Origin of the sequence: Aeromonas sp. V90_14, from assembly GCF_029967615.1 — a bacterium.
GTDB lineage: Bacteria > Pseudomonadota > Gammaproteobacteria > Enterobacterales > Aeromonadaceae > Aeromonas > Aeromonas hydrophila.
This window is the reverse complement of record NZ_JASCAS010000048.1, coordinates 57348-114371: the sequence shown is the minus strand read 5'-3', so window position 1 is coordinate 114371 and position 57024 is coordinate 57348. Positions and strand designations below refer to the sequence as shown.

Below are 57024 nucleotides of genomic sequence, written 5' to 3'. Positions count from 1 at the left end.
GGCTCTGCTGCTTATCGTTATGATGGCACTCTCCTCCGTGCTGGCCCCCTTCATCTCGCAGAACTGCGGGGCGGGCAACCCGGCCCGTGCCAAGGCGGCGCTGCAGTTTTGCATGCGCTTTGCCCTGCTGTTCCAGCTGGCGGTATACGCACTGACCTGGCTGCTGGCCCCCTTCATCGCCGAGCTGTTCAGCAGTCATCCGCAGGTGGTGCGCCTCATCGTGCTCTATCTGCACCTGGTGCCCATCGGTTACGGCTTTCAGGGGATGGTGATGCTGCTCGCGTCCGCCTTGAATGGCGTGAGGGCTTCCAGCGTCTCCTTCCTGTTCAACGGGTTGCGGCTGTTTGTCTTCTTGCTGCCAGGGGCCTGGCTGGGGGCGAAACTGGGAGGGGAGCAGGGGATCTATCTGGGCATTCTCGTGGCCAATCTGGCGGCGGGCACCCTGGCCTGGTGGTATGCCCGCCACCGCTTCGAGCGGCTGTGCCATCAGGGCAGGCCCTGATGGCAGGAAAGTAAGCGCAGCAGTTACTCCTTGCGCTCGAACTCCCCTTCGATGGTGGTGCCGCTGCGCGGAGCTTGACCCGGCTGGTCATTGCCCGGCACCTCGTCAAACGGCTGCTGACGGGCCTGAAAACCGCCCATCTGCATCTTGAACTGGTTACTGCCGATCAGCTTGTCGGCCAGCTTGTTGCGCAGCCAGGGCTGCAGCAGCAGGATGCCGAAGAAGTCGGTCACGAAACCCGGGATGATCAGCAGCAGACCGGCCAGCGCCAGCATCATGCCCCCCATCACCTCACGTCCCGGCATCTCTCCCTGCTGCATCTTCTGCTGCGCGTTGAACAGGGTCTTGATCCCTTCGCTGCGCACCAGAGAGGAGCCCAGCACCGCCGTCAGAATGAGCAAGCCGACGGTCGGCAAGGCACCGATCACGGAGCCGACTTCGATCATTACGGTGAGCTCAAGCACCACCAGACCGACCAACAATAGAAACAACTTGCCCATAACAACCTCAGTGCGGATGAATGTGAATGAACCGCTGGCGAAGAGCCACAACCGCTGATGCCGTTGCCAACCCGCCATGGTATCGGTTCCTGTTGATTAAAATGGGGGGTGACGCGCATTTTTCAAGTCCACAGGGTGACAAGGCGCCGGATCCACAGAAAAACCGGTCTGCCAGACTGTGATTGAAGTCATTGTTCTGTCAAAGTAAATCGGTTGATTGCAATATCTGTTTAATGACCACAAGTTATTTGAGGTTGTCTCAAATTTAGTGATCCAGGTCTAATATCAGATACCTCAATTGGGGTAATATCGACGCCAGTAATTAAGGGAGCAAAAAAGCTCCCAACCGCCCCACTCGATGTGTGGTGCTTCAGGATGAACCGTGCGTAAGGAACTCGCGACCACTCGGTGAGGATCGTTTCCATTTATCTGATTTCTGAGGCATTACAATGAGCGACATCAAGAACGTCCGCATTGAAGAAGACCTGCTGGGCACCAAAGAAGTTTCCAACGATCTCTACTACGGTGTGCATACCCTGCGCGCCGTTGAGAACTTCAAGATCAGCACTCAGAAGATTTCTGACGTTCCGGAATTCGTCCGCGGCATGGTACTGACCAAGAAGGCCGCCGCCCTGGCGAACGGCGAACTGGGTACCATCCGTCCTGAAATTGCTGACAAGATCGTAGAAGCCTGCGACCTGATGCTGAACACCGGCAAATGCTTCGACCAGTTCCCGGTCGACGTTTACCAGGGTGGTGCCGGCACCTCCGTCAACATGAACACCAACGAAGTACTGGCCAACATCGCCCTTGAAATCATGGGCCTGGCCAAGGGCCGCTACGACGTCATCAACCCCAATGACCACGTCAACAAGTGCCAGTCCACCAACGATGCCTACCCCACCGGTTTCCGCGTGGCCGTGGTCAACAGCACCGACACCACCCTGCACGCACTGGAAGCACTGATCGCCGCCTTCGATGCCAAGGCCGCCGAGTTCAAGGGCATCCTGAAGATGGGTCGTACCCAGCTGCAAGATGCGGTGCCGATGACCCTGGGTCAGGAGTTCCATGCCTTCGCCGTCACCCTGCGCGAAGAGATCAAGTCCATCAAGCGTTGCCAGGAGCTGCTGCTGGAAGTGAACCTGGGCGCCACCGCCATCGGTACCGGCCTGAACACTCCGCCCGAGTACTCCGCCCTGGCCATCAAGCGCCTGGCCGAGATCACCGGTCGTGCCTATGTCCCGGCTGAAGACCTGATCGAAGCGACCTCCGACTGCGGCGCCTACGTGATGCTGCACGGCGCCATCAAGCGCATGGCGATGAAGCTCTCCAAGATCTGTAACGACCTGCGTCTGCTCTCCTCCGGCCCGCGCACTGCACTCAAAGAGATCAACCTGCCGGAAATGCAGGCTGGCTCCTCCATCATGCCGGCCAAGGTCAACCCGGTCATTCCGGAAGTGGTCAACCAGTCCTGCTTCAAGGTCTTTGGCAACGACGTCACCATCACCTTCGCCGCCGAAGCCGGTCAGCTGCAGCTGAACGTCATGGAGCCGGTGATCGGTCAGGCGATGTTCGAATCCCTGAGCCTGATGGAAAAAGCCTGCATCTCCCTGCGCGAGAAGTGCGTGGAAGGCATCACCGCCAACCCGGAAATCTGCATGAACCACGTACTGAACTCCATCGGCATCGTGACCTACCTGAACCCCTTCATCGGCCACCACGAAGGCGACATCGTCGGCAAGATCTGTGCCCAGACCGGCAAGAACGTCCGTGAAGTCGTGCTGGAGCGCGGCCTGCTGACCGCCGAGCAGCTGGATGAAATTCTCTCCATCGAGAACCTGATGAACCCGCAATACAAAGCCAAGCGTTATACCCGCGAAGCCACCGTATAAGCGAGCAAATGGGCCGGGTTTATCCCGGCCCATAAAGTCAGTTCCCGATAGGTCTTGCCCAGCCCCATCGGGAATTGGCTTTTCTGCCAAATAAAACCTAAAAAAACTGGAAAATGGAGTGTTCGCTATGATTGGAATCGAGTTACTTGTCGTGCTCGCCGCTATCTATCTGGGGGCCCGGATAGGCAGCATCGGCATCGGCTTTGCCGGTGGTTTGGGGGTACTGGTACTGACCTGGGGTCTGGGGATGCCAATTCCCAGCGACCAGCTGGTCACCTACATCCCCTGGGACGTGATCATGATCATCGCGTCCGTCATCTGCGCCATTGCCTGTATGCAACTGGCCGGTGGCATGGACTATCTGGTCTCCCTGGCCGAGAAAGCCCTGCGCAAGAACCCCAAATACATCACCTTCGCCGCCCCGGTCGTCACCTATCTGATGACCATGCTGGCCGGTACCGGTCACACCGCGTTCTCCACCCTGCCGGTGATCGCCGAAGTGGCCAAGGAGCAGGGCATTCGTCCGTCCCGTCCGCTCTCCATCGCCGTCATCGCCTCCCAGATCGCCATCACCGCCTCGCCCATCTCCGCGGCCGTGGTTGCCTTCTCCGGCATGCTTGAGCCGTTTGGCGTGGATTACCTGACCCTGCTGGCCATCTGCATCCCCTCCACCTTCATCGCCTGCATCCTCGGCGCTTTCGTCGCCAACATGCTGGGCAAGCCGCTCGACCAGGACGAAGTCTACCTGGAGCGCAAGGCCAAGGGGCTGATCAAGCTGCGCGGCACCACCAAGCTGGAGCTCAAGCCTTACGCCAAGGTGTCGGTCTGGATCTTCATCGCCGCCATCGTGGCCGTCATGGCCTACGCCACCGCCATCTCCGGTAAAGTGGGCCTGATCGCCAACCCGCCGATCCCCCGTGATGGCGCCATCATGGGCATCATGCTGGCCGCAGCCACCATCATGACCCTGGTCTGCAAGCTGGACGCCACCCAGGTCACCAACATGCCGACCTTCAAGTCCGGCATGTCCGCCTGTATCTGCGTACTGGGTGTGGCCTGGCTGGGCAACGTCTTCGTGAAAGGCAACATGGACACCATCCAGCTGATCGCCGGCGACCTGCTGAACCAGTACTCCTGGCTGCTGGCCGTGGTGCTGTTCTTCGCCGCCATGCTGCTCTACTCACAAGGCGCCACCACCAAGGCCCTTATGCCGGCCGCCCTGGCACTGGGTGTCAGCCCGCTGACCGCCATCGCCTCCTTCGCCGCCGTGAGCGCCCTGTTCGTGCTGCCGACCTACCCGACCCTGCTGGCCGCGGTCGAAATGGATGACACCGGCTCTACCCGTATCGGCAAGGCGGTATTCAATCACCCCTTCTTCGTACCGGGTGTCGCCACCATCGCCATCGCCGTGGCGCTGGGCTTCTTCTTCGGTGGCATGATGCTCTAACCAGCATTTAATTCCACAAATACGCAAACGGCCCTGTCGGGGCCGTTTTTTATGCCTGCTTTTCAGGTCAAATCATTAATTAATCCTTGTGCGCTTCAGTTTCTATCAAGGTTCGCAGATCTACTCTGGGGCATCGGAACAGAAACCGATCAACAGGGCCGAGCACAGGTCCGACAGTGTTTACACCAGAGGAACGAACAATGAAAAAGACAGCATTGACCATGGCCATCTCCAGCGTGCTGCTGGCCGGTGGTGCGCAAGCCGCTACCGTCTACAACCAGAACGACACCAAACTCGACATCGGTGGTCGCGCTCAAGGCATGTACTACGGCACTGATGACAACGGTTCTGAAGGTGACCAGAGCTACCTGCGTCTGCACGTTGCCGGCGAAACCAAGATCGACAACGAGCTGACCGCGTTCGGCTTCGCTGAATACAACCTGCCGGTCTCCGGCTCCGACAACGACGAGCTGCGTTATGCCTACGCCGGCATCAAGCACGATCGTTTCGGTGCCTTCAGCTACGGCCGTCAGGATGGTCTGTTCACCAAAGCCGTGAACAACTACACCGACGTGCTGCCAGAGTGGGGTGGTGACGGTCTGGGCAAAGACACCGAAATATTCGGTACCGGTCGTACCAACGGTCTGGCCCAGTACATCTACACCTATCAGGGCCTGACCCTGGGTGCCCAGTTCACCGGCAACAACGATCCGCAGAATGCCGATCGCTCCAACCTGACTGGCGCCAACAGCACCTGGAATCCGAAAGGTTCTGCTGAAGGCTTCGCCGTGTCTGCCAACTATGACTTCGACATGGGCCTGAGCCTGGGTACCGCCTACAACCAGGCTGGCAAGACCGACGAGCAGGCCGCCAACGCTGCCTTCGGTGGTGACCGCGACGCCAAGCTGTACGGTGTCGGTGCCAAGTACGCCGTCGGCGACCTCTACCTGGCAGCCACCTACTCCCACGGTGAAGACCACATGTACGTCAGCACCTTCAATGGCTACGCCGAGAAGATGGATGGCTACGAAGCCGTCGCCCAGTACGCCTTCGGCAAGTTCAAGCCGTCCCTGGCCTACCTGCGCACCGACGTGAAGGACAACGCTCGCGGCATCGATGACACCGCCACCGAGTACGTTTCCATCGGTGCCTGGTACAACTTCACCGACAACTTCAACGCCTACGTTGATTACAAGATCAACCTGCTGGACAACGTCAACGGTACCCACACCAACTCGCTGGGCAAGAACACCGACGACGTGGTCGCCGTGGCCCTGCAGTACAACTTCTAAGTCTTCCCTGAATTGCCTACTGTATTTTTACCGGCCGCCCAGCGGCCGGTTTTTTATTGCCCGTCAGATGTTGACCCGCGCCAGACTCGGCTCGCGGTGAAAGCAGTTCACCAGCAGCAACAGCGTCGTCACCCCGACCGTGCCCAGCACCAGCCAGGGTAACCAGGGCTGACCCTGCAGCATGGCGTAGTCATGCAGCGCGCCGCCCCCCACGTAACCCGTCATGCCCCCCAGCGCCAGCCCCAGCCGGCTGAAGCCCATGTAGCTGCCGCGCGCCCCCGGCTGCGCCAGTTTAGTCATCAGCGTCTCCCGCGCCGGTTCCGCGATGACGATCCCCAGATAGAAGCAAGCCAGCAGCATGAACACCGCGGGCAGGGTGTTGGCAAACGCCACCAGCCCGATGCCGGTGGTCATCAGCAGCACCCCGGCCATCAAGCGACTCTCCAGCTTGAAGTGGCGCTCGCCATAGCGCGCCAGCGGATAGAGCAGCGCCAGCGAGATGGCGGTCTCCAGGGTATACATCCAGCCCACCGCCGTGGTGGTGCCCGCCATCTGCTTGACCAGGATGGGGAAGATCAGCATCACCTGGACCCAGAGCGCGTAGTAGCCGCTCAGGATCAATACCAGCCGGCAGAACGCCTTGTCGGCCAGCACCTGGCCGAGACCGGCGCGGATCGGGGTCGGTCGCACCGAGAGTTTGTAGGCAGGCAGGATCAGCAGGTTGCACAGGGCGGCGCAGACAAACAGGCCGGCCCCCAGCAGGCAGACATATTCGAAGTCGAAGTTGAGCAGCCAGCTGCCGAGCAGGGCCCCCACCACGGCGCCGGCGCTCTCCAGCATCATCAACAAGGAGATGTAGCGCCCCCGCTGACGGGGCCGGGTGAATTTGATCACCAGCGCGGCGCGAGGCGGATCGAACAGACAGCCCCCCAGCCCCGAGATGACGCAGGAGAGGATCAGCTCCAGCCCGCTCTGGGCGTAGGCCAGGCTGGCAAACCCCGCCGCCCGCAGCAGCATGCCACCCACGATGAGTGGCCGCGCGCCGAACTTGTCCGCCAGCGAGCCGCCCAGAATGCCCAGCCCCTGCTGGGTCAGCTGGCGCAATCCCAGCGCCAGCCCCACCACCCCGGCCGCCCAGCCGAGTTGATCCACGAAGCGCAGGCTGATCATGGGCATCACCACGAAGAACCCCAGGATCACCAACAGGGAATCCAACGCCAAAAACCACCGCCCCAACCGCCTCGCCCGCTCCACCATGACTACCCGTCCCCTGCTTTCTGATGACATTCCGATTAATTCGTCTCATCGCCCGAATGACGCCGTCACCAAACGGGCTCAAGGTGCAACAAGCCCCTGAACCGATATGGCAATATGCCAAAGCACAACGATTGATACTGCTATTCTGGAAGGACGCCAGATATAGTGGTAGCCAACAACTGGCTATATTTTATATTGGATTATGTTATGGCTATGACCCTCGACGATCTGCAATTGCTGCTGGATGTGGTCAATCGCGGCAGCTTCAGCAAGGCGGCCGCCGTGCGCGGCTGGTCACAACCCATGGTGAGCCAGCGGATCGCCGTGCTGGAACAGGATCTGGGCCAGCCCCTGTTTCGTCGCCACCGGCGCGGCGCCACCCCCACCCCGGCCTGCGAGCAGTTCCTGCCCGCCGCGAGTGCGGCACTGAGTGCGCTGGAAGGGGGTCGCCTGGCAATGCAGGGAGCACCGGCGCTGCCGCGCATCCGGCTCGCCTGCCTGCCCTCCCTGACGACCGTGGTGTTCGGCCCCCTGCTGCTGGCACTGGTCGACGAGACCTTCGAGATCCGCTGCAACACGGATCACTCCGGCATCATCATGCAGGAGCTGCTGACCGGCGAGACCGACGTCGGCTTCATCCTCAAGTGCCCAGCCATCGCCGGCATCCAGCTCGAGCTGCTCTATCGCTCACCCATCATCGCCGTGGCCTGCGCCACCCATCCGCTGGCCGGGCGGCAGGGCCTGACCCTGCAGGACATCGCCAACGAGCGGCTGGCCCCCCAGCAGTGGGGCACCGGCTGCGACGAGCTGATCTTGCAGCTGCGCCTGCTGCGCCAGGTGGCGAGCCCACTGCACGCCATCCAGCCCGCCAGCGCGGCGCGGGAGCTGGCGCTGGAGCACGGCTTCATCACCCTGATGCCGGCGCTCGCCATCGCCCGGGATCTGGAGTTCGGCCGGCTGGTGCAGCTGGACGTGGTGGATCTGCCGCCGGATCACTGGGACGTGATGATGGCCTGGCGCAGCGGCAAACGGCCCAATCCCGCCAAGGAGCGGGTGCTGGAGGCCGCCCGTACCCTGGCCCGGCGCTGGGCGGGCAAATCCGCATAAAAAAAGCGCCGGACAAGTCCGGCGCTCTATCTCTATTACGGTGACTCAGGCTCAGTAGCTGGCCTTGAGGGTCACCCCAGAGAAGGCGCTGTAGGCGCTCAGCTGCACGTTCCAGGTCCCCGCCTTGGGCGAGTTCAGGGTGCAGGTCTCGGCGTTGCCGCTCTTGTAGGGGCGGCAGTCATAGCTGCTGCTGGTCGGCACGCTGCCGAACTTCACATACAGATCCGCATCGCCGGTACCGCCGCTGCTGGCGATCACCAGCTGGCTCTTGCCGGCCGGCACGTCGATGGTGAAATTCAACTTGCCCCCCTTGGCGGCGGAGAGACCGCTCACCGGCACCCCGTTTTGCAGCACTCTGCCCGGTTGCGGCGTGGTGCCGCCACAGGTGGCATTGACCCCCACGGTGGTAAAGGCCGCCGCCACGTCGGTCACGCTGTAGCCCAGATCGGTAGCCGCCTTGGTCACGCCGCAGGCGCCCTGATCGAAGGTGGTGTTGGCGCCCCAGTAGAGACGGTTGGCCAGCACGAATACTTCAAAGGCCTTGCGGGTATTCCAGCCGCTGGTGTTGGCCAGCAGGTAGAAGGCGCGGTTGTAGACACCTGAGCTGTGGTGCACGTCGATGCCATCGTAGTAGTCGCTGGCATGGCCGATGGAGCTGCCGTCCCGGGTCGGATCCTCGAAGTAGCGCAGCGAGCCGTTGCCCTTGAAGATCTGGGCGCCCACCAGCCAGTCGTTGCTGCCCTTCATGAAGTTCTCGGCCGCTTCCCCCGCCATGTCGGAGAAGGCCTCGTTGATGCCGCCGGACTGACCGGAGTAGACCAGCCCGGAGTTCTGCTCGGTAAAGCCGTGGCTCACCTCGTGGGCCGCCACGTCCAGGCTCACCAGCGGGTAGAAGGTGGTGGCGCCGTCACCGAAGGTCATCTGGCTGCCGTCCCAGAAGGCATTCTCGTAGTTGCGGCTGTAGTGCACCCGCATCTTCAGCTTGAAGGTCAGCGGCGCCGTGTTGTACCAGTTGCGGTACATGTCGAACACCACGTTGCCGAAGTAGTGGGCGTCGTTGAGCGGCGAGTAGGCGCCGTTGATCTCCTTGACCGTGTTCTCCGGGCAGGTGAACTGATGAATGGCGCCGCCCGTGGTGGCGTGATTCATGTTGAGGGTGTCCACGTTCGGGCTGGTCATCCGGCAGTTGTCGTCCACCAGCAGCGGACCGAAGTCGGCGCCGTAGAAATACTTGCCGGTCTTGACGTTGCCACCCGGGCCGGTGGCGTCCTTGTGGTTGATCCCTTCCCAGCGCTTGAGCTCGCTGCCGTTCTGGGCATCGATCACCACGAAGGGGCGGCTCGGCTCATCGCTCGCCGCCAGCCAGGAGACCAGATAGACCAGGCGGGCCTGACCGGCCTCATCCTGCATCACGAACAGCTTGACCCGCTCGTTGCTGCCCTTGGCCCCGGCCCGCGCCTTGCTGGCGGCATCGGCCGGCGACAGGGCGGCGGTCGGGCTGGCCACGTCGGCATCGATCTGGCGCAGGAGCTGGCCGGAGACCTGGCTGATCTGCCCGCCGAGGGACTGCTCGGCCACCAGCACCTGGCCCCAGACCGGGATGCCGTGCCAGGTCTGCTCATAGCGCACCCGCTGCTGACCGTTGGGCAGCTTGACCGCCCGCACCTGACGAAACTCGCCATCCCCTGCCAGCGCGCTCACCCCGGCAGCGCCGCTCGGCACCCCCTGAATGCCCGCTACCTGATGCACATCCACCTGTTCTGCAGCCAGCGCTGCGCTTCCCCAGCAGGCCAATACCACGGCCAAATAGACTTTGTTCATCCGTCTTTTCCTTAAGTCGATGAAGATTACACGTCGGGTCCGTTGCCCGGCGCTCCTACACTAGTTGGCACGTTCAAGATTGCTGCCTGTCATATGTGACAGAGCAGCACAAACCCATAGCAGGATCTGCTGTTGCCCCTGTTTGGTAGCGTGATAAGAGATCAAAATGGCGAATAACACCAAAAAAAGCCGAACAATGGCCAGGCGCTTTCTGACCATCACCAATCGCCCCTCCATATGGGGATGGCGGGGCGCAAGAACAGATGGAAAACCCTTGGCGTACAAGGGGTTGATTGGCTACATTGGCGGTTCGACGGCCCGTTTCGGGCCCAGACTGGAGGGGAGGTGCGGATGTTTTCATGGCAACTGGACGACGAGCTGGCGCTGCTGTTCCTGCAGCCCGACATGGCCAGCGAACTCTTTGCCCTGTGTCGGGAGAACCGTGACTACCTGACCCAGTGGCTGCCCTGGCCGCCCTACATTCAGCAGCCCGCCGACAGCGCCACCTTCATCCGCCACGCCATCGAGAAGTTTGCCCGCGGCGAGGGGCTGACCACCGCCATCGAGTATCAGGGGGAAGTGGTCGGCGTCATCGGCTACAACCAGATCGACCGGGCGCTGGCCAAGGTCAGCATCGGCTACTGGCTGGCCGAGCGCTGGCAGGGCAACGGCATCATCACCCGCGCCTGCCAGGCCCTGATCCATCACGCCTTCGAGGAGATGGGGATGGAGAAGGTGGAGATCAGCGCCGCCACCGACAACGAGCCCAGCCGGGCCGTCTGCGAGCGCCTCGGCATGCAGCAGGAGGGGATCACCCGTCGTGCCGAGCGGCTGGCCGACCGCATCGTGGATCACGTTCACTACAGCCTGCTGCGCGATGAGTGGCTCAGGCAGAGGGATCACTGATGGCACTGCCACACCTGTGCACGGCCCGCTGCCAGCTCACCATACTGCCCCCCGAGCGGGCCGATCTGATGCTGGATTTCTATCTGCGCAACCGCGCCCACCTCGCCCCCTGGGAGCCCAGCCGGGACGAGAACTTCTACACCCTGAGCCACTGGCACGGCCGGCTGCGCGACAGCTACGGCCAGTTCTTCAATGGCAGCGGGGTACATCTGGTGGCGCTCGATCCCCATGGTGAGCAGGTGATCGCCACCTGCAACTTCACCAACATCCTGATGGGCGCCTTCAAGGCCTGCCATCTGGGTTACGCCATCGACCAGGCCCACCAGGGACAGGGGCTGATGCAGGAAATCGTCGAGACCGGCATCGACTACCTGTTCCGGGAACACGGCCTGCACCGCATCATGGCCGGCTACATGCCGTCGAATCTGCGCAGCGGCGCCCTGCTAGAGCGGCTCGGCTTCGAGCGGGAGGGGTACGCCAAAGACTACCTGATGATCAATGGCCGCTGGGAGGATCATATCCTCACCGCGCGCCTCAACCCCGCGCCCTAGCCGGTTCTCTTGCCGGCGAGGACCCCGTCAAAGGCGGGGAACGGACATAAAAAAACGGACCCGAAGTTGCCTTCGGGCCCGTTCTTCAGATGAGGTGCAGGCTTAGTTGGCCTTGGCATCGCTCACTGCGGCTTCCGCCTTGGTGGCCACGTCAGCGGCAGCCTTCTCAACGGTTGCAGTCGCTTCGGAAGCGGCCTTCTCTACGGTAGAGGTGGCTTCGCTAGCGGCTTTCTCAACAGTTGCAGCAACGTCGGCGGCCGGAGTAGCGGCCGGAGCGGCGGCTTCTTCTTTCTGACCACAAGCGGTCAACATCAGACCCAGGATACCGGCTACCAGTACTTTGTTCATGTGCATACCCTCAGAAAAATATGGAGAGATGGTTGGTACAACCATCACAGTGCGTCCTTTCACCCGGTGAAAAACCCATATGCCGGGAGCCAAGAGGCGCGCGAAATATATCCCCATACGCGCCCAATGAAAACGAGTATCACAATGATATTTTCTCGTTGGCTGGATGAAAAGAACTACTACAACGACAAACATTAATACAAAACACTGTAAACGGCGCGGTTTTGTACAATAAAACGCCGCAAGCCCCGTGGTTGCTGGCAATAAACGGCTATTGCATTGTGCCGGCAACCACGTCCAGGCTGCGCCTCAATCAGACAGGATCTGACAAGCCAGCCGTTTACCCTCACGGGCGCTGTCGCGAGCCAGGTCCAGCAGCGCCATCACCGCCAGCGCCTCGCCGGCCGGCACCGGGTTCGCCCCCTCCCCACGGATGGCGGCGCAGACGCCGCGATAGTAGGCGCCATAGTCCCCCGCCTCGCCAACCACGCTCTGCTGCTGCAGCTGACCGTCGCGGATCCGGCTGAGCTGGCCGGGTTCCTTGTCCACCCCCCAGTCTGCCGCCGGCGGCCGCTTGCCGAGCTTGAGCTGCTCCTCCTGCACATCCATACCGAACTTGATGAAGGAGCCCTCGCTGCCGTGAATGACGAAACGCGGCATGGTGGCCGACACCAGGCAACTGCCGTGCAGCACGACCCGCATCTCGCCATAGCCGAGCACCACGTGGAAGTAGTCATCCGCCAGGGCACCGGGGCGCTGCTGGGCCAGATCCGCCTGCAGCCAGTCCGGCTGACCGAACAGCTGGAGCGACTGATCGAGAATGTGGGGGCCGAGATCGAACCAGAGGCCAGAGCCCGGACCGCCCGCCTCGCGCCAGCGCTGGCGCACCTCGGGACGATAGCGATCGAAGTGGGATTCGAACTGGGCAACCTGACCGAGCGCTCCTTCCGCCAGCAGGCGGCGTACGGTGAGAAAATCACCGTCCCAGCGCCGGTTGTGGAAGATGCTGAGCAGTCGCTGCTGCTTCTCCGCCAACTCGACCAGCGCCTTCGCCTCGGCCAGATCCAGGGCGAACGGCTTGTCGATCACCACGTGCTTGCCGGCCAGCAGGGCCTCACGGGCGATGGGGGCATGGGTGTCGTTGGGGGTGGCGATCACCACCAGGTCGACCGACGGGTCCGCCAGCACCTCGGCCAGCGAACCGACCCGGCAACCGGGCAGATCGCTCTGCACCTTGGCGGCATCGCGGCTCACCACCCAGCCGAGGGAGAGCCCAGGCGTGCTGGTCAGAAACGGGGCGTGAAAGGTTTGGCCTGCAAAGCCGTAGCCCACCAGGGCGGCATTGATTGTGTGGCTCATCCGGTTTTCTCCACGGGTAGCTGTGTCACGGGGTGCAGGCAAACCCTTGCCTGCCAAATAGAGAAGGGGGCCCAAGGCCCCCTGAGTGTGCCCATCAGAGCACAGGATTTATTGCAAACACAAGCGCCGGCCCTGGCGGGTCATCAGCATCAGCAAAGGGGGCAGCAGCAGCCACATGTGCAGCGCCAGCTGGCTGAGCGGATCGTGCATCAGCACACCGATGAAGCCCACCAGCGCACCTGAGCCGCTCATCTGGAACAGACCGAGCAGGGCGGCGGCGGTGCCGGCGCAGTGGCCGAACGGTGCCAGCGCCATGCCGGCAGCGGCGCCCAGGATCATGGCAAAGCCGATGCTGGAGAGGAACACCGGCCCCATCATGGCCAGCGGATGCTCGATGTGCATGGCCAGGGTCAAGGCGATGGCGGAGAGCAGCAGCACCAGCAGGCCGATGCGCAGGGTGCGTCTTGGCCCCACCCTGGCGATGAAACGGGGCGCCAGGAAGCAGGCCAGGATGTTGAGTGCCGCGTTGGCGGTGAACCAGTAGCTGAAGCCGCTCATGTCCAGCCCCAGCTTCACCATCAGTTGCACCGGCGCCGCGGTGACATAGGCCAGGATCACCGCCATCGCCAGCATGCACAGCGTCGCGTTGAACAGGAAGCTCGGGGAGCGCAGCACCGGGCTGTAGCGCGACCAACTGATGAGCGGGCCGCTGCTGCTGGTCTCTTCCGGACGGGTCTCCGGCATCCGCCACAGCAGCCAGCTACCGACGATGACCGCATAACCGGCCATAAACCAGAAGTTGGCCGACCAGCCCGCCTTGGCGGTGAGCCAGCCACCGAGCAAGGGGGCCAGCGCCGGAATAAAGCAGATGGCACCGTTCAGGTAGGAGATCATCTGACCGCTCTTCTTGGGGCCATAGCTGTCACGCACCACCGAGAAGGCGGCCACCGAGGTGGCACAGGCGCCAAAACCCTGCAGCACCCGCGCCAGCATCAGCTCGCCCAGGCTCGCGGCAAAGCCGGCACCCAGGGCGCTCAGACCATAGAGCAGCACGCCGCCAAGGGCGATGGGCTTGCGGCCGTAGCGATCGGCCAGCGGCCCCACCAGCAGTTGCCCCAGTCCCATGCTGAACAGGAACCAGGTGATGGTGCCCTGCATCAGGGTCACCTCGGCCCCCAGCTGCTCGGCCATCTGCGGGATGGCGGGCAGGTAGATGTCGATGGCCAGCGGACTGAACAGCACCAGTAGGACAAGCAAAAGAATCAATGGCATCAGTCACCTCGTGGCATGGGGAAAATAGATTGGGGCGCGAGTCTACTGGCTCACAGTAATGAATTGAAATGGTATTTAATCACTTCTGTTATTCCATTCAGGAAACATTCATTTTATTCACATCTTGCCATGACCCCGACGAGGGTGATCCAGGGCAATTGGCGCTTTTCCTGGGCGCCAGCCCCGCATAGAATGCGCAGATTATTTTTGCGGAGGTGCTCGATGAACAAGCTTGTCCTGGCAACAGGGAACCAGAAAAAGGTGAAGGAATTGGCCGCCATGCTGGCCGATATGAAGATCCAGGTGATCCCACAGAGCGAGTTTGCGGTCTCCGATGCCGAAGAGACCGGCACCACCTTCGTCGAGAATGCCATCATCAAGGCCCGCCACGCCGCCCGCATCACCGGCCTGCCGGCGGTTGCCGACGACTCCGGCCTGGAAGTGGATCTGCTGCACGGCCGTCCCGGCGTCTACTCCGCCCGCTTTGCCGGTGAGGGTGCCAGCGACAAGGACAACATCGACAAGCTGCTGGGCGAGCTGAAAGGCGCCCCCGAGTATCTCAAGAGCGCCCGTTTCTGGTGCGTGCTGGTCTACATGCGCCACGCCGACGATCCCACCCCCATCATCTGCCAGGCCAGCTGGGAAGGGATGATCATCGACGAGCCGCGCGGCCAGCACGGCTTCGGCTATGACCCGGTGTTCTTCGTGCCCGATCACGACTGCACCTCGGCCCAGATGCCGGCCGAGCTCAAGAACCAGCTCAGCCATCGCGGCCAGGCGCTGGCCAAGCTCAAAGCGGCCCTGGCGGCGGTCAACTAAAGCGCTGTCTCCCGCCGCGTTGTCATCGACGACAAGGGCAACCCGACCACTGATGATTTTTTGAACACTGGAAACCCCATGCTGCAACTGCCGCCCCTCTCCCTCTATATTCACGTGCCCTGGTGTGTCCAGAAGTGCCCCTACTGCGACTTCAACTCCCACGCCCAGAAGGGAGAGCTGCCCCACCTCGAGTACGTGGCCGCCCTGCTGGAGGATCTGGATCAGGATCTGCACTGGGCCCAGGGGCGTCCCCTCTCCTCCATCTTTATCGGTGGCGGCACGCCGAGCCTGCTCTCCGTGGAGGCCATGCAGGTGCTGCTGGACGGGGTGCGCGCGCGCATCGAACTCACCGCGGACTGCGAGATTACCATGGAGGCCAACCCGGGCACGGTGGAGGCGGACAAGTTCGCCGGCTTCCAGCGGGCCGGCATCAACCGCATCTCCATCGGGGTGCAGAGCTTCCAGCAGGAGAAGCTGACCCGGCTCGGCCGCATTCACGGCCCGGAAGAGGCGCGCAAGGCCGCTGCACTGGCTCACGCCATCAAGCTTCCCACCTTCAACCTGGATCTGATGCACGGCCTGCCGGATCAGAGCCTGGCGGACGCGCTCTCGGATCTGCAGCAGGCCATCGACTGCGCACCGCCGCACCTCTCCTGGTATCAGCTCACCATAGAGCCGAACACGGCGTTCGCCTCCAAGCCGCCCACCCTGCCGGAGGATGACACCCTGTGGGACATCTACGAGCAGGGCCACTCTATGCTCACCGCCCACGGCTATCAGCAGTACGAGATCTCGGCCTATGCCAAGGCGGGCTACCAGTGCCGCCACAACCTCAACTACTGGCGCTTCGGCGACTATCTGGGGATCGGCTGCGGCGCCCACGGCAAGGTGACGGATCTCGCCAACCAGCAGATCCTGCGCACCGCCAAGGTGAAGCACCCGAAAGGGTATCTGGACCCGAGCCGCCCCTATCTGGACGAGCAGTGGCAGGTGAGTGCGGACGATCTGCCGCTCGAGTACTTCATGAACCGGTTCAGATTGTTTGAACCGGCCCCCAAGGCGGAGTTCGAGGCCTATACCGGGCTGCCGCTGGAACGGGTAGAGACCATGCTGACCATCGCCCAGAGCAAGGAGCTGATCCAAGATCTCGGCGACAGCTGGCAGCTCACCCCCCTCGGCCATCGCTATCTCAACGTGTTGCTCGAGCTCTTTATGGACGAATGAGCACGGATTCACTCTCTTGCGGCAAGAGAGTGAATCAGCACCAACGAATAGAGAAACAATCAGGGCGCCATTGGCGCCCTGATTGTTTTAGCTGATGCCTTGCGGCAGAAACCCGCTCAGCAGCAGACGCGTACCATCTGCTGTTGACCGGGCTCCCACCGCTTGCCGTGCTTGGCCTTGCGCTGATAGCTGCCCTTGCCTTTCTTGCTCGGTTCGACCCGGGCCTGGAACAGGGGAGAGGTCACCAGTGCCTTGAGGTGGTTGTCCTGAATGATGCCGCGCTGATGTTCGCAGGCGGGCTCGGTGGTGACCAAGGTCACCTTCTTCTTGGCCATATCGGCTCCTTGATGCAGTTGTGTGTTTGCCCATCGCGCCAGCCACCACAGATCCGGGGCTGGCGGCGAAAAAACGTGCCGATTGTGCGCCTCTCCCGGCCCGCCTGCAAGGGGGCTGGCGGGATCCTCAGGCCGGTTGATAGACGACCCGCACCAGCCCGCTCGGTAGTACGGTGCTCGACACCGGCACCAGCGCGCAGGGCAGCGGCCCTGCAAAGAGCGGTACCCCGCCCCCCAGGGTGACCGGCACCCAGAACAGGATCAGCTCGTCCACCAGCGCGGCCTGCAGCCCCTGCCTGACCACCTCGCCGCCATCCAGATAAAGATGGCGGCTGCCTGCCTGCCACAGCTCGTCCAGCACCTGCGCCAGCGCCCCCTGCCGGAAGGAGACGTGCTCACGGGGAGCGGCGGGTCTGTGGGTCAATACCACCACCGGCTTGTCGCCATAAAACCACTCGGGAAAGCCGAGCACGGTGTCGTAGCTGTTGCGTCCCATCAGCAGGGTATCAACGCTCGCCATCAGCGCGCTGTAGCCGGTATCTTCCTGGGAGTCGCCGTTGTAGGGCTCAAGCCAGGCCAGATCGCCCCCCTCCCCGGCAATGAAGCCGTCGAGGGAGAGGGCGAGAAAGGCGGATACCCGGGGCCGGCGCAACTCAGTGATCATGGTCGTGGTGCTCATGACGGGAGGGGGCCCCGGACTCCAGCGTCTCCAGGATGGCGCAGTGCTCCGCCGAGCGCGGGCCGCCGCAGCAGATGTTGGAGAGCTCGCGCAGGTTGTCGCGAAAACGGGTCAGCTCGACGATCTTCTGCTCCACCTGTTCGAGCTTGGTGTCGGCCACCGCCTTCACCTCCTGACAGGTGACCTTGGCCTTGTTGGTATCGAGATCCAGCAGCTCGCCGATGTCGGCCAGCGAGAACCCCACCGACTTGGCGCGGATGATGAACTCCAGCCGCCGCTTGTCCTGCTCGCCATAGAGGCGATAGCCGGACTCGTTGCGAATGCCTGGCGAGATGAGACCATTCTTCTCGTAAAAACGCAGGGTATCCGCCTTCACCCCGCACGCCTTGGCCAGCTCCCCGATCCGATACATGCCTTTTCTCCCGTTCAATTTGCCACACAGCCACAACCGGCCCCCACTATCGCCCCTTTGCCCGTCGATTGCCAGTCGGCAGCAGGAAAGGGGACGCGGCCACCCTTTTGCCATCAAGAGACTGAAAAGACAAACGTTTCACAAAAACCAACCAGAAAACGTTTAACACCGCACCGGACAAGGCTTTGTCACTTTAAAAAATCCACCACGGGTCACATTTTTTGTGTAGAATACGCGCCCACAAGAGAGCGTCGCGTCAAGCGGGCATTTCCTAAAACGCTTTTGCCTGTCGGCAGGTTTTTCAGGCGAGAGCGGTTTGCGAAATCCCCCACTTCCATTTATTTGGGGACTCTCTGTGTTGAGCCTCGCCTCCCATGGAACGGTCCCCGTTATGCTGAGGACGATAGTGTGATGGAACAAGCTCGACCCATTCGCCGTGCACTGCTGAGTGTGTCTGACAAGACTGGCATCCTGGAATTTGCCAAGGCACTCAACGAACGTGGCGTGGCCCTGCTCTCCACCGGCGGTACCGCCAAGCTGCTGGCCGACGCCGGTCTGCCGGTGACCGAGGTCTCCGATTACACGGGATTCCCTGAAATGATGGATGGCCGGGTCAAGACCCTGCATCCCAAGGTCCACGGCGGCATTCTCGGCCGGCGCGAGCAAGACGACGCCATCATGGCTCAGCACGCTATCTCCCCCATCGACATGGTCGTGGTCAACCTCTATCCCTTCGCCGCAACTGTCGCCAAGCCCGGTTGTACCCTGGCCGATGCAGTCGAGAACATCGACATCGGCGGCCCGACCATGGTTCGCTCCGCCGCCAAGAACCACAAAGATGTGGCCATCGTGGTCAAGGCCACCGACTATGACCGCGTCATCCGCGAGATGGATGGCAACGGCAACAGCCTGAAACTGGCGACCCGTTTCGATCTGGCCATTGCCGCCTTCGAGCACACCGCCGCCTACGACGGCATGATCGCCAACTACTTCGGCACCATGGTTCCCTCCTACGGTGACAACAAGGAAGGTGACGAGGAGTCCCGCTTCCCGCGCACCTTCAACAGCCAGTTCATCAAGAAGCAGGACATGCGCTACGGCGAGAACAGCCACCAGGCCGCCGCCTTCTATGCCGAGGAGCAGGCAGCACCGGGCTCGGTGGCAAGCGCCATCCAGCTGCAGGGCAAGGCCCTCTCCTACAACAACATCGCCGACACCGACGCGGCACTGGAGTGCGTCAAAGAGTTCGACCAGCCGGCCTGCGTCATCGTCAAGCACGCCAATCCGTGCGGCGTGGCCATTGGCAGCGACCTGCTGAGTGCCTACGAGCGCGCCTGGCAGACCGACCCCACCTCCGCGTTTGGCGGCATCATCGCCTTCAACCGTGAGCTGGATGGCGCCACCGCCAAGGCCATCGTCGAGCGTCAGTTCGTCGAGGTGATCATCGCCCCCACCGTCAGCCAGGCTGCCCGCGACGCGGTCGCCGCCAAGCAGAACGTGCGGCTGCTCGAGTGCGGTCAGTGGACCGCGCCGGCGCAAGGCTTTGACTTCAAGCGCGTCAATGGCGGCCTGCTGGTGCAGGAGCGCGACCTTGGTATGGTGACGCTCGGGGATCTGACCGTGGTCAGCAAGCGTCAGCCCACCGAGGCCGAACTGAACGACCTGCTGTTCTGCTGGAAGGTGGCCAAGTTCGTCAAATCCAACGCCATCGTCTATGCCAAAGACGGCCAGACCATCGGCGTCGGCGCCGGCCAGATGAGCCGCGTCTACTCGGCCAAGATCGCCGGCATCAAGGCCGAGGATGAAGGGCTGACCGTGGCGGGGTCCGTCATGGCCTCCGATGCCTTCTTCCCGTTCCGCGATGGCATCGACGCCGCAGCGGCCGCCGGCATCTCCTGCGTCATCCAGCCCGGTGGCTCGATGCGCGATCAGGAGGTGATCGACGCCGCCGACGAACACGGCATGTGCATGCTGTTCACCAACATGCGCCACTTCCGTCACTGATGGATCAGGGCCGCCGCCGGCGGCCCTTTTGTTGTCTCTTTTCACCTGGCTATTTTCACCGGCGCAGGCCCCAGGCCCGCCCGTGACCCCGAATAGAAGCGAGCGATACGATGAAAGTACTGATCATTGGCAACGGCGGCCGTGAACACGCCCTGGCCTGGAAGGCCAAGCAATCCCCTCTGGTGACCCGGGTCTTCGTCGCCCCCGGCAATGCCGGCACCGCCCATGAAGGGAGCATCGAGAACGTGGCCATCTCGGCCACCGACATCCCGGCCCTGCTGGCGTTTGCCAAGGAGCAGCGCATCGGTCTGACCATCGTCGGGCCGGAAGCACCGCTGGTGAAAGGGGTGGTCGATGCGTTCCGCGCCGAGGGGCTGGCCATCTTCGGCCCGACCGCGGCCGCCGCCCAGCTGGAAGGCTCCAAGGCGTTTGCCAAGGATTTTCTGGCCCGCCACGCCATCCCGACCGCCGAGTACCAGAACTTCACCGAGGTGGAGCCGGCGCTGGCCTACCTGCGCGAGAAGGGCGCCCCCATCGTCATCAAGGCTGACGGCCTGGCCGCCGGCAAGGGGGTCATCGTTGCCATGACCCTGAGCGAGGCGGAAGAGGCGGTACGCGACATGCTCTCCGGCAACGCCTTTGGCGACGCCGGGGCCCGGGTGGTGATCGAGGAGTTTCTGGACGGGGAAGAGGCGAGCTTCATCGTCATGGTGGACGGCGAGCATGTGCTGCCGATGGCCACCAGCCAGGATCACAAACGGGTCGGAGATGGCGATACCGGCCTCAACACCGGCGGCATGGGCGCCTACTCCCCTGCCCCCGTGGTCACGGCCGACGTGCACCGCAAGGTGATGGAGCAGGTGATCATGCCGACCGTGCGCGGCATGGCGGCCGAGGGCAACGTCTACACCGGTTTCCTCTACGCCGGCCTGATGATCGACGGCCAGGGCAACCCCAAGGTGATCGAGTTCAACTGCCGCTTCGGCGATCCCGAAACCCAGCCCATCATGCTGCGCATGCGCTCCGATCTGGTGGAGCTCTGCCTGGCCGCCTGCGCCGGCAAGCTGGATCAGGTCGAAGCCATCTATGACCCCCGCGTCGCCATCGGCGTGGTGCTGGCGGCGGGCGGCTACCCCGGCGACTACCAGCAGGGCAAGCCCATCAGCGGCCTGCCGGTGGAAGAGGCGAGCGGCGAGAAGGTATTCCACGCCGGCTCGCAGCTGGAAGGTGATACCGTGGTGACCGCCGGCGGCCGCGTGCTGTGCGCCACTGCCCTCGGTCACAGCGTGGCCGAGGCGCAAAATCGGGCCTATCAGCTGGCAGGTCGCATCAAGTGGGACGGCGTCTTCTACCGTCACGACATCGGCTGGCGCGCCATCGAGCGTGAACAGCAGCAGTAATCAACAGGGCCCGCAAGGGCCCTTCTTCATCTGGCGTTATCTCGCGGTCACGCAGCCCGGCAGATGCCTCGAATGGCCAGGTTCGCTTGACTCAGCAACTTCCTTACATCTCCCCCTTCCCTGTTACCCTTTGTGACAAAAAACAGCAATATTCACAAACAGTTCACGCACTGTCATGGCATCATGCCTGTGATGAATCCAAACAAGGGTTCATAAGAAGCCACACAAGATCGATAAGCATGTCGTTTAAATAAGGAAATCCCATGTTGAAAACTGTTCGCCCCCTGTTGCTGCCCCTGATGTTTGGCCTGATGACCCTGCCCGCCATGGCCGGTGAGCTGGAACAGCCGATGAAGAAGATCGGCTTCAACTACAAGCAGGCGGTCAAGGCCGACGATGCCGCCACCATGGAAAAATACATCAACGAGATGAAGGCGCAGTTCGACATCGCCAAGCAGAAGAACATGCCGGCCGCCAAGAAAGAGAAGTTCCTGGAAGGCATGAACGAAGTGCAGACCGAGCTGGATGCCAGCCTGGCAGCCCTCAAGGCGGGTGACGAAGCCAAGGCGCGCGAGCACCTGGCCAAGGTCAACGACCTGAAGAAGGAGTACCACAAATATGCCAAGCAAAAAGGCTGATCCCTTCCACTGGGATAGTCTGGTCCGCCTCACCCACTGGGGTGTGGCGGCCATCTGTATCGGCAACCTCTGGCTCAACGAGGCGGGCGAGGAGTGGCACGAGCGGCTGGGTTACCTGGCCATCGCCCTGATCAGCCTGCGCCTGGCGTGGGGGCTCTCGTTTGCCAAGGGCCATGCCCGGTTGCGAGCCCTCATCCCAAGCCGGGAAGATTTTCGCCAGCAAGCGGTGGAGCTGCGCGAGCGCACGCCACCGGCCCCCGGTCACCACGGCAGCGGCAAGCTGGCGGTCTGGACACTCTGGCTGCTGATCCTGGCCACCGCCGGCACCGGCTGGTTCCAGAATACCGAGATGGGGTTCGAGCTGGGAGCGGACGACTGGCACGTTTGGTGTACCTGGGCCCTGCAGGGCATGATAGCGCTGCACCTGCTGGCCATCCTGTTCACCTCCTGGCGCCAGCGCAGCAATCTGGTAAGACGCATGTTGCCAAGGCGCCGCGGCAAGGCCCGGGCCTTGCCGCAGGAATCCGACGCCTGAATACTCATGGGGCCCTGCAGGGCCCCTGTTCATTTCTCTTCATACTCCCCAGATCCCACACTACCTGCCTGTCCCCGGCTCTTTCCCTCTCTCCAGCAGCCTGCATCTCTAGGGGCCATGAAAGCATTTTCATTCACATTTCTTAATTAATTCAGGCTGTTTGATTTTCAACCACTGCGATTTCATGAATGCTACTGAGCTGAACGAGGTTGTTCGTTGTCCGTTCGACTACACGACAGTGATATGTCAATAACAAGATCGAAGGGAAAATCGTCATGCACAGCACACTGCTTCGAACCGCCCTGCTGACGGCGGCACTCGGCTCTTTCAGCCACACTGCCACCGCCGAAGGTGTCATGGTTCACCTGTTCCAATGGAAGTTCAACGACATCGCCAACGAGTGCGAAACCGTGCTCGGGCCCAAGGGGTTCGGGGGCGTCCAGATCACCCCGCCGGCCGAGCACAAGCAAGGCAGCCAGGTCTGGTGGACCGTCTACCAACCCGTCAGCTTCAAGAATTTCAACAGCTTCGGCGGTAGCGAGGCGGAACTCAGAAGCATGATCGCCCGCTGCAACGCAGCCGGGGTCAAGGTCTATGCCGACGCCGTCTTCAACCAGCTGGCATCGGGCTCAGGCACCGCCACCGGTGGCGGCAGCTACAACGCGGGGCAATACCAGTATCCCCAGTTCGGCTACAACGACTTCCACCACAGCGGCGACATCACCAACTACGGCAACAGCAACAACGTCTGGAATGGCGCCCTCTACGGCATGCCGGACCTCAATACCGGCTCTCCCTACGTGCAGGATCAGATCGCCACCTACATGAAGACCCTGCTCGGCTGGGGCGTGGCGGGCTTTCGTATCGATGCGGCCAAGCACATGGCCCCGACCGATGTGAAGGCCATCCTCGACAAGGCGGGCAGCCCCAGGGCCTACCTAGAGGTGATCGGCGCAGGTGGAGAGTCTCCCGACATCCAGCCGGGTCGCTACACCTACATCGATACCGTCACCGACTTCAAATACGGCACCGATCTGGCCGCCAACTTCAACGGCCAGATCAAGAACCTCAAGACGCTGGGCGAGAGCTGGGGCCTGCTCCCCTCCGCTAAGGCCTTCGTCTTCGTGGTCAACCACGACCGCGAACGCGGCCACGGCGGGGGCGGCATGCTCACCTTCATGAGCGGTGCTCGCTACGATCTGGCCAACACCTTCATGATGGCCTGGCCCTATGGCTGGAAGCAGGTGATGTCGGGCTATCGCTTCGAAAACATGAGCACCTATGAAACCGACAAGGGGGCACCGGGCAGCACACCTTGTACGGACAGCAAGTGGAACTGCGAACAGCGCCGGCCGACCATCATGAACATGGCCCTGTTCCACAACCGGACCGAAGGCCAGCCGGTCAGCAACTGGTGGGACAACGGCAACAACCAGATCGCCTTCGGCCGCGGTGACAAGGGCTTCATCGCCATCAACAACGAGAGCGGCAGCCTGGTGGCCTCGCTGCAGACCGCCCTGCCGGCTGGCGAGTACTGCAACCTCTTGGGCGGCAATGACTACTGCAGCGGTGGCTATGTCACCGTCGACGGCAGTGGCAAGGCCAGCCTGAATGTGCCCGGCATGAAGGCGGCCGCCATCATCGCCGGTTGCACCAAGGCCAGCCCCTGCGGTGGTTCCGCCCTGCCGGGCACCAAGTTCAGCAGCATGAACCTGCGCGGTACCCACAACGCCTGGGGCAACACCCCCATGACCGTCGATGCCAACCGTGTCTGGTCAGCCACCCTCACCCTGACCGGCAACGGTGACGCCACCGGCGCCCAGCGCTTCAAGTTCGACGTCTTCGGCAACTGGGCCGAAAACTACGGAGACAACGAAGGGGATGGCATCGCCGACAAGGGCAGCAGCAAGGACATTCTGGTCAGCGGAGCGGGCACCTACCGCATCACCCTGAACGAAAGCGATCTGCGTTATACGGTCACCCCCCTCACCAGCAACCAGGCGCCGGTGGCCGCCCTCTCTCCCAAGACCCTCAGCGTCAAGGTGGGTGAGAGCGTGGTGTTCGATGCCTCCGCCTCCCGCGACGACGGGGGCGTGGTGAGCTACAGCTGGTCCAGCGGTGGCACCGCCGCCACGGAGACGGTCCGGTTCGATACCCCGGGCACCCATACCGTGACGGTCACCGTGACCGATGCAGAAGGGTTGACCGCCAGTGCCAGCGCTACCGTGACCGTCATTGACGACAACGGCACCTACGCCAGCGTGCTGCCTACCCTGAATTTCCGCGGCACTCCCAATGCCTGGGGCTCCCTTGCCATGACGCTGGTCGCCGACAACCAGTGGGAGGCTCTCGTCACCTTCGATGGTCAGGCAAACCAGCGCTTCAAGTTCGACGTCAAGGGGGACTGGAGCAAGAACTATGGTGACACCAACAAGGATGGAGTGGCCGAACTGGCCGGCAGTGACATCCTGACCTCGGTCACCGGCCAGTATCGGGTACGCTTCAACGATCAGACCCTGCAATACAGCCTGACCCCGGTCAGCGTCGGCTACGCGAAGAACTTCGCCAGCCTCAACATTCGCGGCACCACCAACAACTGGGAGTCCACCCCCATGTCGCTGGTAGGCGATCACCTCTGGCAGGCCAGCGTCACCTTCACCGGTAGCGGCGATGGCAACGGCGCTCAGCGCTTCAAGTTCGACGTCAAGGGCGACTGGACCCAGAACTACGGCGACACCAACAAGGACGGTGTCGCCGAGCAGGCCGGCGCCGACATCACCACGGCGGCAGTCGGTGCCTATGTGGTGCGCTTCAACGACCAGACGCTGGCCTACAGCCTGAACGCCCAGTAAGGCTCAATACGCTCGGTCACCAGCCCCTGGAGCATTTACCCAGGCCTCCCACCATCGGCGGGAGGCCTTTTTTATGGCGTCATGCCACTGCGTCCAGCCGGCCGCTCAGCAGGCTGATGCTCTGGCGCCATGTCCAGGCTCCTCTCAAACCATGCCATCCCTCAACGCCGAGAAAAGGCGCGAGCAGCCCACTACACACAAGCCGAACTGCATGATCACATGACAAGCCTGCCTGGCAGGCTCGGGCGGGAGGATCAGGCTATCCCTTATTTTGCAGAAAACCGCCACAGCGAGGCTCTGTGACGCCTCACGGTGAGAAACTTTCGCTCGATTTTGGCTGTTTGAATTGCACTATACGCCGCACTCTAGGCCGCACTATGGAGCGCATGCCCAGGGCCGGCGCCGGTGAACGACAGAAACGACAAAGCCGCTCAAGAGAGCGGCTTTGTCTGAAAATGGTGGCCCCTGGGGGACTTGAACCCACGACCAATCGATTATGAGTCGACTGCTCTGACCAACTGAGCTAAGGGGCCATTGATACTGGTTTGCGGCGTGGATTATAGGGGATGGCGGATACCCCGTCCATAGGCATATCAACCACTTGGCGAGATTTCATCCATATTCAAGCGGTTCCGTGACTCATCTTCATGCCCCCGTCACCACGGATAAAACAAAGCCCCGCATGGCGGGGCTTTTTGGCAGCGGTCACGGGGAGACCCGTCCGGGATTACTCGTCCAGGAAGCTGCGCAGTACTTCGGAGCGGCTCGGGTGGCGCAGCTTGCGCAGCGCCTTGGCTTCGATCTGACGAATACGCTCACGGGTAACGTCGAACTGCTTGCCCACTTCCTCGAGGGTGTGGTCAGTGTTCATGTCGATACCGAAGCGCATGCGCAGTACCTTGGCCTCGCGGGCGGTCAGGCCGGCCAGCACTTCGCGGGTGGCGTTGCGCAGGCTCTCGCTGGTGGCCGCATCCGCTGGCAGAGCCAGGGTGGTATCTTCGATGAAGTCGCCCAAGTGGGAATCTTCATCATCACCGATGGGCGTTTCCATGGAGATGGGCTCTTTGGCGATCTTCAATACCTTGCGGATCTTGTCTTCCGGCATGCCCATGCGCATGGCCAGCTCTTCCGGGTTCGGTTCACGACCCATCTCCTGCAGCATCTGACGGGAGATACGGTTGAGCTTGTTGATGGTCTCGATCATGTGTACCGGGATACGGATGGTACGGGCCTGATCCGCGATGGATCGGGTAATGGCCTGACGGATCCACCAGGTTGCATAGGTCGAGAACTTGTAGCCACGACGGTATTCGAACTTGTCTACCGCCTTCATCAGACCGATGTTGCCCTCCTGGATCAGATCCAGGAACTGCAGACCACGGTTGGTGTACTTCTTGGCGATGGAGATAACCAGACGCAGGTTGGCCTCGACCATCTCTTTCTTGGCGCGGCGGGCCTTGGCCTCACCGATACTCATGCGACGGTTGATGTCCTTGATCTGGGCGATGGACAGACCGGTCTCTTCCTCGATCTGCTGAAGCTTGCCGATGGCGCGCAGTACATCTTCGTCCATCTCGACCAGACGCGGTGACCAGGCCTTGCCGGCCTGCTTCTGGTATTCAAACCAGGCAGTTTCGCACTCGTTGTTGGTGAAAGCCGCGACGAAGGTCTTCTTCGGCATCTTGGCCTGCTCAACGCAGAGTTTCATGATGATGCGTTCCTGCACGCGGACTCGCTCCATCATCTCGCGCATGTTGTTGACCAAGCGATCGAACTGCTTGGGCATCAGGCGGAATTGACGGAATACATCGGCCAGCTGGGCAATCGCAGCCTGAGTATCTTCGTGCGCACGACCATTCTGCTGAATGGAGAGACGAGTTACTTCGTACTGGGCGCGCAGATCACCGAACTTCTCGCGAGCGACTTCCGGATCCGGGCCACCGTCGCCATCATCGTCGGAGTCATCACCATCACCGTCTTCGTCTTCATCTTCGTCTTCATCTTCGTCAGCCAGATCTTCTTCGCTGAGCTCGGAGCCGATGTGAGTAGCGGTCGGGGCGACGTCATCGGTCTCATTGGGATCGATGAAGCCGGAAATGATGTCGGACAGACGCAGCTGTTCCGCTTCGTATTTGTCGTATTGCTCAAGCAGATAGGTAATCGCTTCCGGGTACTCGGCGACGGAGCTTTGTACCTGGTTGATACCGTCTTCGATGCGCTTGGCGATGTCGATTTCGCCTTCGCGAGTCAACAGTTCGACGGTACCCATTTCCCGCATGTACATGCGGACGGGATCGGTCGTACGACCAATCTCGGATTCAACAGATGCCAGTGCCTGGGCTGCTGCTTCGGCAGCGTCCTCATCGGCGGTACCACCTTCAGCCATGATAAGGTCATCGGCATCCGGGGCGTTTTCCACCACTTGAATGCCCATGTCGTTGATCATCTGGATGATGTCTTCGATCTGGTCAGAGTCGACAATGTCTTGCGGGAGGTGATCGTTCACCTCGGCATAGGTCAGGTAGCCCTGTTCTTTACCTTTGGCAACGAGGAGTTTAAGCTGAGACTGCGGGGTTTGCTCCATAGAACTCATCCGGTTGGTGTTGCTAGGTTGCGCGTACAGTGCGCTGCTGCGCAAATAGCCAATTCTAATAGAAAACCGCCAGACATGCTATGTCTGGTTGCGGCGTCGGTCATGAGAAACCCCTGCCCGCAGTATTGTCGGGGCCAGGCGGTTATAAAATGTTTGCTTTTAATCCCGTCGATTCGGGCAACGGTATTCATATTGGGGTTAATCACTCAAATATCAAGCCCCACTCTCATTTCTTTTCTCAATTTGCACCTCTCTGATCAGCATCATCAGCTCTTGAGTTTCCTCAGAGCTTAGCCCTTCCTGCGCCACCTTGGCCTGCAATTCCTCGATGCGCTGCTTCAGGAACAGGTTGATGAAACCGACGAAAGTATCCTGCAATTCTCCCAGAATATCCGGCTCCTGGTCGAGTTTTACCTCTTCAAACAGATCGTGCATTGCCAGTTGCGCCAGGATCTCTCCCTCTTTGGTGCCACGCCAGTGCTCCAGCAGGATGCCCGTCGTGACCCCGGGCTGAGTCAGGATCTGTTGATGCAACTGCAGCAGGAATTTGATGCCCTGCAGGCGCAGTCCGGCCAGTTCAGGCATGGGTGGCAGCTCGGCCGTGATCGCCGGATACTGCACCATCAGTGCCAATGCCCGGCGCAGCGGCGTCAACTTGGCCGCCTTGGGCTTGTTGACCTCGGCCTTCGGCTGACTGTTGCGGGCAAACAGTTCGGCGATCCGCTGCTTGTTCTCCCCCCAACGCATCATGCTGGAGAGGCGAGTGATCAACCCCTCGCGCGTGAAACCTTCCGGGACTCGCCGGATCAGCTCGGCGGCCTTGTTGGCCACTTCAAACTTGCCTGCCTCGCCGGAAAGAGCCGCATCGCGTCCGAGGCGCTCAAACATGAAATCAGCGAACGGCTGGGCCTTGTCGAGCAGAGCTTCAAATCCCTCCTTGCCGATCTGGCGCACCAGCGAGTCAGGATCCTCACCATCCGGCAAAAATACGAACTTGAGTTCACGGCCGTCCTGCAGATGGGAAAGCGCGTTGTCCAGCGCCCGCCAGGCCGCTTCCCGACCGGCATTGTCGCCGTCGTAGCAGCAGACGACCTCGGCCGTGGTGCGAAACAGGGTATGGATATGGTCGCTGGTGGTCGCGGTGCCCAGCGCAGCCACCGCATAATCGATGTCGTACTGGCCGAGCGCCACCACATCCATATAGCCTTCCACCACCAGGATCCGGCGCGGATCCTTGTGTGCCTGCTTGACCTCGTAAAGGCCGAACAACTCTCGCCCCTTGTGGAAGATGGGTGTTTCCGGAGAGTTCAGATATTTGGGCGTCCCCTCCCCCAGCACCCGGCCACCGAAACCGATGACCCGGCCACGCTTGTCACGGATCGGGAACATGATGCGATCGCGAAAGCGATCATAGCTGCCGGGCCCGCTGTCACGAGTGATCAGCATGCCGCCCGAGATGAGCAACTGCTCGTGCTCCCGGCTGGCGCCAAAGCGCCGACGCACCTGATCCCAATCGGCAGGGGCATACCCGATGTTGAAGCGCTTGACCACTTCACCGGTCAGACCGCGCCCCTTCAGGTATTCCACCGCCTGCGGCGCGTTCTTGAGATTGCTCTCGTAGAAACGGGCAATCTGGTTCATCAGCTCGAACAGATCCTTGCTGACCGCAGGTTGGCTGCTGCTGGCCCCACCTGCTGTCTGCTCACGGGGGACCTGCATGCCATGCAGGCTGGCAAGTTCCTCAATGGCATCGGGAAATTCGAGCCCGTCATACTCCATGACAAAGCCGATGGCATTGCCGTGAGCGCCACAGCCGAAGCAGTGATAGAACTGCTTCTCCTGACTGACAGTAAAAGAGGGGCTTTTTTCGTTATGAAAAGGGCAGCAAGCCTGGTAGTTCTTACCGGCTTTCTTCAGCCGCACCCGCGAGTCGATCAACTCGACTATATCGGTGCGTACGAGCAGATCATCGATGAAGGATTGTGGGATCCTGCCTGCCATAACCGTCCTGTTTCATTGCATAGAAAATAAAAAAGCCGCGCATTCCCAGGGAAGCACGGCTTCTTTGACCAAACAAGAGAGTTGCCTGTTACGCCAAGCGGGTTTTCACCTGAGCACTGACGGCGCCGACATCGGCACGCCCCTGAATTTTCGGCTTCAAGACAGCCATGACTTTGCCCATGTCAGCCATGACGGCAGCACCACTTTCAGCGATGGCTTGCTCAATCAGTGCGGCAATTTCGGCTGCGGTCAGCTGTTGCGGCAGGAACTCCTGCAACACAACGATCTCTGCGGACTCTTTGTCGGCAAGATCCTGGCGACCGGCAGCTTCGAATTGACTGATGGAATCACGACGCTGTTTGACCATTTTGGTCACCACAGCGAGGATATCCTGATCATTGAGCTCGACACGGGTATCAACTTCACGTTGCTTGATTTCAGCCATCAACAAACGGATCGCTCCCAAGCGAGCCTTGTTTTTGGCAAGCATGGCGAGTTTTTGTTGATCCTTGAGTTGATCCTTCAGCGACACGGCATGAACCCTTGATTAGTACAGGCGGATACGACGTGCGTTTTCGCGGGACAGCTTCTTGGCGTGACGCTTAACGGCAGACGCTTTGGCACGCTTGCGAATGGTAGTCGGCTTCTCGTAGAACTCACGGCTACGAACTTCGGACAGGATACCGGCTTTTTCGCAAGAACGCTTGAAGCGACGCAGAGCAACGTCAAACGGCTCATTTTCACGGACTTTGATTACTGGCATGTGCCTTTCACCTCAGTGATAAATTGTTAGCTGACCTTCAATCGATCAGCATGTCTTAAAATGGTGCGAAATTATACTCTGGACAGGGAATGAAAGTAAACCCGCAGAGATCGCTCTGGTTTAAAAAACCCGCGAAGGTTACCATAGCCGTCTCATTTTAGCAGTGAAATTTTTTAGCAATGCGTGTATTGGGCATAGAGACATCCTGTGACGAAACCGGGATCGCGATCTTCGACGATCAAAAAGGGATCCTTTCCCACCAGTTATATAGCCAGGTCAAGCTGCATGCGGACTACGGCGGCGTCGTTCCCGAGCTGGCCAGCCGGGATCACGTCCGCAAGACGATCCCCTTGATCCAGGCCGCGTTGCGAGAGGCGGGACTGGGCAAGGACGACATCGACGGCATCGCCTACACCGCAGGTCCGGGCCTGGTTGGCGCCATTCTGGTGGGGGCCACCATAGGCCGCTCGCTGGCGATGGCCTGGAACAAGCCGGCCATTGCCGTACACCACATGGAAGGCCACCTGCTGGCACCCATGCTGGAAGAGCGAGCCCCCGAGTTTCCCTTCGTGGCGCTGCTGGTCTCCGGCGGTCACTCCATGTTGGTACGGGTCGATGGCATCGGTAGCTATCAGCTGCTGGGTGAATCCATCGACGATGCTGCTGGCGAAGCCTTCGACAAGACGGCCAAGCTGATGGGATTGGATTACCCAGGTGGCCCGCTGCTCTCCCGGCTGGCGGAGAAGGGCACCACTGGGCGCTTCACCTTCCCGCGTCCCATGACCGACCGTCCCGGGCTCGACATGAGCTTCTCCGGCCTCAAGACCTTTGCCGCCAACACCATCGCAGCCAACGGTGATGATGAACAGACCCGCGCCGATATCGCCCGAGCATTTGAAGACGCGGTAGTCGACACCCTAGCCATCAAGTGTCGCCGTGCCTTGAAAGAGACCGGCCTCAATCGTCTGGTGGTGGCCGGCGGCGTCAGCGCCAACCGCCACCTGCGCGCCCAGCTGGCCGAGCTGATGGAGAGCCTCAATGGGGAAGTGTTCTACCCGCGCACCGAATATTGCACCGACAATGGCGCCATGATCGCCTATGCCGGCATGCAGCGCCTGAAAGCCGGGGTGTTCGAGCCACTGGCAGTCAAAGCCGTGCCGCGCTGGCCGCTGGATACCCTGGATCCGGTTTGATCCAGCGGATCCTGCAGACAGGAAAAAGGGGCCTTTGGCCCCTTTTTGTTTGGCTTGGTAAGCATCTCCACTCACTAGCAACCCTTAGTTGGTACGGAACAGCGCTTCGATGGAGAGCCCCTGCCCCAGCAGGATCTCCCGCAAGCGGCGCAGCCCTTCTACCTGGATCTGGCGAACCCGCTCGCGGGTCAGCCCAATCTCAGCCCCCACGTCTTCCAGAGTCGCCGGCTCATAGCCAAGCAGACCGAAGCGACGGGCCAGCACCTCGCGCTGTTTGGGGTTCAGCTCCTCCAGCCAGTGCACTATGCTGGCGCGCATGTCGTCATCCTGGGACTCCAGCTCAGGCCCCATGCCGCGCTCGTCGGAGAGCACATCCAGCAGCGCCTTGTCGCGATCGCCACCGATAGGGGTATCGACCGAGGTGATCTTCTCGTTGAGCTTGAGCATGCGATTCACATCGTCTACCGAGCGATCCAGCGCGAAAGCGATATCTTCCGCCGTCGGTTCATGATCGAGCCGATGGGAGAGTTCGCGGGCGGTGCGCAGATAGACGTTCAGTTCCTTGACCACATGAATGGGCAGACGGATGGTACGGGTCTGATTCATGATGGCCCGCTCTATGGTCTGGCGGATCCACCAGGTGGCATAGGTAGAGAAACGGAAGCCACGCTCGGGATCGAATTTCTCGACTGCGCGGATGAGGCCGAGGTTGCCCTCTTCGATGAGATCGAGCAGCACCAGGCCACGGTTGTTGTAGCGACGGGCGATCTTGACCACCAGTCGCAAATTGGACTCGATCATGCGCTTGCGGGCGGCTTTGTCACCTCGCAAGGCACGACGGGCGTAATAGACTTCTTCTTCGGCGGTGAGCAGCGGGGAGAAGCCAATCTCCCCGAGATAGAGCTGGGTGGCGTCCATCACCTTGTTCAGTTCAGGTGCCATCAGTTCATCGGAAATCGTCTCTTCGGCCTCGGCCGCGACTTCCTGAACCTCTTCCTCTTCGTGGGTCTCCAGCTCTTCGTCGAACTCTAACTCTGCATCCTGCATAACCAGTTGTTCTTGGCTCATGGCGTGTCTCCCTGACCGGCACCAGAGTAAGACTTAACTCTCTGGGTCTAACGCTTTGGCAAATGGCTCATCGGGTTAATCGACTTGCCTCTGTACCGGATTTCAAAGTGCAATCGCACATCCGGCGCGTCCGTGCTACCCATGTTGGCAATGACTGATCCGCCTTTGACGCTGTCCCCTTCCTTCACTCGCAACTCGTCGTTGTGGGCGTAAGCAGAAAGGTAGTCATCATCATGTTTGAGAATGATCAGCTTGCCATAACCCCTCAGTGCGCTACCGGCATAGACGACCTTGCCGCCGCTCGCCGCATAGATGGGTTGCCCCTTCTGACCGGCGATATCTATGCCCTTGTTACCCTGTTCTGCAACAGAGAAACCTTCGACGATCCGGCCCTTGGTCGGCCAGTGCCAAGATAGCTTGCTGTAGGAATTGTCTGATTTTTGTTCTTTTACCTGAGCGTATTCTTTTGAAGATGGCTGAGCAATCGTTTTCTGTTTGATAAATGGAGTGGTCGTACCTGAGGTCGCTGGCGCCAGGGGTTTGGGGCCGGAACTCTGGGTCACCACCGGGCGAGTCGCCGCCACCATCTGGCCACTGCCGCTGCTGGCGGACTGCACATTCAGCACCTGCCCGACCTGCAGGGCGTAGGGTGCCTGCAGATTGTTGCTTTGTGCCAGAGTCTGATTCGACATGCCAAACTGGCGGCCAATGCTGCTCAGCGTATCCCCAGGACGAACCTGATAGGTACCGGCACTGCGCGCAACGGCCATGGTGCTGCCGGAGGCATCGAGCCGGATCTGTTGACCCGGATAGATGTTGTAGGGGGGGCTGATGCCGTTGAGACTGGCCAGCGAGGGCACGTCATTGCCCGAATTGAAGGCGATGGAGTAGAGGGTGTCCCCTTTTTTCACCGTGTAGCTGTTGCCCTGAATGGCGGGCTGGGCCGCCATCTGGCGAGCCGGAATGGTAGAGACGAGACCATCATTGCCCAATCCTTGTACCGGAGCAGCAGTCTTACTGGAAGAGCAAGCGAGCAGCAGCCATGACAACACGACGACACTGCTTCCTTGCCAAACACGCGAACGCATAGTGGATCCTTTAACGACTAAACCAGAAATAGGCCACAACGGCCAAACCAATACAGAGCCAACCCAGCACATCCACATAGTGCATCAGCTTGCGCTCCATCTTCTCGCCACCCCAGCGCATCAGGCCTGCCACCAGGAAAAAGCGCATGCCACGCCCGATCAGCGAGGTCACGATGAAGGGCAGCAGTGCCATTTGCAACAGGCCGGCCGTCACGGTAAACACCTTGTAGGGGATCGGCGTGAAACTGGCAATAAAAATCACCCAGATGCCCCACTGCTCGAACCATTGCCGGGCCAGGGCAATCTTGTCTTCATAACCCACCGAGACCACCAGCGGCTGGACCACCGGCTCCCACAGGGCATAACCGAGCAGATAGCCGAACAGCGCGCCCAGCACGGAGAACAGGGTCGCCAGTGCGGCGTAGTGCCAGGCCTTGTGCGGTCTGGCCAGCGCCATGGGGGCCAGCATTACGTCCACCGGAATGGGCCAGAACACCGACTCGATGAAGGCGGTGATCGCCAGATACCAGGGGGCATACTTGTGGCGTGCCCACTGCATCACCAGCACATAGAGGCGGGAAAACAACTTCACTCGACATCTCCGTCAATCAGGGGGACGAAACGGACCGGCTCCAGGATCCGGCTGGTCAGCTGGGAGCCAGACCGCTCGATCAGCTGCAGGGTCTGCTGGCTGTCCCCCACCGGCAACACGAGCCGGCCACCGTCGGCCAGCTGATCGGTAAGGGCCGTCGGTACCTCGCTGGCGGCAGCCGTCACCAGAATGGCGTCGAAGGGGCCCTTGTTGGGCCAGCCCAGCCAGCCATTGCCGTGCTTGGCGGAGACATTGTGCAGATCGAGCTGACGCAGCCGGCGCCGGGCCTGGAACTGCAGCGACTTGATCCGCTCCACCGTGTAGACGTGTTCCACCAGATGAGCCAGCACCGCCGTCTGGTAACCCGAACCAGTGCCGATCTCCAGCACATGGGCCGGATCGTTCTGGATCAGCAGTTCGGTCATCCGCGCCACCATGTAGGGCTGCGAGATGGTCTGACCGTGGCCGATGGGCAACGCCGTATTGTCCCAGGCCTTGTGGGCCATGGCTTCATCCACGAACAGCTGGCGCGGCACCTTGGCAATCGCCGCGAGTACGCGGAAATCGCGAATGTCCTGCGCGATCAGCTGGTTTAACAGGCGCTGTACTATCACACCTTCATCCCTGCAGGTCCAACCAAGCCCCCAGCCCCGCCAGACTGCTGTAGGCAGTCATATCGATGGTCAGGGGGGTGATCGAGACGTAGCCCTGCTCGATGGCGGCAAAATCCGTGCCTTCGCCCGCATCTTGCTGGCTGCCGGGCGGGCCAATCCAATAGATGGGCTGGCCACGGGGATCCTCGCTGCATATGACCGACTCCGCCCGGTGGCGGTTGCCAAGGCGCGTCACCCTGATCCCCTTGATCTGGTCGAGGGGCAGGTCCGGCACATTGACGTTGAGGATCTGATCGGCGGGCAGCGGGTGCACCATCATGCCCCTCACCAGCTGGGCGGCGTAGTGGGCCGCCGTGGCGAAATGGGTCTTGCCTACCAGCGAGATGGCCAGCGAGGGGAAGCCGAGGTGGCGTCCCTCGGTTGCCGCCGCCACCGTGCCCGAGTAGATGACGTCATCCCCCAGATTGGCGCCGTGGTTGATGCCGGCCACCACCATGTCGGGCTCCGGGCGCACCAGCTCGTTGACCGCCAGGTGCACGCAGTCGGTCGGCGTTCCCTTCACCGCATGATATCCGGTTTCGGCGATGCGGGTGACCCGCAGCGGCACTTCCAGCGTCAGGGAATGACTCGCCCCGCTGCGATTGCGATCCGGCGCCACCACGATGACCTCGCCACAGGCAGCCAGCGCCTCGCTGAGGGCTCTTATACCCTCCGCATGCACACCGTCATCATTACTGACCAGAATTCTCATCGGACTGATTCCTGAAACCATGATCGGCCTCTTCGGCCTGCATTAACTCGCGCACCACGCTGGTGGCAAACGCCCCGGCCGGCAGGAAGAACGACAGGGTCAACACGGCCCCTTCCAGCTGCCAGCTCATCGCTTGCGGCTTGAGCAGCAGCGGGCGGCGGTCCTGGTCCAGCCCGGCTTTTTCCAGGCCGTCACACCAATCGTGATAGGGGGCCAGCACGCTCTGCTCGAACTCGGCGGCGGCACCCTGGCTGGCCAACCGGCCACGGCCCCACTGGGGCGCGGTGAGCTGCACGTCGCCGGAGGCCAGACGCGCCTCCAGCTCAGGGGTCACGCCCTCTTCGCTGAAGATGGAGTGGCTGCCCTTGAGCATCACACAGTCGCCGGCCAGCAGCTGATGGGCCAGTCCCTGCTCGATGCGGGCACTGACGATGGCATTGAACAGCATGCTGCGGGCAGCGGAGAGATAGAGGGAGCGCTTGTTGCGATCCTTGATCCGCTTGCCGGCGAACATCGCCTTGGCCGCCTCCAGGTTGTTGCCGCCACGGCCAAAACGCTGCTCGCCGTAATAGTTGGGCACCCCCTGCTCCGCGATGGCCTGCAGGCGGGATTCCAGACCGTCGGCCTGCTCCAGCCCGGTGAGGCGCAGGATGAAGTGGTTGCCCTTGAGATAGCCGACCCGCAGCTTCTTGTTGTGGCGCTTCACCTGCAGGATCTGGATGCTGTCGCTCTCGATCACGGAGAGATCAGGTTCCGCCTTGCCCGGCAGATGAACGCCGAACCACTGTTCGGTCACCGCGTGGCGATCTTTCAGCCCGGCCCAGGTCACCGCATTGCGGTTGACCCCGGCCGCATCGGCCAGCAGACCAGCCACCCAGGCGGTATTCTCTCCGGTTTTACGCACCCGGACGAAGATGTGCTCCCCCTCGCCGCAGGGTTCAAACCCGAGATCTTCATTGACCACGAAATCGGCGGCTTGCGCCTTGAGGATGCCACGGGCAGTCGGCGCCCCGTGCAGATAGGCAAGTTGTTCCAGCATTATTGTTTCACCAGTAAGACGACGGCTTCGGTGGCGATCCCTTCCTTGCGTCCCGTGAATCCCAGCTGTTCGGTGGTGGTCGCCTTGACGTTCACCCGGTTCAAATCACATTGCAGATCCGCGGCCAGCACGGCGCACATGGCCTCGATATGCGGTGCCATCTTGGGCGCCTGGGCAATGATGGTCACATCCAGGTTGCCGATGGCATAGCCCGACTGCTGCACCCGGGCAAACACGTCCCGCAGCAGGATGCGGCTGTCGATCCCCTTGAACTCGGCCGCGGTATCGGGAAAGTGACGGCCGATATCGCCGGCCCCGATAGCGCCGAGCAGCGCATCGCTCACCGCGTGCAGCACCACGTCACCATCGGAGTGCGCCAGCAGGCCCTGCTCATACGGCACCGCCACCCCGCCCAGCATGCAGGGGCCAACCCCACCAAACTTGTGTACATCAAAACCATGTCCAATCCGGATCATGCCAGCTCCTCTGTGGGTGAATCGGGTTGCGCCGGCTGGCGCGCGTTCTGTTGCTGCAAATAGAGCCCCGCCAGAGAGAGATCCTCCGGCCGGGTCACCTTGATATTGTCGGCTCGTCCTTCCACCATCCGCACCGTGAAACCGGCGCGCTCCATGGCGGAGGCCTCGTCGGTGATGGTAGCCCCCAGCGCCAGCCCCTCTTCCAATGCCCGCAGCAGAGGACGGGTGGGAAACATCTGGGGGGTCAGGGCATGCCAGAGCTGCTCGCGATCGACGGTGGCAAGGATGTTGCCCGCCCCGTCTGAGCGCTTCATGGTGTCACGCACCCGGCTGCCGAGGATGGCGCCATCACAGGCCATGGCGGTGGCAATCAGGGCATCGAGATCACCGTGGGTCAGACAGGGGCGGGCGGCGTCGTGCACCAGTACCCACTCCCCTGCGGCCACATGCAACGCATTGAGCACGGAAAAGGCCCGCTCGGCGCCCCCTTCCACTCGCAGGATCCTCGGATCGGCGGCCACGGCCAGGGTGTCGAACCAACGGTCATGGGGAGCCAGTGCCACGATCACCTGAGCGATGGCTGGGTGGGAGAGCAGCCGGGTCAGGGTATGTTCCAGAATGGTTCGACCCGCCAGCTGCAGATACTGTTTGGGGCACTCGGCCCCCATTCGGCTGCCGATGCCCGCGGCCGGGACGATGGCGGTCAGCCCGGGGCGGAGATCAGTCATCGTAGGCTGCGTCTCCGGAGCTGGAACCCTTGTCTTTGTCCTTGGGGATGATCCGATAGAAGGTCTCGCCCTGCTTGATGTAGCCAAGATCGTTGCGCGACAGCTCCTCGATGGCTTCCAGGCCCGAGGTCAGATCGTCGATCTCGCGATAAATCAGGTTGTTGCGATCCTTGAGTACCAGATTGTCCTGCTGCTGCCGGGTGATGGCATCGGACAGCTCATGATAGTCAGACAGGCCGTTCTTCCCCAGCCAGAGGTCATATTGAAGCCCCCCCAACAGGAGAAGCAGGATAAGAGTGAGTAGCCGCATGCACTGAGTCTCCTTCAAGCGGCCTAGTTTCCCATATTCGCAGGCAAGACAAAAGAAAGCCTGTGCCCCGGATGGGTTGGGCCGGAATAAAAAATGCAGAAACCCGCCGCGGCGGCAGCAGAAACGAAAAAGCCCCGCCGATTGGCGGGGCTTTGCAAAGCGTGGAAGCAGGCGAAAATTAAGCCTGGTTCTTCACTTCTTTCAGACCACGGAACGGAGCCTTGGCACCCAGCGCCTCTTCGATACGGATCAGCTGGTTGTACTTGGCAACACGGTCAGAACGGCTCATGGAACCGGTCTTGATCTGGCCAGCAGCGGTACCAACGGCCAGGTCGGCGATGGTAGCGTCTTCGGTCTCACCGGAGCGGTGGGAGATGACGGCAGTGTAGCCAGCGTCTTTGGCCATCTTGATGGCAGCCAGAGTTTCGGTCAGGGAACCGATCTGGTTGAACTTGATCAGGATGGAGTTGGCGATGCCGTTGTCGATGCCGCGCTTCAGGATCTTGGTGTTGGTTACGAACAGGTCGTCACCCACGATCTGGATTTTCTTGCCCAGTTCAGCAGTCTGGTAAGCGAAACCGTCCCAGTCAGATTCGTCCAGGCCATCTTCGATGGAGACGATCGGGAACTTGGTGGTCAGGTCAGCCAGGAAGTCGGAGAAACCGTTGGAGGTGAAGACACGACCCTCGCCTTTCAGGTTGTACTCTTTCTTCTCTGCGTCGTAGAACTCGGAAGCAGCGCAGTCCATGGCCAGGGTGATGTCGGTGCCCAGTTTGTAACCGGCAGCGGCAACGGCTTCGGCGATCACTTCCAGCGCTTCGGCGTTGGATTTCAGGTTCGGAGCAAAACCACCTTCGTCACCAACGGCAGTGTTGTAGCCCTTGGACTTCAGCACTTTGGCCAGGTTGTGGAACACTTCAGCGCCCATGCGGACAGCTTCTTTCAGAGTCTTGGCGCCAACCGGCTGGATCATGAACTCCTGGATGTCGACGTTGTTGTCGGCGTGCTCACCACCGTTGATGATGTTCATCATCGGCAGCGGCATGGAGTAGACACCCGGGGTGCCGTTCAGCTCGGCGATGTGGGCGTACAGCGGCATGCCTTTGGCAGCAGCGGCAGCTTTGGCGTTGGCCAGGGAAACAGCCAGGATGGCGTTGGCGCCGAACTTGGATTTGTTCTCGGTACCGTCGAGGTCGATCATGATCTGGTCGACAGTGGCCTGGTCCTTGGCATCTTTACCCAGCAGAGCTTGAGCGATCGGGCCGTTTACGGCTTCGAGGGCTTTCAGCACGCCTTTACCCAGGAAACGGCTCTTGTCGCCGTCACGCAGTTCCAGCGCTTCGCGGGAACCGGTGGACGCGCCAGACGGAGCGGCTGCCATACCAACAAAACCACCTTCCAGGTGAACTTCGGCCTCAACGGTCGGGTTACCACGGGAGTCGATGATTTCACGACCGATCACTTTAACGATCTTGGACATGTGTATTTCCTCAGGTTTCGTAAAAAAACAACAAAAATATGCCAAAAAAAGCGGCTGCGGCACAGGGCCCCAACCGCATTTATTTTCAATTACTTCAGATTACGCTTCTGATACTCGCCTGCCGCCTTCACAAAACCGGCGAACAGGGCGTGGCCATCACGGGGAGTCGAGGTGAACTCCGGGTGGAACTGCGCGGCCACGAACCAAGGGTGATCCGGGATCTCGATAATTTCCACCAACTTCTTGTCAGCGGAGAGACCGGTCACTTTCAGGCCTGCTGCTTCAATCTGCGGCAGCAACTTGTTGTTCACTTCATAACGGTGACGGTGGCGCTCGTAAATGGTCGGGTTGCCGTACATCTGGCGCACCTTGGAACCTTCGACCAGGTGGCAGAGCTGGGAACCCAGACGCATGGTACCGCCCAGATCGGACTTCTCGGTACGAGTCTCGACGTTGCCTTCGTCATCCACCCACTCGGTGATGAGACCCACCACCGGATAGGCACAATCCTTCTTGAACTCGGAAGAGTGAGCCCCTTCCATGCCCGCCACGTTGCGGGCGAATTCGATCATGGCAACCTGCATGCCGAGGCAGATACCCAGGTAGGGGATCTTGTTCTCGCGAGCATACTGGGCCGCCTGAATTTTGCCTTCCACGCCGCGCTCACCGAAGCCACCCGGTACCAGGATCGCGTCCAGACCTTCCAGCAGCTCGGCGCCACGGGTCTCGATGTCCTGGGAATCGATGTACTTGATGTTGACGGACAGACGGGTCTTCAGGCCACCGTGCTTGAGCGCCTCGTTGACGGACTTGTAGGCATCCGGCAGGGAGACGTACTTGCCGACCATGCCGATGGTCACTTCTGCAGTCGGGTTGGCCTCTTCATAGATGACCTGTTCCCACTCGGCCAGATCGGCCTCCTTGCACTCCAAACCGAAACGCTCGGTGAAATAGGAGTCCAGATTCTGGGACTTGAGCAGTGCCGGGATCTTGTAGATGGAGTCGACGTCTTTCATGGAGATGACGGCGCGCTCCGGCACGTTGCAGAACAGGGCGATCTTGGCGCGCTCAACGGCCGGAATGGCACGGTCGGAGCGGCAGATCAGCACGTCTGGCTGGATACCGATGGAGAGCAGCTCTTTGACGGAGTGCTGGGTCGGCTTGGTCTTCACTTCACCGGCAGCAGCCAGGTAAGGAACCAGCGTCAGGTGCATGAACATGGCATTGTTGCGACCCACTTCGGCAGCCAGCTGACGAATGGCCTCGAGGAACGGAAGGGACTCGATATCGCCCACGGTACCGCCCACTTCGACGATGGCAACCTGATGGCCTTCGGCACCGGCAATCACCCGCTCCTTGATGGCGTTGGTGATGTGCGGGATCACCTGAATGGTAGCGCCCAGATAGTCACCACGGCGCTCTTTGCGCAGCACGTCGGCATAGATGCGGCCGGTGGTAAAGTTGTTGCGGCGGGTCATCTTGGTGCGGATGAAACGCTCGTAGTGGCCCAAGTCCAGATCGGTCTCGGCCCCGTCCTCGGTTACGAACACTTCACCGTGCTGGGTCGGGCTCATGGTGCCCGGATCCACGTTGATATAGGGGTCCAGTTTCATGATGGTCACATCCAGACCACGGGCTTCCAGAATGGCTGCCAGAGAAGCTGCGGCAATGCCTTTGCCGAGGGATGAAACAACGCCACCAGTTACAAAAATATATTTTGTCGTCATGCTGAACCTGAAAGAAGTTTAGGGAATTTTAAGGGGTGCTTCGGGGATGAAGCAGGACGGGGAAACAGTATACCAAAACCCCCTCTCCCAAACAATGAACAAAAATCTATCAGGCTCCCGGCGCCCCCATCTTGCGCCAAATCAACTTTGTTCGGTTTCCTTGGCCCTGTCCCAGGCGGCATCGAGCTTTTCCAGCGAACAGTCGCTCACTTTCAGCCCTTCTGCGGCGATAAACTGCTCAACCTGACGAAACCGGCGTTCGAACTTGGCGTTGGCGCCCCGCAATACCTGCTCCGGATCCTTGCCCAGATGGCGCACCAGATTGACGGTGGCGAACAAGAGATCGCCGAGCTCATCGCTCACCCGTTCTTCGTCCACGTCGGCCATCAGCGCCTCTTCCATCACCTCGTCGATCTCCTCGTGGATCTTGTCCACCACCGGGCCAAGCGTCTTCCAATCGAAACCGACAGTGGCACAGCGCTTCTGGATCTTGGCGGCGCGGGTCAGGGCTGGCAGCGAGAGCGGGATGTCGTCGAGCACGCTCTCCTTGTCGAGCGCGGCCCGCTCCTTGGCCTTTTCTGCCTCCCAGTTCACCTTCACCGCCTGCTCGTCGCCAAGGTCGGCATCGGAGAAAACATGGGGATGGCGGCGAACGAGCTTCTCGCTCACCGTATCGACGATATCGGCGAAATCGAACAGCCCCTGTTCCTTGCCGAGCTGCGCGTAGAACACTACCTGAAACAGCAGATCGCCCAGTTCACCCTTTAATCCGTTCCAATCCTGGGTTTCGATGGCATCGACCACCTCGTAGGCCTCCTCCAGGGTGTGCGGTACTATGGTCTGGAAGCTCTGCTTCAGATCCCAGGGGCAACCCCCGTTCGGGTCGCGCAATCTGGCCATGATGTCGAGCAGCTGAGGCAGGTCGTAACGTTGGGACATGGGATATTCGCTTCTTGATTCGGAAAACAGTGACCGACCTGGCGGTCGGTCACGAGTGGGTTGTTGACGACAATCAGAGGCGCTTGGCGCTGATCACGTCGTTGAGCTGACTGAGCTTGGCCAACGCCCGGTTGAAGGCGTTGATGTTGTAAATCTCCAGCTCCATGTCGATCTCGGCGGTCTGCTCGCGCACGTTGGAGCGCGAACGCACCCCCATGACGTTGATCTTCTCGTTGGCCAGCACGGTGGTGATGTCGCGCAGCAGGCCGGAGCGGTCATTGGAGAGGATGCGGATGGTGAGGCCGTAGCCACCGGAGTAGTTCTCCCCCCATACCGCATCGATCAGCCGCTCCGGGTTGCGACGGGAGAGCTCTTTGAGCTGCTCGCAATCCTCGCGGTGGATGGACACCCCACGACCCATGGTGATGAAACCCTGGATGCCGTCCCCCGGAATGGGCTGGCAGCAACGGGCGATGTGGGTCATCAGGTTGCCGACCCCTTCCACCACTATGTGATCCTTGGGCTTGGGCCGGAACGGCACGTTGGCCTTCTGCTCCAGCTTCTCCAGCAGGCGGCGATCTTCCTCTTCCGCCGTCGGCTTGTTGTAGCGGGTGTCCAGGTAGTTCAGCAACTGGTTGATGCGGATGTCGCCGCTGCCGATGCCGGCCAGCAGATCTTCCAGCTCGTCGGCATGGAAGCGCTCCAGCACCACCTTGTCCACCTTGGAGAGGGTCAGGTTGTGCCTGTCGAGCTCCTTCTCCAGCAGCTCCTTGCCGGCGGCGATGTTCTTGTCCCGATCCAGCTTTCTGAACCAGGTGGCCACCTTGGCCCGCGCCCGGCTGGAGCGCAGGAAGCCGGAGTTGGGGTTCATCCAGTCGCGGCTCGGGTTCGGCTCCTTCTGGGTGATCACCTCCACCTGATCGCCGGTCTGCAGCGCATAGGTGAACGGCACGATGCGGCCGTCGATCTTGGCGCCGATGCAGCGGTGACCGATCATGCTGTGCACGTGATAGGCAAAATCGAGCGGGGTGGCGCCCGCCGGCAGGTCGATGACATCCCCTTTCGGGGTGAAGACGTAGACCCTGTCCTCGAACACCTGACTGCGCAGATCTTCGAGCAGGGAGCCACTCTCGGAGAGATCCTCCTGCCAGGCGAGCAGCTTGCGCAGCCACTCGATCTTGTCTTCGAAGGTGTTGGCCTTGCCACCAGCCTGAGCCCCTTCCTTGTAGCGCCAGTGCGCCGCCACGCCGAGTTCGGCATCCTGGTGCATCTGGTCGGTACGGATCTGGATCTCCACCGTCTTGCCCTCGGGCCCCACCACGACTGTGTGGATGGACTGGTAGCCGTTGGGTTTGGGGTTGGCGACGTAGTCGTCAAACTCGCGGGGAATATGATGGAAGTGGGTGTGAACGATGCCGAGCGCCGCATAGCAATCCTGCAGCCGCTTGGTCACCACCCGCACCGCCCGCACGTCGAACAGTTCGTTGAATTCGAGGTGCTTCTTCTGCATCTTGCGCCAGATGCTGTAGATGTGTTTCGGCCGGCCGTAGACCTCGGCCTCGACCCCCGCCTCTTTCAGGGCATCGCGCAGAGACTGCACGAACTCGCGGATGTAGCGCTCCCGATCGAGCCGCTTCTCGTCGAGCTGTTTGGCGATCTGCTTGTAGGTATCCGGGTGCAGATAGCGGAAGGCGAGATCCTCGAGCTCCCACTTGAGCTGACCGATGCCGAGCCGGTTGGCCAGCGGCGCATAGATGTTGGTGATCTCCTGGGCCATCAACACCCGGGTCTCTTCATCCGCCTTCTTCGCTTCCCGCAGGCAGGCGATCCGCTCCGCCAGCTTGATCACCACGGCGCGCACATCCTCGACCATGGCGAGCAGCATGCGGCGCACGTTGTCGACCTGTTCCGGCGAGGTTTCGCTGCGGTGCAGGGTCTGCAGGGAGCGGATGGCCTCCATCTCCAGCACCCCTTCCACCAGCTTGGCGATCTTGGGGCCGAAGTCCTCGTCCATCCGCTCCTGGCTGATGAGACCGGCTTCGACGAAGGGGTAGATGATGGCGGCCTTGAGGGTGCCGAGATCCATGCTGAGCATCAGCAGGATACCCACCATCTCGACCCCGCGGACCAGCAGGCGGTTGGTGAGCGCTTCGTCACCGAGCGTCAGACAGTACTGGTAGACGGTTCGCAGCTGATCCTTGTCACTGTCACTCAGGGTGAGCGAGCTGACCCACTCCTCCAGGGTGAAGTTGTCTTTCAAATGAATATCGCGAACCGCAACCATGGTATCAATCCTTTAAATTATTGGGCCGAAGGCTGTCGCCCCCTCCCCCTCATGAGAATGCCTCAAATGGGGATATGCGGAGATGTTTTCAAGGCATATTGTCAAGAAAGACAATAGAGTTCTCCGCCAGCCCCTGCCGATTTACGAGGGTCTAGATTACCCCAATCATGGCCGCCCAGACAGCGTTATGGACCGGGCAGACGCCACCCAACCTGGCGAGCCGACGCCCCTTTGGCCATAGCGTTTCATCTGCCCCGCAGCGCCCGTTACTTGCGCTCGAACAGCGCCATGGACTCCAGATGGCCGGTGTGGGGGAACATGTCGAGCATGCCGAGGCGCACCAGCCGGTAGCCCCCTTTCACCAGCACCTGGCTGTCGCGCGCCAGGGTGACCGGATTACAGGAAACGTAGACCACCCGTCTGGGTGAAAGTTTCACGACATGCTCCATCACCTCGAACGCACCGGGACGGGCCGGATCCAGCAGCACCAGATCGAAGCCCTCCCGTGCCCAGGACATGCCGGCGATGTCGCCGCTCAAGTCCGCCTTGTAGAAACGGGCATTGTTGATGCCGTTGCGACGGGCGTTCTCTTCGGCGCGCGCCACCATGGCCAGCTCCCCTTCCACCCCCACTACTTCGCGGGCCTGACGGGCCAGCGGCAGGGTGAAGTTGCCGATACCGCAGAACAGATCGAGCACCTTGTCATCCTTGCCCGCCTCCAGCCAGGAGAGCGCCTGCTCCACCATGCGCTGGTTGACCGGCGCATTGACCTGAATGAAGTCACCGGGTGCGAATGCAAGAGACAGGCCATCCAGCGAATAGGAGGGGGCAAACTGCTGGTGCAGCGGCTCAATCTGCTCGTCGGCCGCCTGCAGATAGAGGTCGATCCCCTGCGTCTTGGCAAACTCGATCAGCTGCGCCCGATCCGCCTCGGTCGGCCGACCGGTATGGCGCAGCAGCATCAGGATCCCCTGCTCGGCCTGGATAAGCTCCGCATGGCCCAGCTCGCGCTGGCTCTTGAGGCGGTTGAGGCACTCGCGCAGCGGGCTGATCAGCACGGAGAGCGGCTCGGCCAGCACCGGGCAACCGCCGATCTCCACCAGATCGTTCGACTGGCGACGACGAAAGCCCACCCGGGTGCAGCGGCCGTTCTTGTCGAACTTGATGGCCAGCCGGCAGACCCGGCGATAGGCGCGGGACTCTCCGCCCAGCACGGGCTCGAGCGCCGGAGGCTGGATGTTGCCGAGCCGCTTGAACAGGCTGACCAGTCCGGCCTCCTTGGCGGCGCGCTGATCCCCTTCGGCCAGGTGCTGGGCACTGCAGCCGCCGCACTCGCGGTAGTGGCTGCAGAAGGGGGCGATGCGATTGGCCGCCGGGGTCACCACCTGTTGCAGGGCGGCGTGGGCATACTGCTTCTTGTCTTCGAGGATGCGGGCCTTGACCTGCTCACCGGGCAGCGCCCCTTCGATGAAGATCGCCTTGCCCTGGTGGCGGCCGATCCCGACGCAGTGGTGATCCAGGCTGTCTACCGTAAATTCAATGCGTTGGGGCTGGGTGGATTTCTTTTGGGGCTTGAAAAACTGGGCCATAAAACTTGGTGCCTATAGGTGGCTATGTCATGATTGTGGAATCTGCAGCAGGCTATTGTCCCACAAGAATAATAGTATGACCAAATACGGCCTGTGGGCCCGCTCCCGCTCGTTTACGCCATTGCCAACCCTGCTCATCGGGGGACCATCCGCATGACCAAATACGGCCTTCGGGCGCGTGTGCTGGCCTTTACCATCTTGCCGACCCTGATCATCGGCGGCCTGATGGCCGGCTATTTCACTTTCCACCGCTATCAGCAGCTGGAAAACAACCTCATCGATCAGGGCATCAACATCATAGAGCCGCTGGCCATCGCCAGCGAATACGGGATGACCCAGCACAGCCGCGAGTCGCTCAAGCGGCTGATCGGCCTCACTCACCGCAAGAACTCGCCGCTCATCAAGTCCATCGCCGTCTTTACCCAGGACAACCAGCTGTTCGTGACGTCCAACTACCACAGGGACTTCACCCGGCTGCGGCTGCCGGACGGCAGCCAGATCCCCGAGCTCACCAGCGTCACCCTCTATGGCGACGACATCATACTGCGCACCCCGATCCAGGCCGAGACCAGCATGGACGGCTTCCCGCTGCCGAGCGACGTGGAGCCGCCGATGATCGGCTACATCTCCATGCAGATGACCACCGACCGGGCCATGATCCTGCAATACCGCGACACCTTCTTCGCGGTGATCATGGTGCTCATCGGCATCGCCTTCAGTACTCTGTTCGGCTTCAGACTGGTCAAGAGCGTGACCCAGCCCATCACCGACATGGTGCAGGCGGTGCACAAGATCAGGGAGGGGCGGCTCGATACCCGGGTCAGCGGTCAGCTCACCGGCGAGCTGGACATGCTGAAAAACGGCATCAACGCCATGGCCAAGGCGCTCTCGGAATACCACGAGGAGATGCAGCAGAACATCGATCAGGCCACCTCCGACCTGCGCGAGACGCTGGAGCAGATCGAGATCCAGAACGTCGAGCTCGACATGGCCAAGAAGCGGGCGCAGGAGGCGGCGCGGGTCAAGTCGGAGTTCCTCGCCAACATGTCCCACGAGCTGCGCACCCCGCTCAACGGGGTCATCGGCTTTACCCGCCAGCTGCTCAAGACCAGCCTGACTCCGAGCCAGACCGACTACATGCAGACCATCGAGAAGTCGGCTCGCAACCTGCTCGGCATCATCAACGACATCCTCGACTTCTCCAAACTGGAGGCGGGCAAGCTGCAGCTGGAGCACATCCCGTTCAGCCTGCGCGACACCCTCAACGAGACCATGCACCTGCTCGGCCCCAGCGCCCACGACAAGCAGCTGGAGCTCTCCCTGCAGGTGGATGCCGAGGTGCCGGACTACCTCACCGGCGACCCCATGCGCCTGCAGCAGGTACTGACCAACCTCACCGGCAACGCCATCAAGTTCACCGAACACGGCAACGTGGATGTGCGCATCGAACAGATCGGCAGTGCCAGCGGCAGCAAGGTGCGGCTCAACGTACTGATCCGCGACACCGGCATCGGCATCTCGGAAGAGCAGCAACGCCAGCTGTTCCAGGCCTTCAACCAGGCCGACTCCTCCATCTCCCGCCGCTATGGCGGCACCGGCCTGGGCCTCGTCATCACCCAGAAACTGGTGCAGCAGATGGGTGGCCAGATCCGGTTCGAATCGGAGCTCGGCAAGGGATCTGTCTTCTCCTTCAGCCTGGATCTGGAGGTCTCTCCCCTGCCCCAGACCGACAAGCTGCCGCTGGATCGCATCCAGGGCAAGCGGGTCTGGCTGCTGGAGCCGGATCCCTTCAGCCACTCGGCCCTCTGCGCCCTGCTGGCGGAGTGGCAGCTGGAGGTGCAATCCCTCGCCAGCGACGCCCCCTGGCCCGAAATGAGCAGCCAGGACATGGTGATCATCGGCAGCGGCACCCAGCACAGCCCGCAGCAGGTGGTGGCGCGCCTCGACGGGCTGGATCGCCAGCAGAACACCATAGTGCTGCTCAGCAGCCACGAGCCTTCGCTCTACGAGGCCATGCTGGCCCACGGCGCCCAGCACTGCCTCTCCAAACCCATCAACCATCGCAAGCTGCTGCATGCCCTGCTCTCCCCCGAGGCGGTCCGCAGCGCTCCGCTGCCGGCCCCCTCCCCGCGCAGCGTGCAGGAGATCAAGGTGCTGGCGGTGGACGACAACGCCGCCAACCTCAAGCTCATTGCCGCCATGCTCAAGGAGATGGTGAGCCAGGTGGTGGTGTGCAAGAACGGCAAGGAGGCGGTCAGACTGGCCCAGAGCCAGCCGTTCGACATCATCTTCATGGATATCCAGATGCCGATCATGGACGGCATCAGCGCCACCCAGGCGATTCGCAGCCAGTCGCTCAACACCGAGACGCCCATCGTCGCGGTCACCGCCCATGCCATTCCCGGCGAGCGGGAGCGGCTGATCCGCCAGGGCATGGACGACTACTTGGCCAAGCCCATCGACGAGGCCATGCTGGCCAAGCTCATCACCGACTTCGCCCATCGTCGCCACCAGAATCACGCCAGCCAGCAGATCGACTGGGCGCTGGCGGTGCGCCAGGCGGCGGGCAAGCTGGATCTCGCCAAAGAGATGCTGACCATGCTGATGGCCAGTTTCGACGAGGTGGATCCGGTGCTGGAGGCGGCGCTTGCCGGCCAGGTGGAGGATAGCGAGGTGCTGGCCCAGCTCCATCGCCTCAATGGCGGCTGCGCCTATTCCGGCGTCCCCGGCCTGCAACGGCTGCTCTCCCAGCTGGAGCAGCAGCTGCGCGACGGGGTGCCGGTGGCCGAACTCGAGCCCGAGCTGCTGGAGCTGCAGGATGCGATGGAGCAGGTACGCCAGGAGGCACCACGCTATCTATCCTGAACCGGGCAACCCGCTTTTTCTGACGCGGGCCCCGCCAGATGGTAAAGTTGCGCCGTTTCCACAGGAGTCGACATGACCAACAACGATATTTTGCGCCGCCTGCGCTACGCCCTCAGCATCAGCAACGACCAGATGGTCGACATGTTTGCCAAGGGCAACCTGACCGTCACCCATGCCCAGCTGCACGGCTGGCTGATCAAAGAGGCGGAGGAAGGGGAAGAGCAGGAAGCGGGCTTTGCCGCCTGTCCGGATTCGGCCCTGAGCCAGTTCCTCGACGGCTTCATCCTGGTGCGCCGCGGTGCACGGGAAGATGCGCCGGCCCAGGTGATCCCGAACCGGATCAACAACAACATGATCCTGCGCAAGCTGCGCATCGGCCTCAACTTCAAGGAAGAGGACATGCTGGGCACCCTCAAGCTGGCCCACTTCAACCTCTCCAAGTCCGAGCTGAGCGCCCTGTTCCGTTCACGGGACCACAAGCACTATCAGGATTGCGGGGATCAGATCCTGCGCAACTTCCTCATCGGTCTCACCGCCAAGTATCGCGGCTGAACCATGGGCCGGCGTCTGCACTCACCGTCATCCCGCCAGCAGGCGGCCGGTGGGTGGCGCCGGCCATGGCAACTGGGTATTCACCTCCCGGGCACCCGTCGCCACGGGTTTGCGCTCTGCCTCGCCCTGCTGCTCTGCGCCTGCCAGCCCGCCCCCTATCGGCTCAACAACGACTATCAGAGCGCCAGCCAGAACGAGCGCATCGCCTTTCTGATCCTGCACTACACGGATGAAGACGATGGCCACTCCCTGCGCCTGCTGACCGAGCCGGCCCATCAGGTGAGCGCCCACTACCTGATCCCGCGTGATACCGATGAGCGGCCGCTGCCGGTCTACCAGCTGGTGCCCGACGGCCAGCGCGCCTGGCATGCCGGGCGCAGTCGCTGGCATCAATATGCGGGGCTCAACGCCAGCTCGCTCGGCATCGAGATCGTCAACCTCGGCTATCCGCCGGAAGATGAGCTGCTACCCGCCCACCAGCGTCGCTGGCAGCCCTACACCCAGGCACAAATTGCCGCCCTCGGTGCCCTCACCCGCAAGCTGGTCGAGCGCTACCAGATCCCCCCCACCCAGGTGCTGGCCCACAGCGATGTCGCCCCCGAGCGCAAGCAGGATCCCGGCCCCCACTTCCCCTGGCGCGAGCTGGCCCTGCACTACGGGGTGGGAGCCTGGCCCGACGAAACCCGGCTGGCCGAATTGCGCCAGCAGCCGGCGCCGGCCTGGGATGCCCTCGGCTGGCAGCAACGGCTGGCCCGCTACGGCTACGGCATCGCCCCGAGCGGCAACTGGGACGAGCAGAGCCGCGCCGCCATGCGCGCCTTCCAGCTCCACTTTCGGTCCGCCCTGGTCAGCGGTGAAGCGGATGCCGAGAGCCAGGCCATCCTCACTGCCCTGCTCGAGCGTTACTTTCCCGAGCAACGCTGACCTTTGCCCCCGACCACGAAAGAGGGACGCCGCGGCGTCCCTCTTTCGCATTCTCCATCGAGTGCCGACTCAGGCCTCCACCAGCAGCACCTCTATCCCGGCCTGACGCAGACCGGCCAGAGTCTCGGCCGCGATGGCGTCGTCGGTGATCAGGGTGTGGATGCGCCGGGTATCGATGATCTTGTGCAGGCTCAGCCGGCCAAACTTGCTGGAGTCGGTCACGACGATGATCCGCTCGGCCACGTGGCACATGCAGCGGTTGAGCCTGGCCTCGTCTTCATGATGGGTGCTGACGCCGCGCTCCAGATCGATGCCATCCACCCCGAGAAACAGCAGATCGAAGTGATAGTTCTGCAAGGAGAGATCCGCCTGGGCGCCGTAGAAGGAGAGCGACTTGCGGCGCAGGTGGCCGCCCGTCATCAGCAGTTCCACCCCTTCCGCCTCCAGCAGGGCATTCGCCACGTTCATGCCGTTGGTCATCACCACTATCTCCTGGTGATCGCGCAGGTGGCGTGCCACCTCCAGGGTGGTGGTGCCCGAGTCGAGAATGAGGCGGCAACCGGGCTGCACCAGGCTCGCCGCCATGGCGCCGATGCGCTGTTTGACCGGGGTGTTGAGCACGCTCTTGTCGGCGATGGTGCGTTCGGCCACCGGCTGGCCGGATTCACACAACAGGGCGCCGCCGTAAGCGCGCACCGCCACCCCCTGTTTCTCCAGAAATGCCAGATCGTTGCGGATGGTGACGGTGGAGACCTGATAGTGGCCGGCCAGCTCGTTGACCTGAACGCTGCCATTGCTGCGCAGCTGCTGAATGATGCGCTCCCGTCGCTCGCTGGTGCCGAGCACGCTCTTTTCGGTGATTTGCATAGTCTCTCTGCCGGAGTCCTGTGGTGAAAGTAGAGCTTTCACTTCGTTACGTTTCCCTATTAACACTCAGCCTCGATGGCAAATCAAGCTTTCATTGAATTGAAAAGTGCCGTCAGACGCCCTAAAACAGCCACAACACTTTCGATTCATTTCTTTTTGTGATCTTGCTCAAGATGTGAACACGCTTTTATTTCGTTTCGAACGCCGTACGCCTAGGGTAAAGAAAGATATCGAAAGCAAAGCATCTTGTTCAGGCCAAGAGGAAGAGGGAAATGAAATCAATGCTGGATCTGGTCGCACAACACAAGCAGGGGGAGCAGGTCGGGATCTACGCCGTCTGCTCCGCCCATCCGCTGGTACTGGAGGCGGCCCTGCGACTGGCGGCGCAAGGGGATCAGCTGCTGCTGGTCGAGGCCACCTCCAATCAGGTGGATCAATTTGGCGGCTACACCGGCATGACGCCGGCCGATTTTCGCGACCTGCTGCACCGGCTCGCCGCCGAGTGCGACTTTCCCGTGCAGCGGCTGGTACTGGGTGGGGATCACCTCGGCCCCAACCGCTGGCAGAGCGAGCCCACCGCACAGGCCATGGCCCACGCCGAGGATCTCATCGCCAGCTATGTCGCGGCTGGCTTCAAGAAGATCCACCTCGACTGCAGCATGTCCTGCCAGGGGGATCCGGTGCCGCTGACCGACGAGCTGGTGGCGGTGCGTGCCGCCCGGCTGGCAAACGTGGCCGAGCAGACCGCCATCCGGCAGTTTGGCCACAGCGACCTGATCTATGTGATTGGCACCGAAGTGCCGGTACCGGGCGGCGCCCACGAAGAGCTGGCCGAGCTGGCTGTCACCACGCCGGAGGCGGCGCGCCATACCCTGGCCGCCCACCAGCAGGCCTTCGAGCAGGCCGGACTGGCCCAGCTCTGGCCGCGGGTGATCGGTCTGGTGGTGCAGCCCGGCGTGGAGTTCGACCACACCCACGTCATCGACTACCGTCCCGAGCGGGCTGCCCCCTTGAGCCGGATGATCGAGGCCTATCCCCATCTGGTGTTCGAGGCCCACTCCACCGATTACCAGACCCCGGACGCCTACCGCCAGCTGGTCCGCGATCACTTCGCCATCCTCAAGGTCGGCCCCGCCCTCACCTTTGCCCTGCGCGAGGCGCTGTTTGCCCTTGCCGCCATTGAGGAGGAGCTGGTAGTGGCCAAGGCCTGCTCGGGCCTGCGCCAGGTACTGGAAGAGACCATGCTGGATCGCCCCGACTTCTGGCGCAGCCACTATCAGGGCAGCCCCAACGAGTGCCGGCTGGCCCGCGGCTACAGCTACTCCGATCGCATTCGCTACTACTGGCCCGACAGCCGGGTCGATGACTGTTACGCCCGGCTGCTGGCCAACCTGGCCGCCGAACCCATTCCCCTGCCACTGCTCAGCCAGCACCTGCCGCTGCAATACCGCAAGGTGCGCCAGGGCACGCTGTCGCCCCGGGTTCACGACCTCATTCTCGATCAGGTGCAGGAGGTGCTGCGCCAATACGCGGCGGCCTGCAGCGCCGTCCCCGCCAGCCACTCCCGGCTGACCCCGGTTGTATAAGGAGTTGTAGAGATGATCCTTGGTTATCCAGAAGAGACGCTGCGGTCGGCCAACGGCCTGGCCACCGCCCGTGAAATTCGCCAGCAACCCGCCACCTGGCGGGAGACCCTCACCATGGTGGAGGAGTGCCGCGCCACCATAGAGCGCTTCCTGCTGCCCCTGCTGTCGCGGGGCAACCTGCGGGTGATCCTGACCGGAGCCGGCACCTCTGCCTTTGCCGGCCGCGCCCTCGCCCCCTATCTCAGTGCCCGCCTCAACGGCCGCTTCGAGGCGATCGCCACCACCGACATCGTCACCGATCCGGGCGAATACCTGGCACAGGACTGCCCGACCCTGCTCATCTCCTTCGCCCGCTCCGGCAACAGCCCGGAGAGCGTGGCGGCAGTGGAGCTGGCCAGCCAGCTGCTGAGCGAGTGCCACCACCTGGTGCTGACCTGCAACGGTGAGGGGGAACTCTATCGCCGCTGTCAGAAGGATGCCCGCTCCCTGGCGCTGCTGATGCCGCCCCAGACCCACGACCGCAGCTTCGCCATGACCAGCAGCCTGACCAGCATGATGCTGAGCTGCCTGGCGGTATTCCTGCCGCGCCAGTTCAACCCGATCGCCAGCCAGCCGCTCATCGCGCTGGGGGACGCCATCCTGCCCCAGGCCGAACTGAAGGTGCCCGAGTGGGATCGGCCGTTGCCGGAGCGGGTCATCTACCTTGGCAGTGGCAGCCTGCAGGGGGTGGCCCAGGAGGCAGCCCTCAAGCTACTGGAGCTCACCGCCGGCCAGGTGATGGCCATGCACGACTCCCCCACCGGCTTTCGCCACGGGCCCAAGTCGGCCATCAATCGGCAGACCCTGATCGTGCTGCTGGTGTCCAACGATCCCTATACCCGCCAGTACGACCTGGACCTGCTCGGCGAGCTGCGCCAGGACGGCCATGCCGCCCGGGTGGTCGCCCTGGCCGACCGGCCGGATCCGCTCATCAGCGCCGGCGAACACATCTATCTGCCCATCCCCCTCAACGGTGACGACGCCGAGCTGGCGCTCTGCTACCTGCTCTACGCCCAGTACTACGCCTTCCACACCGCGCTGGTGCTGGGCATCACCCCGGACAACCCCTGCCCGAGCGGGCGGGTCAACCGGGTCGTGCAGGGGGTCAACATCTATCCGTTCAACCAGCAAGGAGGCGTCTGATGCCGAACATAGTGCTGAGCCGTATCGACGAGCGCCTGATCCACGGTCAGGTCGGCGTGCAATGGGTCGGCTTCGCCGGCGCCAATCTGGTGCTGGTGGCCAATGACGAAGTCGCAGAGGACCCCATCCAGCAGAACCTGATGGAGATGGTGCTGGCAGAGGGCATCGCAGTGCGCTTCTGGCCGCTGCAGAAGGTGATCGACAACATCGGCAAGGCCGCCGATCGCCAGAAGATCCTGCTGGTGTGCAAGAGTCCGGCGGACTTTCGCACCCTGGTGGAGGGCGGGGTGCCCATCCCCCGCATCAACGTCGGCAACATGCACTACGCCGACGGCAAGCGTCAGATCCACAAGACGGTATCGGTGGACGAGTCGGACATAGCGGCGTTTCGCGCCCTGCAGGACGCCCACGTCACCTGCTTTGTCCAGGGGGTGCCGACCGAACCGGCACAGGACATTTTCAACCTCATCTGATTAAGGACAATTGTGATGGAAATCAGTTTGTTGCAAGGGCTCTTGCTGGGCATGCTGGCGTTCTTCGCCGGGCTTGACCTGTTCAACGGCCTGACCCACTTCCACCGGCCCGTGGTACTGGGCCCGCTGGTGGGCCTGATCCTCGGCGACCTGCCCACCGGCATTCTGGTGGGCGGCACCCTGGAGCTGGTCTGGATGGGGCTGGCCCCGCTGGCGGGGGCGCAACCGCCCAACGTCATCATCGGCACCATAGTCGGCGCCACCTTCGCCATCACCACCGGGGTCAAGCCGGATGTGGCGGTCGGGGTCGCAGTGCCGTTCGCGGTGGCGGTCCAGATGGGGATCACCTTCCTCTTCTCGGTGATGTCGGGGGTCATGTCCCGCTGTGACCGGATGGCAGAACAGGGGGATGTGCGCGGCATCGAGCGGGTCAACTACCTGGCGCTGCTGGCGCTCGGCTCCTTCTACTTCCTGTGCGCCTTCCTGCCCACTTACTTCGGGGCCGAACACGCCAAGAGCGCCATCGACGTGCTGCCCGCCCGTCTCATCGACGGCCTCGGCGTCGCCGGCGGCATCATGCCCGCCATCGGCTTCGCCGTGCTGCTCAAGATCATGATGAAGAACGTCTATATCCCCTACTTCATCCTCGGTTTTGTTGCCGCCGCCTGGCTCAAGCTGCCAGTGCTGGCCATCGCCGCGGCCGCCCTGGCCATGGCTCTGATCGATTTCATGCGCAAGGACCCGGCGCCACAAGCCCGCCCCATCCAGGAGGAAACTGAAGATGGCATCTAACAACACCGCTACCCGGCTGACCCAGGCGGCCGAGCCGCAACCGACCCGCACCGTCTCCGACGACGTCTACGAAGATCAGCAACTCGGGGCCGAGCTGACCCGCCAGGACATCAACCGCTTCGCCTGGCGCTCCCTGCTGCTGCAGGCCTCCTTCAACTACGAGCGGATGCAGGCCTCCGGCTGGCTCTACGGCCTGCTGCCGGCCCTGCAAAAGATCCACAGCAACCCCAAGGATCTCTCCCGGGCGATGAAGGGGCACATGGGCTTCTTCAACACCCACCCCTTCCTGGTCACCTTCGTGATGGGGATAGTGCTGGCGATGGAGCGCTCCAAGCAGAACGTCAACAGCATCCAGAGCACCAAGATCGCGGTCGGTGCCCCGCTAGGCGGGATCGGCGATGCCATGTTCTGGCTCACCCTGCTGCCCATCTGCGGCGGCATCGGCGCCGACCTGGCCCTGCAGGGTTCCATCATGGGGGCTGTGGTCTTCTTCCTGCTGTTCAACCTGGTGCACTTCGGCCTGCGCTTCGGGCTGGCGCACTACGCCTACCGCATGGGGGTGGCCGCCATTCCGCTCATCAAGGCCAACACCCGCAAGGTGGGCCATGCCGCCTCCATCGTCGGCATGACGGTGATCGGCGCCCTGGTCGCCACCTATGTGCGGCTCGGCACCACCCTGGAGATCACCGCCGGCGATGCGGTGGTGAAGCTGCAGGCGGACGTGCTCGACAAGCTGATGCCCGCCTTCCTGCCGCTGCTCTACACCCTGGCCATGTATGGGCTGATCCGTCGCGGCTGGAGTCCGCTGCGCCTCATCGTCATCACGGTCGTGCTCGGCATCATCGGCAAGTTTGCAGGCTTCCTCTAATCCGGTGCCGGCACCAGGCCGGCCCTTTGCTGTAAAGGAACAGATTATGTTGGGCATCATCATTTGCGGACACGGCGGCTTCGCCAGCGGCATGGAACAGGCCATGTTGCAGATCCTCGGCGAGCAGGAGGCGGTGGTCGCCATCGACTTTCCCGAGTCCTCCACCACGGCCCTGCTGCAGGATCAGTGCGAAACCGCCCTGACCCAGGTTGAGCGAGGGGATGGGGTGGTCTTTCTGACCGACCTGCTGGGGGGAACCCCGTTTCGGGTCGCCTCCACCCTGGCGCTGCGCCAGCCCGGGCGGGAGGTAGTCACCGGCACCAATCTGCAGCTGCTGCTGGAGATGGTGATGGAGCGCGGCGAGCTGACCCCGTCCCAGTTTCGCGAACAGGCGCTGTGCTGCGGTCATCGCGGCCTCACCAGCCTGGTGGACGAGCTGGCGCGCGAGCGGGCCGAGACGCTGGCGGAGGAGGGGATCTAGATGGCAGAGCGGATCCGCGCCCGCCGCCTGCTGACCGAGCAGGGCTG

53 protein-coding genes and 1 tRNA gene (2 of these 54 running past the window's edge) are annotated in these 57024 nt (G+C 61.9%); 25 read left to right on the top strand and 29 right to left on the bottom strand.

Annotation, left to right across the window (positions count from 1 at the left end):
* On the top strand, nt 1-502 hold the end of the coding sequence (locus tag QLG02_RS21210) for an MATE family efflux transporter (protein ID WP_282466059.1). Its footprint begins 899 nt before the window's first position; 502 of the gene's 1401 nt are visible here — the last part of the coding sequence; its start codon lies beyond the left edge, outside the window; its stop codon occupies nt 500-502.
* A gap of 23 nt (nt 503-525) precedes the next feature.
* Here QLG02_RS21210 and QLG02_RS21205 read toward each other — a convergent pair whose 3' ends face one another.
* Nucleotides 526-1002: an FxsA family protein gene (locus QLG02_RS21205; RefSeq protein ID WP_024946196.1), complete on the bottom strand. Its 477-nt coding sequence runs from the start codon at nt 1000-1002 to the stop codon at nt 526-528.
* Nucleotides 1003-1451: 449 nt separating this feature from the next.
* Between QLG02_RS21205 and aspA the strand changes: the two genes are divergently transcribed.
* The 3 genes from aspA (at nt 1452) to QLG02_RS21190 (ending at nt 5633) form a co-directional block, all read left to right on the top strand.
* A complete protein-coding gene (gene aspA / locus QLG02_RS21200) occupies nt 1452-2894 on the top strand; it encodes an aspartate ammonia-lyase (protein WP_011704801.1) in 1443 nt (480 codons plus the stop codon).
* Nucleotides 2895-3021: 127 nt separating this feature from the next.
* The gene (locus QLG02_RS21195; RefSeq protein ID WP_011704800.1) at nt 3022-4341 is read left to right on the top strand and encodes an anaerobic C4-dicarboxylate transporter; all 1320 of its coding nucleotides are present in this window, start codon (nt 3022-3024) and stop codon (nt 4339-4341) included.
* 200 nt (nt 4342-4541) lie between these two features.
* Nucleotides 4542-5633, top strand: coding sequence for a porin (locus QLG02_RS21190; protein WP_024946195.1), 1092 nt, complete (start codon nt 4542-4544; stop codon nt 5631-5633).
* A gap of 63 nt (nt 5634-5696) precedes the next feature.
* Here QLG02_RS21190 and mdtH read toward each other — a convergent pair whose 3' ends face one another.
* A complete protein-coding gene (gene mdtH, locus QLG02_RS21185; protein WP_011704798.1) occupies nt 5697-6890 on the bottom strand; it encodes a multidrug efflux MFS transporter MdtH in 1194 nt (397 codons plus the stop codon).
* A 207-nt stretch (nt 6891-7097) separates the two neighbouring features.
* On the opposite strand from mdtH, the gene QLG02_RS21180 reads away from it, so the two are divergent.
* Entirely contained in the window at nt 7098-7997 is a 900-nt protein-coding gene (locus QLG02_RS21180; RefSeq protein ID WP_024946193.1) for a LysR family transcriptional regulator, read from the top strand.
* A 51-nt stretch (nt 7998-8048) separates the two neighbouring features.
* On the opposite strand, the gene QLG02_RS21175 is transcribed toward QLG02_RS21180, so the two are convergent.
* On the bottom strand, nt 8049-9818 hold the full coding sequence (locus tag QLG02_RS21175; RefSeq protein WP_282466058.1) for a M4 family metallopeptidase: 1770 nt from the start codon (nt 9816-9818) through the stop codon (nt 8049-8051).
* Between the two features lie 351 nt (nt 9819-10169).
* On the opposite strand from QLG02_RS21175, the gene QLG02_RS21170 reads away from it, so the two are divergent.
* Nucleotides 10170-10724, top strand: a complete 555-nt coding sequence (locus QLG02_RS21170; protein WP_017410624.1) for a GNAT family protein — start codon at nt 10170-10172, stop codon at nt 10722-10724.
* Nucleotides 10724-11275 (top strand): ribosomal protein S5-alanine N-acetyltransferase, encoded by a 552-nt coding sequence (gene rimJ / locus QLG02_RS21165; protein ID WP_282466057.1) that lies wholly within the window; start codon nt 10724-10726, stop codon nt 11273-11275. The genes QLG02_RS21170 and rimJ overlap by 1 nt, the downstream gene beginning before the upstream one ends.
* 102 nt (nt 11276-11377) lie before the next feature.
* On the opposite strand, the gene QLG02_RS21160 is transcribed toward rimJ, so the two are convergent.
* The 3 genes from QLG02_RS21160 to QLG02_RS21150 form a co-directional block, all read right to left on the bottom strand.
* The gene (locus QLG02_RS21160; RefSeq protein ID WP_005309486.1) at nt 11378-11623 is read right to left on the bottom strand and encodes a hypothetical protein; all 246 of its coding nucleotides are present in this window, start codon (nt 11621-11623) and stop codon (nt 11378-11380) included.
* A gap of 309 nt (nt 11624-11932) precedes the next feature.
* Complete coding sequence (locus QLG02_RS21155) at nt 11933-12982, bottom strand: oxidoreductase (protein WP_282466056.1); 1050 nt, start codon at nt 12980-12982, stop codon at nt 11933-11935.
* 108 nt (nt 12983-13090) lie between these two features.
* Nucleotides 13091-14254, bottom strand: a complete 1164-nt coding sequence (locus tag QLG02_RS21150; RefSeq protein WP_024946189.1) for a multidrug effflux MFS transporter — start codon at nt 14252-14254, stop codon at nt 13091-13093.
* A gap of 222 nt (nt 14255-14476) precedes the next feature.
* Between QLG02_RS21150 and QLG02_RS21145 the strand changes: the two genes are divergently transcribed.
* On the top strand, nt 14477-15073 hold the full coding sequence (locus tag QLG02_RS21145) for an XTP/dITP diphosphatase (protein ID WP_011704791.1): 597 nt from the start codon (nt 14477-14479) through the stop codon (nt 15071-15073).
* A 78-nt stretch (nt 15074-15151) separates the two neighbouring features.
* Nucleotides 15152-16297, top strand: coding sequence for a radical SAM family heme chaperone HemW (gene hemW, locus QLG02_RS21140; RefSeq protein WP_282466055.1), 1146 nt, complete (start codon nt 15152-15154; stop codon nt 16295-16297).
* Nucleotides 16298-16413: 116 nt separating this feature from the next.
* On the opposite strand, the gene QLG02_RS21135 is transcribed toward hemW, so the two are convergent.
* The 3 genes from QLG02_RS21135 to zntR form a co-directional block, all read right to left on the bottom strand.
* A complete protein-coding gene (locus QLG02_RS21135; RefSeq protein WP_282466054.1) occupies nt 16414-16632 on the bottom strand; it encodes a ribosome alternative rescue factor ArfA in 219 nt (72 codons plus the stop codon).
* A gap of 127 nt (nt 16633-16759) precedes the next feature.
* Nucleotides 16760-17296, bottom strand: coding sequence for a dihydrofolate reductase family protein (locus QLG02_RS21130; protein WP_282466053.1), 537 nt, complete (start codon nt 17294-17296; stop codon nt 16760-16762).
* Nucleotides 17286-17723, bottom strand: coding sequence for a Zn(2+)-responsive transcriptional regulator (zntR, locus tag QLG02_RS21125; protein WP_282466052.1), 438 nt, complete (start codon nt 17721-17723; stop codon nt 17286-17288). The genes QLG02_RS21130 and zntR overlap by 11 nt, the downstream gene beginning before the upstream one ends.
* Nucleotides 17724-18134: 411 nt before the next feature.
* On the opposite strand from zntR, the gene purH reads away from it, so the two are divergent.
* From purH to QLG02_RS21100, 5 genes are all read left to right on the top strand, one after another.
* Nucleotides 18135-19727 (top strand): bifunctional phosphoribosylaminoimidazolecarboxamide formyltransferase/IMP cyclohydrolase, encoded by a 1593-nt coding sequence (gene purH / locus QLG02_RS21120; RefSeq protein WP_201354758.1) that lies wholly within the window; start codon nt 18135-18137, stop codon nt 19725-19727.
* A gap of 110 nt (nt 19728-19837) precedes the next feature.
* Nucleotides 19838-21127, top strand: a complete 1290-nt coding sequence (purD, locus tag QLG02_RS21115) for a phosphoribosylamine--glycine ligase (RefSeq protein WP_282466051.1) — start codon at nt 19838-19840, stop codon at nt 21125-21127.
* A 263-nt stretch (nt 21128-21390) separates the two neighbouring features.
* The gene (locus QLG02_RS21110; protein WP_011704785.1) at nt 21391-21765 is read left to right on the top strand and encodes a cytochrome b562; all 375 of its coding nucleotides are present in this window, start codon (nt 21391-21393) and stop codon (nt 21763-21765) included.
* The gene (locus tag QLG02_RS21105) at nt 21746-22300 is read left to right on the top strand and encodes a cytochrome b/b6 domain-containing protein (RefSeq protein ID WP_282466050.1); all 555 of its coding nucleotides are present in this window, start codon (nt 21746-21748) and stop codon (nt 22298-22300) included. The genes QLG02_RS21110 and QLG02_RS21105 overlap by 20 nt, the downstream gene beginning before the upstream one ends.
* Before the next feature lie 275 nt (nt 22301-22575).
* Nucleotides 22576-25152 (top strand): alpha amylase C-terminal domain-containing protein, encoded by a 2577-nt coding sequence (locus QLG02_RS21100; RefSeq protein ID WP_282466049.1) that lies wholly within the window; start codon nt 22576-22578, stop codon nt 25150-25152.
* Nucleotides 25153-25608: 456 nt separating this feature from the next.
* On the opposite strand, the gene QLG02_RS21095 is transcribed toward QLG02_RS21100, so the two are convergent.
* From QLG02_RS21095 to rpsU, 5 genes are all read right to left on the bottom strand, one after another.
* Nucleotides 25609-25685: transfer RNA gene (locus QLG02_RS21095), tRNA-Ile, on the bottom strand.
* Nucleotides 25686-25879: 194 nt separating this feature from the next.
* On the bottom strand, nt 25880-27775 hold the full coding sequence (gene rpoD / locus QLG02_RS21090; RefSeq protein ID WP_263642045.1) for an RNA polymerase sigma factor RpoD: 1896 nt from the start codon (nt 27773-27775) through the stop codon (nt 25880-25882).
* Between the two features lie 183 nt (nt 27776-27958).
* Entirely contained in the window at nt 27959-29746 is a 1788-nt protein-coding gene (gene dnaG / locus QLG02_RS21085; RefSeq protein ID WP_282466048.1) for a DNA primase, read from the bottom strand.
* 88 nt (nt 29747-29834) lie between these two features.
* Nucleotides 29835-30278: a GatB/YqeY domain-containing protein gene (locus QLG02_RS21080; RefSeq protein ID WP_282466047.1), complete on the bottom strand. Its 444-nt coding sequence runs from the start codon at nt 30276-30278 to the stop codon at nt 29835-29837.
* A gap of 15 nt (nt 30279-30293) precedes the next feature.
* Nucleotides 30294-30509, bottom strand: coding sequence for a 30S ribosomal protein S21 (gene rpsU, locus QLG02_RS21075; protein WP_005309452.1), 216 nt, complete (start codon nt 30507-30509; stop codon nt 30294-30296).
* A 179-nt stretch (nt 30510-30688) separates the two neighbouring features.
* On the opposite strand from rpsU, the gene tsaD reads away from it, so the two are divergent.
* Entirely contained in the window at nt 30689-31702 is a 1014-nt protein-coding gene (gene tsaD / locus QLG02_RS21070) for a tRNA (adenosine(37)-N6)-threonylcarbamoyltransferase complex transferase subunit TsaD (protein ID WP_282466046.1), read from the top strand.
* 84 nt (nt 31703-31786) lie between these two features.
* Here the strand turns inward: tsaD and rpoS are convergent, their stop codons facing one another.
* The 14 genes from rpoS to rlmD form a co-directional block, all read right to left on the bottom strand.
* Nucleotides 31787-32770 carry an RNA polymerase sigma factor RpoS gene (gene rpoS, locus QLG02_RS21065; RefSeq protein WP_011704778.1) on the bottom strand — a complete coding sequence of 328 codons (984 nt, stop codon included), beginning with the start codon at nt 32768-32770 and terminating at the stop codon, nt 31787-31789.
* Nucleotides 32771-32817: 47 nt separating this feature from the next.
* Nucleotides 32818-33858 (bottom strand): peptidoglycan DD-metalloendopeptidase family protein, encoded by a 1041-nt coding sequence (locus QLG02_RS21060; protein ID WP_026080441.1) that lies wholly within the window; start codon nt 33856-33858, stop codon nt 32818-32820.
* A 10-nt stretch (nt 33859-33868) separates the two neighbouring features.
* Nucleotides 33869-34450, bottom strand: a complete 582-nt coding sequence (locus tag QLG02_RS21055; protein WP_016349540.1) for a YqaA family protein — start codon at nt 34448-34450, stop codon at nt 33869-33871.
* Nucleotides 34447-35064 (bottom strand): protein-L-isoaspartate(D-aspartate) O-methyltransferase, encoded by a 618-nt coding sequence (locus QLG02_RS21050; RefSeq protein ID WP_011704775.1) that lies wholly within the window; start codon nt 35062-35064, stop codon nt 34447-34449. Before QLG02_RS21050 ends, QLG02_RS21055 begins: the two co-directional genes overlap by 4 nt.
* Nucleotides 35065-35068: 4 nt before the next feature.
* On the bottom strand, nt 35069-35815 hold the full coding sequence (gene surE / locus QLG02_RS21045) for a 5'/3'-nucleotidase SurE (RefSeq protein WP_029305164.1): 747 nt from the start codon (nt 35813-35815) through the stop codon (nt 35069-35071).
* Complete coding sequence (gene truD, locus QLG02_RS21040) at nt 35796-36854, bottom strand: tRNA pseudouridine(13) synthase TruD (RefSeq protein WP_282466045.1); 1059 nt, start codon at nt 36852-36854, stop codon at nt 35796-35798. The genes surE and truD overlap by 20 nt, the downstream gene beginning before the upstream one ends.
* Nucleotides 36854-37330 carry a 2-C-methyl-D-erythritol 2,4-cyclodiphosphate synthase gene (ispF, locus tag QLG02_RS21035; protein ID WP_016349536.1) on the bottom strand — a complete coding sequence of 159 codons (477 nt, stop codon included), beginning with the start codon at nt 37328-37330 and terminating at the stop codon, nt 36854-36856. The genes truD and ispF overlap by 1 nt, the downstream gene beginning before the upstream one ends.
* A complete protein-coding gene (gene ispD, locus QLG02_RS21030) occupies nt 37327-38058 on the bottom strand; it encodes a 2-C-methyl-D-erythritol 4-phosphate cytidylyltransferase (RefSeq protein WP_024946177.1) in 732 nt (243 codons plus the stop codon). Before ispD ends, ispF begins: the two co-directional genes overlap by 4 nt.
* Entirely contained in the window at nt 38051-38368 is a 318-nt protein-coding gene (gene ftsB, locus QLG02_RS21025) for a cell division protein FtsB (protein WP_011704770.1), read from the bottom strand. Before ftsB ends, ispD begins: the two co-directional genes overlap by 8 nt.
* A 178-nt stretch (nt 38369-38546) precedes the next feature.
* Entirely contained in the window at nt 38547-39848 is a 1302-nt protein-coding gene (gene eno, locus QLG02_RS21020) for a phosphopyruvate hydratase (protein ID WP_011704769.1), read from the bottom strand.
* An 89-nt stretch (nt 39849-39937) separates the two neighbouring features.
* Nucleotides 39938-41575: a glutamine hydrolyzing CTP synthase gene (gene pyrG / locus QLG02_RS21015; RefSeq protein WP_139390935.1), complete on the bottom strand. Its 1638-nt coding sequence runs from the start codon at nt 41573-41575 to the stop codon at nt 39938-39940.
* Nucleotides 41576-41716: 141 nt separating this feature from the next.
* Entirely contained in the window at nt 41717-42514 is a 798-nt protein-coding gene (gene mazG / locus QLG02_RS21010) for a nucleoside triphosphate pyrophosphohydrolase (protein ID WP_252411302.1), read from the bottom strand.
* A 73-nt stretch (nt 42515-42587) separates the two neighbouring features.
* Nucleotides 42588-44798, bottom strand: coding sequence for a GTP diphosphokinase (relA, locus tag QLG02_RS21005; RefSeq protein ID WP_016349532.1), 2211 nt, complete (start codon nt 44796-44798; stop codon nt 42588-42590).
* Between the two features lie 266 nt (nt 44799-45064).
* The gene (gene rlmD, locus QLG02_RS21000) at nt 45065-46387 is read right to left on the bottom strand and encodes a 23S rRNA (uracil(1939)-C(5))-methyltransferase RlmD (protein ID WP_270828269.1); all 1323 of its coding nucleotides are present in this window, start codon (nt 46385-46387) and stop codon (nt 45065-45067) included.
* A 153-nt stretch (nt 46388-46540) separates the two neighbouring features.
* Between rlmD and barA the strand changes: the two genes are divergently transcribed.
* The 3 genes from barA (at nt 46541) to QLG02_RS20985 (ending at nt 50728) form a co-directional block, all read left to right on the top strand.
* Nucleotides 46541-49252, top strand: a complete 2712-nt coding sequence (barA, locus tag QLG02_RS20995) for a two-component sensor histidine kinase BarA (RefSeq protein ID WP_029302388.1) — start codon at nt 46541-46543, stop codon at nt 49250-49252.
* A gap of 72 nt (nt 49253-49324) precedes the next feature.
* Complete coding sequence (locus tag QLG02_RS20990; protein WP_011704763.1) at nt 49325-49804, top strand: DUF1456 family protein; 480 nt, start codon at nt 49325-49327, stop codon at nt 49802-49804.
* 3 nt (nt 49805-49807) lie between these two features.
* Nucleotides 49808-50728, top strand: a complete 921-nt coding sequence (locus tag QLG02_RS20985; protein WP_282466044.1) for an N-acetylmuramoyl-L-alanine amidase — start codon at nt 49808-49810, stop codon at nt 50726-50728.
* Between the two features lie 69 nt (nt 50729-50797).
* Here QLG02_RS20985 and QLG02_RS20980 read toward each other — a convergent pair whose 3' ends face one another.
* On the bottom strand, nt 50798-51595 hold the full coding sequence (locus tag QLG02_RS20980; RefSeq protein WP_005309410.1) for a DeoR family transcriptional regulator: 798 nt from the start codon (nt 51593-51595) through the stop codon (nt 50798-50800).
* Nucleotides 51596-51867: 272 nt separating this feature from the next.
* Between QLG02_RS20980 and kbaZ the strand changes: the two genes are divergently transcribed.
* The 7 genes in view from kbaZ to nagA are tightly spaced (at most 46 nt apart) and all read left to right on the top strand, a layout consistent with a single transcriptional unit that may run on beyond the window.
* The gene (gene kbaZ / locus QLG02_RS20975; protein WP_282466043.1) at nt 51868-53181 is read left to right on the top strand and encodes a tagatose-bisphosphate aldolase subunit KbaZ; all 1314 of its coding nucleotides are present in this window, start codon (nt 51868-51870) and stop codon (nt 53179-53181) included.
* A 12-nt stretch (nt 53182-53193) separates the two neighbouring features.
* Nucleotides 53194-54363 carry an SIS domain-containing protein gene (locus tag QLG02_RS20970; protein ID WP_201889459.1) on the top strand — a complete coding sequence of 390 codons (1170 nt, stop codon included), beginning with the start codon at nt 53194-53196 and terminating at the stop codon, nt 54361-54363.
* On the top strand, nt 54363-54836 hold the full coding sequence (agaV, locus tag QLG02_RS20965; RefSeq protein ID WP_043160451.1) for a PTS N-acetylgalactosamine transporter subunit IIB: 474 nt from the start codon (nt 54363-54365) through the stop codon (nt 54834-54836). The genes QLG02_RS20970 and agaV overlap by 1 nt, the downstream gene beginning before the upstream one ends.
* A 15-nt stretch (nt 54837-54851) precedes the next feature.
* On the top strand, nt 54852-55628 hold the full coding sequence (gene agaW, locus QLG02_RS20960; protein WP_042051145.1) for a PTS N-acetylgalactosamine transporter subunit IIC: 777 nt from the start codon (nt 54852-54854) through the stop codon (nt 55626-55628).
* The gene (gene agaE / locus QLG02_RS20955) at nt 55618-56496 is read left to right on the top strand and encodes a PTS N-acetylgalactosamine transporter subunit IID (protein WP_282466042.1); all 879 of its coding nucleotides are present in this window, start codon (nt 55618-55620) and stop codon (nt 56494-56496) included. Before agaW ends, agaE begins: the two co-directional genes overlap by 11 nt.
* A 46-nt stretch (nt 56497-56542) precedes the next feature.
* Nucleotides 56543-56977 carry a PTS galactosamine/N-acetylgalactosamine transporter subunit IIA gene (agaF, locus tag QLG02_RS20950; RefSeq protein WP_010635027.1) on the top strand — a complete coding sequence of 145 codons (435 nt, stop codon included), beginning with the start codon at nt 56543-56545 and terminating at the stop codon, nt 56975-56977.
* Nucleotides 56978-57024 carry the beginning of an N-acetylglucosamine-6-phosphate deacetylase gene (gene nagA, locus QLG02_RS20945; protein ID WP_215783273.1) on the top strand. 1153 nt of this gene lie beyond the right edge of the window, so the window shows 47 of its 1200 coding nt (coding positions 1-47); its start codon is at nt 56978-56980; the stop codon falls past the right edge of the window.

What these genes read in the sequence shown, in the direction of transcription:
- QLG02_RS21130 (WP_282466053.1), bottom strand. Translation starts at nt 17,296, where the DNA reads ATGATCACTGAGTTGCGCCGGCCCCGGGTATCCGCCTTTCTCGCCCTC.
- QLG02_RS21100 (WP_282466049.1), top strand. Translation starts at nt 22,576, where the DNA reads ATGCACAGCACACTGCTTCGAACCGCCCTGCTGACGGCGGCACTCGGC.
- aspA (WP_011704801.1), top strand. Translation starts at nt 1,452, where the DNA reads ATGAGCGACATCAAGAACGTCCGCATTGAAGAAGACCTGCTGGGCACC.
- mdtH (WP_011704798.1), bottom strand. Translation starts at nt 6,890, where the DNA reads ATGGTGGAGCGGGCGAGGCGGTTGGGGCGGTGGTTTTTGGCGTTGGAT.
- purD (WP_282466051.1), top strand. Translation starts at nt 19,838, where the DNA reads ATGAAAGTACTGATCATTGGCAACGGCGGCCGTGAACACGCCCTGGCC.
- QLG02_RS21205 (WP_024946196.1), bottom strand. Translation starts at nt 1,002, where the DNA reads ATGGGCAAGTTGTTTCTATTGTTGGTCGGTCTGGTGGTGCTTGAGCTC.
- rlmD (WP_270828269.1), bottom strand. Translation starts at nt 46,387, where the DNA reads ATGGCCCAGTTTTTCAAGCCCCAAAAGAAATCCACCCAGCCCCAACGC.
- QLG02_RS20970 (WP_201889459.1), top strand. Translation starts at nt 53,194, where the DNA reads ATGATCCTTGGTTATCCAGAAGAGACGCTGCGGTCGGCCAACGGCCTG.
- QLG02_RS21160 (WP_005309486.1), bottom strand. Translation starts at nt 11,623, where the DNA reads ATGAACAAAGTACTGGTAGCCGGTATCCTGGGTCTGATGTTGACCGCT.
- zntR (WP_282466052.1), bottom strand. Translation starts at nt 17,723, where the DNA reads ATGTATCGGATCGGGGAGCTGGCCAAGGCGTGCGGGGTGAAGGCGGAT.
- relA (WP_016349532.1), bottom strand. Translation starts at nt 44,798, where the DNA reads ATGGTTGCGGTTCGCGATATTCATTTGAAAGACAACTTCACCCTGGAG.
- mazG (WP_252411302.1), bottom strand. Translation starts at nt 42,514, where the DNA reads ATGTCCCAACGTTACGACCTGCCTCAGCTGCTCGACATCATGGCCAGA.
- rpsU (WP_005309452.1), bottom strand. Translation starts at nt 30,509, where the DNA reads ATGCCAGTAATCAAAGTCCGTGAAAATGAGCCGTTTGACGTTGCTCTG.
- QLG02_RS21170 (WP_017410624.1), top strand. Translation starts at nt 10,170, where the DNA reads ATGTTTTCATGGCAACTGGACGACGAGCTGGCGCTGCTGTTCCTGCAG.
- QLG02_RS21110 (WP_011704785.1), top strand. Translation starts at nt 21,391, where the DNA reads ATGTTGAAAACTGTTCGCCCCCTGTTGCTGCCCCTGATGTTTGGCCTG.
- QLG02_RS21175 (WP_282466058.1), bottom strand. Translation starts at nt 9,818, where the DNA reads ATGAACAAAGTCTATTTGGCCGTGGTATTGGCCTGCTGGGGAAGCGCA.
- QLG02_RS20980 (WP_005309410.1), bottom strand. Translation starts at nt 51,595, where the DNA reads ATGCAAATCACCGAAAAGAGCGTGCTCGGCACCAGCGAGCGACGGGAG.
- ispD (WP_024946177.1), bottom strand. Translation starts at nt 38,058, where the DNA reads ATGACTGATCTCCGCCCCGGGCTGACCGCCATCGTCCCGGCCGCGGGC.
- QLG02_RS20990 (WP_011704763.1), top strand. Translation starts at nt 49,325, where the DNA reads ATGACCAACAACGATATTTTGCGCCGCCTGCGCTACGCCCTCAGCATC.
- hemW (WP_282466055.1), top strand. Translation starts at nt 15,152, where the DNA reads ATGCTGCAACTGCCGCCCCTCTCCCTCTATATTCACGTGCCCTGGTGT.
- QLG02_RS21180 (WP_024946193.1), top strand. Translation starts at nt 7,098, where the DNA reads ATGGCTATGACCCTCGACGATCTGCAATTGCTGCTGGATGTGGTCAAT.
- eno (WP_011704769.1), bottom strand. Translation starts at nt 39,848, where the DNA reads ATGTCCAAGATCGTTAAAGTGATCGGTCGTGAAATCATCGACTCCCGT.
- ispF (WP_016349536.1), bottom strand. Translation starts at nt 37,330, where the DNA reads ATGATCCGGATTGGACATGGTTTTGATGTACACAAGTTTGGTGGGGTT.
- truD (WP_282466045.1), bottom strand. Translation starts at nt 36,854, where the DNA reads ATGCTGGAACAACTTGCCTATCTGCACGGGGCGCCGACTGCCCGTGGC.
- kbaZ (WP_282466043.1), top strand. Translation starts at nt 51,868, where the DNA reads ATGAAATCAATGCTGGATCTGGTCGCACAACACAAGCAGGGGGAGCAG.
- surE (WP_029305164.1), bottom strand. Translation starts at nt 35,815, where the DNA reads ATGAGAATTCTGGTCAGTAATGATGACGGTGTGCATGCGGAGGGTATA.
- agaF (WP_010635027.1), top strand. Translation starts at nt 56,543, where the DNA reads ATGTTGGGCATCATCATTTGCGGACACGGCGGCTTCGCCAGCGGCATG.
- agaV (WP_043160451.1), top strand. Translation starts at nt 54,363, where the DNA reads ATGCCGAACATAGTGCTGAGCCGTATCGACGAGCGCCTGATCCACGGT.
- QLG02_RS21135 (WP_282466054.1), bottom strand. Translation starts at nt 16,632, where the DNA reads ATGGCCAAGAAGAAGGTGACCTTGGTCACCACCGAGCCCGCCTGCGAA.
- QLG02_RS21150 (WP_024946189.1), bottom strand. Translation starts at nt 14,254, where the DNA reads ATGCCATTGATTCTTTTGCTTGTCCTACTGGTGCTGTTCAGTCCGCTG.
- agaE (WP_282466042.1), top strand. Translation starts at nt 55,618, where the DNA reads ATGGCATCTAACAACACCGCTACCCGGCTGACCCAGGCGGCCGAGCCG.
- QLG02_RS20985 (WP_282466044.1), top strand. Translation starts at nt 49,808, where the DNA reads ATGGGCCGGCGTCTGCACTCACCGTCATCCCGCCAGCAGGCGGCCGGT.
- rpoS (WP_011704778.1), bottom strand. Translation starts at nt 32,770, where the DNA reads ATGAGCCAAGAACAACTGGTTATGCAGGATGCAGAGTTAGAGTTCGAC.
- barA (WP_029302388.1), top strand. Translation starts at nt 46,541, where the DNA reads ATGACCAAATACGGCCTTCGGGCGCGTGTGCTGGCCTTTACCATCTTG.
- tsaD (WP_282466046.1), top strand. Translation starts at nt 30,689, where the DNA reads ATGCGTGTATTGGGCATAGAGACATCCTGTGACGAAACCGGGATCGCG.
- ftsB (WP_011704770.1), bottom strand. Translation starts at nt 38,368, where the DNA reads ATGCGGCTACTCACTCTTATCCTGCTTCTCCTGTTGGGGGGGCTTCAA.
- agaW (WP_042051145.1), top strand. Translation starts at nt 54,852, where the DNA reads ATGGAAATCAGTTTGTTGCAAGGGCTCTTGCTGGGCATGCTGGCGTTC.
- rimJ (WP_282466057.1), top strand. Translation starts at nt 10,724, where the DNA reads ATGGCACTGCCACACCTGTGCACGGCCCGCTGCCAGCTCACCATACTG.
- dnaG (WP_282466048.1), bottom strand. Translation starts at nt 29,746, where the DNA reads ATGGCAGGCAGGATCCCACAATCCTTCATCGATGATCTGCTCGTACGC.
- QLG02_RS21145 (WP_011704791.1), top strand. Translation starts at nt 14,477, where the DNA reads ATGAACAAGCTTGTCCTGGCAACAGGGAACCAGAAAAAGGTGAAGGAA.
- purH (WP_201354758.1), top strand. Translation starts at nt 18,135, where the DNA reads ATGGAACAAGCTCGACCCATTCGCCGTGCACTGCTGAGTGTGTCTGAC.
- QLG02_RS21155 (WP_282466056.1), bottom strand. Translation starts at nt 12,982, where the DNA reads ATGAGCCACACAATCAATGCCGCCCTGGTGGGCTACGGCTTTGCAGGC.
- QLG02_RS21190 (WP_024946195.1), top strand. Translation starts at nt 4,542, where the DNA reads ATGAAAAAGACAGCATTGACCATGGCCATCTCCAGCGTGCTGCTGGCC.
- QLG02_RS21105 (WP_282466050.1), top strand. Translation starts at nt 21,746, where the DNA reads ATGCCAAGCAAAAAGGCTGATCCCTTCCACTGGGATAGTCTGGTCCGC.
- QLG02_RS21060 (WP_026080441.1), bottom strand. Translation starts at nt 33,858, where the DNA reads ATGCGTTCGCGTGTTTGGCAAGGAAGCAGTGTCGTCGTGTTGTCATGG.
- QLG02_RS21195 (WP_011704800.1), top strand. Translation starts at nt 3,022, where the DNA reads ATGATTGGAATCGAGTTACTTGTCGTGCTCGCCGCTATCTATCTGGGG.
- pyrG (WP_139390935.1), bottom strand. Translation starts at nt 41,575, where the DNA reads ATGACGACAAAATATATTTTTGTAACTGGTGGCGTTGTTTCATCCCTC.